The following is a 55,151-nucleotide window of genomic DNA, read 5'->3' on the forward strand; positions in this document are numbered from 1 at the left end:
CAAATTCAACGTGATCACCGGCGAGCAGGCGAAGGCGCCGCCGGGCCCGCCGACCTACACGCGGGTGTTCGCCGACGCGCTGATCGCCCAGGCCGAGCGGGACCCGGCGATCGTGGCGGTGACGGCGGCGATGCCGTCGGGGACCGGGCTCGACCGGTTCGCCAAGCGGTTCCCCAGCCGCTGCTTCGACGTCGGCATCGCCGAGCAGCACGCGGTGACCTTCGCGGCCGGGCTGGCGACCGAGGGGATCAAGCCGTTCTGCGCCATCTACAGCACGTTCCTGCAGCGCGCCTACGACCAGGTGGTGCACGACGTGGCGATCCAGTCGCTGCCGGTGCGCTTCGCCATCGACCGGGCCGGGCTGGTGGGGGCGGACGGGGCGACGCATGCCGGCAGCTTCGACCTGGCGTATCTGGGCTGCCTGCCGGGGATGGTGATCATGGCGCCGGCGGACGAGGCGGAGCTGGTGCACATGGTGGCGACGGCGGCGGCGATCGACGGCGGGCCGAGCGCGGTGCGCTATCCGCGCGGCGAGGGCACCGGGATCGCGTTGCCGGAGCGGGCCGAAATACTGCCGATCGGGCGCGGGCGGGTGCTGCGCGAGGGCGGGACGGTGGCGATCCTGTCGCTGGGCACGCGGCTGGCGGAGGCGATGCGCGCGGCTGACGAGCTGGCGGCGCGCGGCCTGCCGGCGACGGTGGCGGACGCGCGCTTCGCCAAGCCGCTGGACACGGCGCTGATCGAGCAGCTGGCGCGCCACCACGAGGTGCTGGTGACGATCGAGGAAGGCAGCGTCGGCGGCTTCGCGGCGGCGGTGATGCAGCATCTGGCCTGGAAGGGGCTGCTCGACGGCGGCCTGAAGATCCGCCCGATGGTGCTGCCCGACCGCTTCATCGACCATGACAGCCCGGCGAAGCAGATCGTCGAGGTCGGCCTCACCGCCAAGGACATCGTCGCCACCGTGACCGGCTGCCTGGGCGAGGCGCGCGCCAGACTGGTGCCCGTGCGATGAGGCGCCGCGGATTCCTGGCGCTGGCCTTGCTGGCGCCGGCAGCGGCGCGTGCCGAGCTGCCGCCGTCGGTGACGCCGGTCGCCGCCCTGAACGACGCGCTGCTGGCGATCATGCGCGCGGGGCGGGGCACCCCTTTCACGGCCCGCCTGCAGATGCTGCAGCCGGTGGTCGAACGGGTGTTCGACCTGCCGCAGATCCTGCAGAGCTCGGTCGGGCCGCGCTGGGCGTCGTTCCGGCCGCCGCAGCAGGAACAGCTGCTGGACGTGTTCACCCAGTTCACCGTGGCCAGCTGGGCGGCCAATTTCGACTCCTATGACGGCCAAACCTTCGAGATCCTGCCGGAGCTGCGCAGGGTCGGGTCCGACGAGGTGGTGCAGACCCGAATGGTTCCGCGCAGCGGCGACCCGGCCCGGCTGGACTATGTGATGCGTCAGAACGGCGACGCCTGGAAGGTCATCGACATCCTGCTGGACGGATCGATCAGTCGGGTGGCGGTGCAGCGCTCGGATTTCCGCTCGCTGCTCACTGGCGGCGACCCTACGTTGCTGATCGCGTCGTTGCGCGACAAGGTGGCCACCCTGGCCATCGGCGCGAAGTCGTAGCGCCCGCGGGCATGAGCCTGCTCGCCATCCCCGCGGCCCTGCTCGCCGGCGTCGGCGCCGGTCAGGCGGTGGCCGGCTGGCTGGCCGCGCGCCGGTTCCGGCGCACCCCCGACCTGCCGCCAGGCGAGCGTCCAGCGGTAACCGTGCTCAAGCCGCTGCACGGCGACGAGCCGATGCTGGAGCAGGCGTTGGCGAGCCTGTGCGCCCAGGACTACCCGGACTACCAGATCGTGTTCGGCGTGCAGAACCCGGCGGACTCCGCACTCGCGGTCGTCGAGCGTCTGCGCGCCCGATTCCCCGGCCGCGACATCGCCGTGGTGGTGGACCCCGCGGCGCATGGGTCCAACCACAAGGTGAGCAATCTCATCAACATGCTGCCGGCGGCGCGACACGACGTGCTGGTGATCGCCGACAGCGACGTGCATTGCGCGCCCGATTACCTGGAGCAGATCGTGCGCAGCCTCGCCGTTCCCGGCACGGGGCTGGTCACCACCCTGTATGCCGGGGTGGCCGCGACGCCGACGGTGGCCGGCGCGCTGGGCGCGAGCTGGATCAACCACAGCTTCCTGCCCGGAGCGCTGCTGGCGCGCCGGCTCGGTCGCCAGGACTGCCTGGGCGCCACCATGGCGCTGCGGCGCGAGGTGCTGGCGTCGGTCGGCGGGCTCGAAGCGCTCGCCGACTATCTGGCCGACGACCACATGCTGGGCCGCCTGGTGCAGCAGCAGGGCCTGGCGGTGCGCCTGGCCGCGACCGTGGTGTCCACCACCGTGCCGGAGGCGTCGCTGCGTGCGCTGTTCCGCCACGAATTGCGCTGGGCCCGCACCATCCTGGCCCTGGTGCCCGCCGAATTCACCTTGTCGGCGTTGCAGTATCCGCTGTTCTGGGCGGTTCTGGCCATGGCGCTCGCCGGCGGCGACGCCCTTGCGGTGGCGCTGTTCCTGGGTGTCTGGGCGGTCCGGGCGGCCACGGCGCGGGCCATCGACCGGACCTTGGGCCTCACGAAATCCGTGCTTGCAACAACCGCGCCGATCTGGCTTTTCCCGTTGCGCGACCTCATGTCGATCACCGTCATCCTGGTCAGCTACGGCAGCGACCGGGTTGAATGGCGCGGTCAAGTCATGCACACCGGTCGCGGCAGCGCCGAAGCCGGAGTCCCGACCCAAGCCAACCCCCATGGCCGAGCGCCGGCCACCTAAGGGATCAAAGCGATGATGAAGACCCTGTTCCTGCAGCCTCCTTCGTTCGACGGGTTCGACGGCGGCGCCGGCTCGCGCTACCAGGCCAAGCGGGAGATCAAGAGCTTCTGGTTCCCGACCTGGCTGGCCCAGCCCGCCGCCCTGGTGCCCGGCAGCAAGCTGATCGACGCGCCGCCGGCGCGCATCGGCATGGACACGGTGGTGCAGGAAGCCCGCCGTCACGAGCTGTGCGTGATCCATACCTCCACGCCGTCGTTCGCCTCCGACGTGCGGGTGGCGCAGGCGCTGAAGGACGCGAATCCCGGGCTGAAGATCGGCATGGTCGGCGCCAAGGTGGCGGTGCAGCCGCAGGAGAGCCTGCTGAAGGGCGCGCCGATCGATTTCGTGGCGCGCAACGAGTTCGACTTCACCATCAAGGAGATCGCCGAGGGCCGGGACTTCGCCGCCGTCGACGGCATCAGCTACCGCAACAGCGAGGGCGTCGTGGTCCACAACAAGGACCGCGCCATCCTCGAGGACATGGACCAGCTTCCCTTCGTCACCGAGGTCTACAAGCGCGACCTGCGGATCGAGGACTACTTCATCGGCTACCTCATGCACCCCTACGTCTCGCTGTACACGGGCCGGGGCTGCAAGAGCCGCTGCACCTTCTGCCTGTGGCCGCAGACCGTGGGCGGCCACAACTACCGCGTCCGCAGCCCCGGCCACGTGGCCGAGGAGATCCGGCTGGCGCGCCAGTATTTCCCGCAGGTGCGGGAAGTCTTCTTCGACGACGACACCTTCACCGACAACCTGCCGCGCGCCGAGGCGATCGCGAAGGAGCTCGGCAAGATGGGCGTCACCTGGTCGTGCAACGCCAAGGCCAACGTGCCCCGCGAGACGCTGAAGGTGCTGCGCGACAACGGCCTGCGCCTGCTGCTGGTGGGCTACGAAAGCGGCAACCAGCAGATCCTTCACAACATCAAGAAGGGCATGCGCATCGAGGTCGCCAAGAAGTTCACCAAGGACTGCCACGAGCTCGGCATCAAGATCCACGGCACCTTCATCCTGGGCCTGCCCGGCGAGACCAAGGAGACGATCGAGGAAACCATCCGGTTCGCGACCGAGATCAACCCGCATACGATGCAGGTGTCGCTCGCCGCACCCTATCCCGGCACCTTCCTGCACAAGCAGGCGGTCGAGAACGGGTGGCTGGACGCGGACAACGCCGAGCTGATCGACGATCACGGCATTCAGATCGCGCCGCTGCACTACCCGCATCTGTCGCACACCGAGATCTTCGATTCGGTGGAGACGTTCTACAAGCGCTTCTACTTCCGGGCGCCCAAGATCGCCGCCATCGTCGGCGAAATGGTCCGCAGCCCGCAGATGATGAAGCGCCGCCTGCGCGAAGGCGTGGAATTCTTCCAGTTCCTGCGCGAACGGCACCGCGACGCCGCCTGACCGGGACGCAAGGCCGGGGGGCTTCCGCCCCTTGGCGGGGGCTGCGATGAAGCGCGCCATCGTCTCGGCCGATGACTTCGGCCTGTCCGAGGCCGTCAACGAGGGCATCGAGCGGGCGTATCGCGACGGCATCCTGACCTCTGCCTCGCTGATGGTGGGCGCACCCGCGGCGACGGACGCGGTCCGGCGGGCGAAGCGCCTGCCGGGGCTGCGGGTCGGCCTGCACCTTGTGGTGATCGAGGGGCCGGCGATTCTGCCGCCGGCGGAGATTCCTGATCTGGTGGATGCGCGCGGCCAGTTTCCGTCCGACCAGCTGCGGCTGGGGGTTTCGTATTTCTTCCACCCGCGGGTGCGGCGGCAGTTGGCGGCGGAGATCCGGGCGCAGTTCGCGGCCTATGCGGCGACGGGGTTGGTGCTGGATCACGCGGATGCCCACAAGCACATGCATTTGCACCCCACGGTGGGCAGCCTGCTGGTCTCTATCGGCCGGGCGTTCGGGTTGCGCGCAATACGGGTGCCGGCGGAGCCGGTGGAGGTGATGGCGCGCTGCGGCGTTCCCGCGTCGGTCGGTGCGCGGGCCATGCGGACATGGAGCGGCCTGTTGCGCCGGCAGGCACGGCGGGCGGGGATGGCGGTGAACGACGCGGTGTTCGGCCTGGCCTGGACCGGGCACATGACCACGGATCGCCTGCTGCATCTGATCCCGCAGCTTCCCGATGGCGTCAGCGAGATCTATTTCCACCCCGCCGCCGGCCGCGATCCGGTGATCGATGCGCTGATGCCGGACTACGATCACGAAGGCGAGCTGGCGGCGCTGCTCAGCCCTGATGTGCGGGCGGCGTTGCAGCGGGAGGGCGTGGCATTGTGCTGCTATGAGGATCTGGCGTGACGGCGTTCGCGGAGCTCTGGGACTGGCGCCGGCAGGTGTCGGACCTGTATGGCGACATCCGCGCGGCCGCCGATCCCGCGGCGGCGTGGCGGCAGTGGCGCGATGTGCGCGACCGGCTGTTCGCGACGCACCCGCAGACGCCGCTCGACGCCAAGCGGCGGGCGGCGTTCGGGGGTCTGGCGTATTTTCCGTATGACCCGTCGTTGCGGTTCCTGGTGGGGATGGCGCCGATTGGCGATGCGGCGATCGAGGAATTTCCGGCGGGCGCGGACGGGACGGTTCGCATGCGCCCGTTCGCCCGCACCGACGGGCTGCTGGCGCCGCTGGGCCGCGAGCTGACGCTGTACTGGATCACCGGATATGGCGGCGGCGTCTTCCTGCCATTCGCCGACGCCACCAGTGGCCGCGAGACATTCGGCGCCGGCCGCTATCTTCTGGACACGATCAAGGGGGCTGATCTCGGAGCCGCTGCGGACGGACGGATCGTGCTGGACTTCAATTTCTCGTATTGCCCGTCCTGCGCCTATTCGCCGCGCTGGGTGTGCCCATTGGCACCACCCGCGAACCGGCTGCCGGCGCCGGTGCGCGCGGGCGAGCGAAACTAACGCGGCACGACCGTCTCGATCGTTACCCGCCCTGTCGGCGCGTTGCGCAGCACGTCGCGGGGGCCATCGCCGCGCAGCAGTCCGTTCGGGGCGGGCGGCCCGCGCAGGACGTCTTCCGGCGGACCGGCCGGGCCTGGACAGACCGTGCCGTATATCGGCTGCTCACCCAGGTTCAGCTTCGCGGCCCCGCGCGCGCCCGGCGGCAAGCCTGGTCGGCCGTCGATGCCCACCCAGACTTCCAGCGGAACCCCGGGCCCGACCGGGACAGAAGCGCAGTCGGCGGGTTGGGCCGCCGCGGGTGCGCAACACAGGACGCTCAGCAGCAGCAGATGTTTCACCGGCCCCAGTCTGCGGCGTCGATCTTAACTGCCCCCTAAACCGGACGTGACGGCGTCAACGTCCGGTGAAGACCGGGGGGCGCTTTTCCAGGAACGCCGTCACGGCCTCGCGGTGATCGGCCGTGGTGTGCGCCAGCGCCTGCAGCGCCGCCGACATTTCCAGCACTGCCGGCAGGCTCATGTCGCGCCCCTGCACCATCAGCCGCTTCGTCATGCGCACGGCCTGCGGCGGGTTGGCGGCGATACGGGCGGCCATGGCGCGGGCGGTAGGCAGCAATTCGGCGTCCGGCACCACCTTCGAGACGAGCCCGCAGGCCAGCGCCTCCTGCGCGTTCAGGGCGTCGCCGGTGAAGGCCATCTCGCAGGCTTTCGAGAAGCCGACCACGCGCGGCAACAGCCAGGCGCCGCCGTCGCCGGGGATGATGCCCACCTTCACGAAGCTCTCGGCAAATCGCGCGTTCTCGCCGGCGATGCGGATGTCGCACATGCAGGCCAGATCGCAGCCGGCACCGATCGCCGGGCCGTTGATGGCGGCGATGATGGGAACATCCAGCTTCTGGAACGCCAGCGGAATACGCTGGATGCCCTGGGTGTAATAGCGCGGCGTCAACGTCGGCTGGTTCGCCCGCGTATCCAGCGCCGCATGCATCTTCCTGAGGTCGCCGCCGGAGGAAAACGCACTGCCGGCGCCGGTGAGGATGGCGCAGCGCACATCGGAGTCGGCGCCCAGCCGCTCAAGGAACGCCACCAACCCATCGATCATCCCAGCCTCGGAAATCGGATTGCGCATCTCCGGGCGGTTGAGCGTGATCGTGACGATCGGGCCATCCTGCTCGTAGAGAATGGGGTCGGGCATTTGCGTTTCCTTATGATCCGAAAGGCTTAAACATAAGGCCAGGGGCTTTGCCCCTGGACCCCAGTCAAGTCCGTCGCGCGCCTTCGCGCGATGCGCAGAAGCCTTGACAATCCTTGACTTTCTTGGCTGCGTCAGCAGCCCTCGAATGATATCGGATCTCAATTGAAGGCTGCTGACGCAGCCAAGAAAGTAACGGTTTCCAAAGGCCCCTGGCCTTTGGCGGGTCCAGGGCAGAGCCCTGGCCTTCACCGTAACCCAAGCCCGCGCGCGATGATCCCACGCAGGATCTCCCGCGTGCCGCCGCGCAGCGAGAACGAGGGCGCGTGCAGGGTGGTGTAGTTCAGCACGGCCAAAAACCGTTCGATCTCGGGCGTCGGCGGGTCGGTTGCGATCAGGCTGCGGGCGATGTCGGGGATTTCCTGCTCCACCAGCGCGCCGAGATCCTTCACCAGGGCCGCTTGCAGCGCCGGGTTTTCACCGGCCTGCAGCATCCCGGCGACGGAACGCGACAGGCGGCGCAGCGTGACCAGATGCGCGCCCAGGCGACCAAGCGCGATCGCCGCGCGCTCGGACGGGGCGGGGCCCAGGGCGTGCACCAGCTCGACGAGCAGGGTGAACGATGACAGGAAGCGTTCCGGGCCGCTGCGCTCATAGGCCAGCTCGCCGGTGACCTGCTGCCAGCCCTGGCCGAGGGTGCCCAGCAAGGCGGACTCGGGCAGCAGCACGTCCTGGAAGATCACCTCGTTGAAATGGTGCTCGCCGGTGAGGGCGTGGATGGGGCGGATGGTGATGCCGGGGAGCGTGAGGTCCACCAGGAACTGGCTGGTGCCGCCCTGGCGGTCGTCCGGGCTGCCGCCGGTGCGGCAGAACAGGATCATGTAGTGCGATTCATGCGCCTGGCTGGTCCACAGCTTGGTGCCGTTCACCACGTAGCCGCCGTCGGCCGGCACCGCGCGGGTGCGCACGGAGGCGAGGTCGGAGCCGGAATCCGGCTCGCTCATGCCAATGCAGAAGAAGCACTCGCCGCGGGCGATGCGCGGCAGGAAGAACGCCTTCTGCGCCTCGGTGCCGTAGCGCAGGATGGACGGGCCGCTTTGCCGGTCGGCGATCCAGTGGCCGACGACGGGGGCGCCGGCGGCGAGCATTTCCTCCAGCACCACGTAGCGTTCCAGGGCGCTGCGGCCGTGGCCGCCGTATTCGCGCGGGAAGGTCATGCCGATCCAGCCACGCTGGCCCACCTTGCGGCTGAAGGCGGCGTCGAAGCCGGACCAGCTTTCGGCGCGCTTGATGGCCGGGCGGTCGGCCAGTTCGGCGGCCAGGAAAGCGCGAACTTCGGCGCGCAAGGTCTCGGCTTCGGGCACGGCCGGGGGCGGGGCGAAGGTGAATGAGAACATGGTCTCCCCGGTCAGATCGCGGTGATTTCGGCCCACAGGCGGTCGGCCCCGGCGGCGGCGAGATGTTGGCCGAGCAGCAGGCTCCACGCGGCCTCGCCGCCGTATTCGTCGCGCCAGGCCCACAGGCGCTTGGTGAGGAAATGCAGGCTGTGCTCGTAGGAGAAGCCGAGCGCGCCGTGCACCTGGTGGGCGATGCCGGCGCCGACGCCGGCGGCCTCCCCGGCGCGGGCCTTGGCCGCGGCGATGGCGGGAAGGCGAATGCCGTCGGCCACGGCTTCGGCGGCGATGTCGCCGGCGGCGATGGCGGCGGCGGTCTGGCTGGCAAGAATGGCCAGGTTGTGCTGCACCGCCTGGAAGCGGCCGATCGGGCGGCCGAACTGCACGCGGTCCTGGGCGTATTGCACCGTCATGGCGGTGATGCGCTCCAGTGCGCCGGCGATCATGAGGCAGCGCATGGCCGCACCCGCCGCCCACAACTGGACCGGACCGATGCCCGACGCGGCGACGGCCCCGGCCGGCAGGAGCGTGTCGATGCCGATGGCGTCGCGCGGTTCACGGGCGATGTTCTGCCCCGGCGCGGCCGTCCAGGCGCCGGACGGCAGCAGGGCGACGAAGGCTTGCCCGTCCACGTCCGCGAGCACGGCGAGGGATGCCGCGTCACGGCCCCACGCCACCGCGGGTGCGGCGCCGTGCAGATTCCAGCGATCGCCCTGGCGCCGCAGCGTCAGCGTGGGCGAAGCGGCAACCGAGAGAGGACCATCCGGCACCGCCAGCCCGGCGCCGGACAGCAGCCATCCCGCCAGCATGGTCTCCGCCAGCGGCAACGGCAGCGCGTGCCGGCCGGCGACGCGGAGCAGGCCCAGCGCCTCGATCACCGGCACGCCGAACCCGCCCGCGCCTTCCGGCACCAGGGCGCGGTGCAGCCCGGCCTGCGCCAGCGCGGCCCAGGCGGCGTGCGGGAATTCGCCGCGTTCGGCCGCCGCCAGGACCGGCGGAGAGACAGTGTCCCGGAACAGCCGTTCGGCCGTTTCCAGAAGCAGCGTGTCCGATGCATCGTTCACGGGGTCCGCTCCCTCTCGCCGACCAGGATGCCCGCGTGCCCTATGCCAGCCGCTCGGCGTCCCAGGGCAGGGCCCACAGTTCGGCGTTGCACAGCTTGTCGGCGAGCGTCGCCGCTATCGCATCGAACAGGCGGTTGCCTTTCTCGGGGCTTGCCGCCTCGGGGTTTCCGACCACGCCCGAGGACGACATGGCGCCGATGGTGCGCCAGCGATACACGCCGCCGCCGACGATGTCGGACACATCGGGCGTGCTGTTGGCCTTGGCCATGGCGATGCGGTCCGTCGCCACCAGCTCGGGCCGCACCGCCATCATCATCGCGGTCTCGGCCTCGCAGGCGTGGCCGATGCTGGCCTGGGTTTCCAGGATCGCGGCGATCGGCTCGGCGGCGGCATTCCAGTAGGTGAGCTGGACGATGGGCAGGCGCAGCTTCGGCGTCAGCTCGTCGGTGATGCAGCGCAGGCCGTTCTCGTTGCCGCCATGGGCATTCAGCAGCGCGATGCGGCGAAAGCCGTGGCGGGCGAGGGACTTGCAGATGCCCTCGATCACGGCGGAGAAGGTGGGCAGGTCGAGCGAGACGGTGCCGCCGAAGCTCATGTGATGCTCGGAAATGCCGGTCCACAGCATCGGCAGCACGACGACGGGTTCGCCTTTCGCGGCCATTGCGCGCGCGGTGCGCAGGGCCACCTGCTCGCCGAGCATGGAGTCGACTTCCACCGGCAGATGCGGCCCGTGCTGTTCCAGCGCGCCGACGGGAACGATGACGACGGCGTCGCTCTGCGCCAGCTCGCGCAACTGGTCGGCGCGCAGCTTGCGCCACTCGATTTCGGGGGCGGCGGATGGCGCCATGTCAGTCGTCCTTCTGTTCGCGCAGCACGCTGGCGTCCAGCGGCAGAATGCCGCCGAGCCACAACGCATGGATCAGGTGGTCGTCGCGTTCGCGCTTCGTGTTGGGGTGCACGAGGATGGTGAGGCCCATGCGGTTCAGCGACAGGAACGCAACGAGATCGGCGAACACCGCGTTCGGGAAGGCGACCTGGTACATCGCCTGCGGGTGCGGGCCGACCTTCCCCTCGTGCCAGCGGCCCAGCGTCACCGGGAAGCGGGCGCCGATCCAGTCGCGCAGCTGGGCGGCGCGATCGCGGGTCGCCGGGGTGTAGTAGACATGGGCATGCCAGCCATCGATGGTGGCGGGATCGGCCGGTGCGTCCATGGTCTGGTCTCCCCTTGTTTCGCCGGGCCGTCTGATTGGAGTGAGCCTAGCCTCGGTTCGCCAACCGGGTCCATGCCAGCAGCACGTCGCGCGCGCGATCGCCAACCCGTGCGCCCAGCGTGGCGGCGGCGGCGTTGATGGCGGAGACGATGCCGTCCACGCGCAGCGCCATCGCGGGGTCGCCGCCGACCAGCCCGCCATGCGATCCCCTGACCAGCACGGCCCCCCGGCTGCCTGCCGGCAGCCTGGTGACTGTGGGCGCCGCGATCGCCGGCACCTGCGTCATCGTGTTCCCCCCTGCATGGACGTCGTTTCGGATGCCGTGCTAGCAACCAGGCACCCGCCCGAACAGAGACCGAGCCACGATCCGATCGAGGAGACGTGCATGCCGGCTGACGACAGCACCCGCAACGTCGATGTCGCGGCCCTGCGCGAACAGTATCGCCTGATGTGGCACATCCGCGCGCTGGAACAGACGGCGCTGCGCGGGCTGGCCGACGAGCGCGTGCTGGGCGCCGTCCATCCCTCGATCGGGCAGGAGGCGGTGGCGGCGGGCGTGGTCGGCAATCTCCGGCGCCGGCGCCTACCACGCCTCCGACCTCGCGGAGACGAACTACACCGGCGTCGCCACGGCACCGGGCTGCCGCGGCATCCGGGTCGAGCGGCCGGATGCGCTCGCCGCGGCGCTGGCCACCGGCCTCGGCAGCGAGGGGCCGACCGTCATCGACCTGGTGGTGACGCGCGACTCCGCGAGGATGCTGCCGGCCGTGGACAACCGCGCCGTGCAGGTCAGGAAGGGCGATCGCGTCGCCTGAACGGGAAACGGAGGAACGGCCATGTCCGACCGCAGCCGGCAGCCTGTGATGAGACTCTCCGGTCGCGTCGCACTGGTATTCGGCGCGGGGTCATCCGGCCCCGGCTGGGGCAACGGCAAGGCGGCCGCTGTGCAGTATGGCCGCGAAGGCGCCCGCGTGGTGGCCGTGGATATCAACATGGCGGCGGCACAGGACACCGCCGCTATCATCGCGGGCGAAGACTGCCAGGCCGTGGCGCTCGCCTGCGACGTCACCAGGGCCGGCGACGTCGTCGCCGCCGTCGAGGAGACGGTCGCCCGCTTCGGCGCGATCGACATCCTGCACAACAATGTCGGCATCACCGACATGGGCGACCTGGAGGCGATCACCGAGGAACGCTGGCACCGCGTGATGGACGTGAACCTGACCGGCGTGTTCCTCACCTGCCGGCAGGTGGTGCCGGTGATGCAACGGCAGTGACGCGGCGCCATCGTCAACATCTCGTCCCTGGCCGGTGCCGTGATCAACCGCTACCCGTATTTTTCCTACTACGCCTCGAAGGCCGGGCTGAACCATTTCACCCGGGCGCTGGCGGTGCGCTATGCGAAAGACGGCATCCGCGCCAACGTGATCATGCCGGGCGTGATGGACACGCCGCTGATGCACGCCCAGCTCTCCGGCCAGTATCGATCGACGGAGGAGATGCTGCGCGCCCGCAACGCCATGAGCCCGATGGGCCGCATGGGCGATGCGTGGGACGTGGCGCGCGCGGCGGTGTTTCTCGCCTCCGACGATGCAGCGTATATCACCGGCGTGTGCCTGCCGGTGGACGGCGGCCTGAGCTGCCTGGCGGAGTGAAGGGGAAGAAGGCGAATGCAACTCGGCATGATCGGCCTGGGGCGGATGGGCGCCAACATCGTGCGCCGGCTGATGCGCGCGGGACATTCCTGCGTGGTCTACGATTCCGATCCGCACGCGGCGGAGGCGCTGGCATCCGAAGGCGCCGTGGTGGCCGGATCGCTCGCCGACCTGGTGCACAGGCTCGACCAGCGGCCGCGCGCCGTCTGGGTGATGCTGCCGGCCGGCAAGATCACCGAGCAGACGGTCGCCGCACTGGGCGAGCTGATGCAGCCGGACGACATCCTGATCGATGGCGGCAACACCTACTACAAGGACGATATCCGCCGCGCGCGCATGCTCGCGGCCAAGGGCATCCGCTACATGGATGTCGGCACCTCCGGCGGCGTCTGGGGGCTGGAGCGCGGCTATTGCCTGATGGTCGGCGGCGACACCGCGGCGTTCGAGTTCCTGGACCCGATCTTCGCCGCCCTGGCCCCCGGCGCCGGCAACATCCCCCGCACGCAAGACCGCGACGGCCGCGACCCGCGCGTGGAGCAGGGGTATCTCCACGCCGGGCCCTCGGGCGCGGGACACTTCGTGAAGATGATCCATAACGGCATCGAATACGGCATGATGCAGGCGATGGCCGAGGGCTTCGACATCCTGCGCAACCGCGCCTCCGAGACGCTGCCGGAAACCGAGCGCTTCGATCTCGATCTGGCCGACATCGCCGAGGTCTGGCGACGCGGCAGCGTCGTCACCTCCTGGCTGCTCGACCTTTCCGCCGAGGCACTGGCCCGCGACGAGAGGCTGCAAGCCTTCTCCGGGCATGTCGAGGATTCCGGCGAGGGCCGCTGGACCATCGAGGCCGCGATCGAGGAAGCCGTGCCCGCCGACGTGCTGGCCGCCGCGCTGTTCACACGCTTCCGCTCGCGCCAGCAGCACACCTTTGCCGAGAAGATGCTGTCGGCGATGCGCCTGGGGTTCGGCGGCCATGTTGAAAGACCGAAAAGATGACGGAACCCGCCAAGCGCGCCGCCGGCCGGGCCGCCGCAACCCTGGTGCAGGACGGCATGCTGGTCGGCCTGGGCAGCGGCAGCACGATGCGGCACGCCATCACGGCACTTGCGCATCGCGTCCACAGCGAGGGCCTGCGCATCGTCGGCATCCCCACTTCGACGGAAACCGAAGCACTGGCGCTCACCCACGGCATCACGGTGGCCGAGCCGGACGCTACCCCGGTCGACCTGGTCATGGACGGCGCCGACGAGATCGAGACCGGCACGCTGCGGCTAGTGAAAGGCTTCGGCGGCGCCTTGCTGCGCGAGAAGATCGTCGCCCAATCCGGCCGCCGTTTCGTCGTGGTCGCCGACGCGTCGAAGCTGGTGGCGCGCCTGGGCCAGCGCGGACGCCTGCCGGTTGAGGTCGACCGCTTCGGCCAGGCCGCCAGCGCGCGTCGCATCGCCGAGCTCGGCGGCGCGCCGGCCTTGCGCTGCGACGCCGACGGCACGCCGTTCGAGACCGATGGCGGGCATTTCATCCTGGATTGCATGGGCTTCGGCCTCATCCGCGACCCGTTCACGCTCGACCGCCAGCTGCGCGCCATCGCCGGCGTGATCGAGACCGGGCTGTTCCTGCTGCCGGTGGAGCAGGTGCTGATCGGCACCGATGACGGCACGGTGCGGGTCCTCGCCCGGTGACAGTGGTCGTGGTGATGGGCGTCGCGGGCGTCGGCAAGACCACCATCGGCGCGCTGCTCGCGGCCCGTCTGGGCTGGCGCTACCAGGAAGGCGACGCGCTGCACCCGCCCGCGAATGTCGCCAAAATGGCCGGCGGCACGCCGCTCACCGATGCCGACCGCTGGCCCTGGCTGCGCGCCATCGCGGCGGTGATCGACGGCTGGCGCGGCGCCGGCCTATCCGGAGTCGTCACGACCTCGGCCCTGAAGCGCGCCTATCGCGACATCATCATCGACGGCCGGGCCGATGTGCGCCTGGTGTATCTGCGCGGCGACAAGGCCCTGATCGCTAGCCGCTTGGCCGCCCGGCGCGACCACTTCATGCCGCCCGCGCTGCTGGACAGCCAGTTCGCGACGCTGGAGGAGCCGGGGGAGAGCGAACACCCGATCGTGATGGACGTGGCGGCGGCGCCGGAGGCAATCGTCGCCGAAGCGTTACGGCGGTTGGGGGCGTAGCGGACAGGAAGGCCAGGGGCTTTGCCCCTGGACCCCAGTCAAGGCAGAAGCCTTGACAATCCTTCACTATCTTGGCCGCGTCAGCGGCCTTCAATTGACAGCAGATATCATCTGAGGGCTGCTGACGCAGCCAAGAAGGTATCGGATTGCAAAGGCTTTGCCTTTGCTGGGGTCCAGGGGTGAAACCCCTGGCCTTCCTTCAAATCCTCCCCGGAAAATGACAAGCCACCATCTGCCCGCCAGCCATCGCCATCAGCGGCGGCTCCTCCGCGGCGCAGTGCGCCTCTGCAACGGGGCAGCGCGTGCGGAAACGGCAGCCGCTGGGTGGTGAGATCGCGCTGGGGGGCTCGCCTTTCATGGGCACCCGGCGGCGTGTGCGTTCCACGCGCGGGTCGGGCACCGGGGCGGCGGAGATCAGGGTGCGCGTATAGGGATGCAGCGGCCGGGCGAACAGGTCGGCGGCGCGGGCCACTTCCATGACCTTGCCGAGGTACAGCACGACGATGCGGTCGCAGATATGCCGCACCACCGCGAGGTCATGGGCGATGAACAGGTAGGTCAGGCCCAGGCGTTCCTGCAGATCGACCATCAGGTTGATGATCTGCGCCTGGATGTTGACGTCCAGCGCTGAGATCGGCTCGTCCGCCACCACGAAGTCCGGGCCGACGGCCAGCGCGCGGGCGATGGAGATGCGCTGGCGCTGGCCGCCGGAGAACTCGTGCGGAAAGCGTTCGGCGTTGCGCGCCGGCAGGCCGACAAGGTCGAGCAGCTCGCGCACGCGGGTTCGCGCGGCCGCGTCGCCGGCGACGATGCCGTGCAGCTTCAGCGGCCCGGCGAGGATTTCGCCTACGGACATGCGGGGATTGAGCGAGGCGTACGGGTCCTGGAAGATCATCTGCATGCGCCGGCGCAACGGGCGGATATCGGCCTGACTGGCATGCGTGATGTCGTGGCCGTCGAAGACGATGCGCCCGCCCGTGGGCTCGTAGAGGCGGGTCACCAGCCGGGCCAGCGTTGACTTGCCGCAGCCGGATTCGCCCACCAGCCCGACCGTTTCGCCGCGCATCACCTGCAGGCTGACGCCGTCCACCGCGCGCAGCAGGCGATGCGGCGCGAACAGTCCGTCGGACGGTAGCGCGAAGTGCTTCTGCACGTCCTCGACTTGCAGCAACGGCGCGGGGTGCGCAGTCGTGGCCGGCGCCGCCTGGGCCGAGACGCGCCCGGGCGGATGCAGCGGGCCGCCGTCCTGCGTGACCCAGCAGCGCGTGGCGCGGCCCGGGCCCACCGGCAGCAGCGCCGGATGCTCGGCGCATTTGCCGACCGCGAAAGGGCAGCGCGCGCGGAAGCGGCAGCCTTCGGGCCAGGCGCGCGGATCTGGCGGCTGGCCTTCGATGGTGACCAGCCGGCGATCCTCGGTTTCGGCATCGAGACGGGGGGCGGCGTGCAGCAGTGCCCAGGTGTAGGGGTGGCGCGGATCGGTCAGCAGGTCCTCGGGCGCGCCTTCCTCCACCACCTCGCCCGCATACATCACCAGCACGCGCGCGCAGACATTGGCGATCACGCCGAGATCGTGGCTGATCAGGATGACGGCGGTGCCGTAGTCGGCATTCAGCTCCCGCAGCAGGTCCAGGATCTGCGCCTGGATGGTGACGTCCAGCGCCGTGGTCGGCTCGTCAGCGATCAGCAGCGAGGGTTCGTTGGAGAAGCCCATCGCCAGCATCACGCGCTGGCGCATGCCGCCGGAGAACTGGTGCGGATAGGATTGCACCGCGCGCTCGGGCGCGGAGACGCCCATGCGCCGCAGCAGGTCGATCGCCCGGGTGCGCGCCGCCGCCACGGTGAAGCGGCCATGCGCGGTCATCGCTTCCACCAATTGCCGGGCGATGCGCAGGACCGGGTTCAGCGACGTCATGGGGTCCTGGAACACCATGGCGATCTCGCGCCCGCGCACGGCCCGGATGCCCTCCTCGTCGAGATGCGCGAGGTCGCGGCCACGGAACAGGATCGTGCCCTCGACGATGCGGGCCGGCTCGTCCAGCAGGCGCATGATGGATTTGGCGCAGACGCTCTTGCCGGAGCCGGATTCGCCGACGATGCCCAGCGTCTCGCCGCGATGCAGGTCGAAGCTGACGCCGTCGACGGCGCGGACGGGCCCGGCGTCGGTCAGGAACCAGGTGCGCAGGTCGCGGACCTGCAGCAATGGGGCGTCGGCCGGCGCGTCAACGGTTGCGGGCATGCGGGTCCAGCCAGTCGCGCAGGCCGTCGCCCACGAAGTTGAAGCCCATCACCACTGACAGGATGGCGATGCCTGGGAAGGTCGCGACCCACCATTGCTGCACGAGCTCGCGCCCTTCGGCCACCATTGCCCCCCATTCCGCCGTGGGCGGCACCACGCCCAGGCCCAGGAAGGACAGGCCGGCGAACACCAGGATGGCGTTTCCCAGGTCCAGCGTGACCAGCACGATCAGCGGCCCCACGGCGTTCGGCAGGATCTGGCGCAGCAGGATATGCGCGGGGCCGAAGCCGATGGTCTGCGCCGCCTCCACGTATTCCAGCGAGCGCTGGGTGATCACCAGGCTGCGGGCGAGGCGGGAGAATTTCGGCCACCACACCACCAGCATGGCGATCATGGTGTTGCCGGTGCCGATGCCCAAAGCGGCGGCGATCGCCATCGCCAGGATGATGGGCGGGAAGCAGAACACCAGGTCGGTCAGGCGCATCAGCGCTTCTTCCGCCCAGCCGCGCATATAGGCGGCGGCCCCACCCAGCAGCGTGCCGAACAGGCCGCCGATCAGTACCACGGTGAAGCCGACCAGCAGCGAGATGCGGGCGCCGTAGATGATGCGGGAGGCGACGTCGCGCCCCAGCGCATCGGTGCCGAGCCAGTGCACGGACGAAGGCGGCTTCAGCCGGCCGGCGACATCGACGAAGTTCGGGTCATAAGGCGCGGCCCAGGGCGCGAATATCGCCAGCAGCAGCCAGGCGACGATGATCGCCGCGCCCGCGGCCGCAAGCCCATAGCGCCGCAGCCAGCGCCGCGACGGCGAGGCGACGACGGGAACAACGATCCTTTGTGCGATCCCGCTCATTTCTTCACCACCCGCGGATCGAGCAATGCGTAGGACAGATCGACGAGGAAATTCACCAATACGAAGATCGCGGCGACGATGGCGGTGATCGCCATGATCGCGGGAAAATCGACCGACACCGCGCTCTGGAACGTGTAGCGGCCCAGGCCGGGCCAGGAGAAAACCGTCTCGGTCATCACCGCGCCGGCCAGCAGGTTGGCATAGGCGAGCCCGCCCAGCGTCACCACCGGCAGCATCGCGTTCGGCAGCGCGTGGCCCATCACCACGATGCGGGCACGCAACCCCTTGGCCTTCGCCACGCGCACATAGTCCTGCGACAGCGCCTCCAGCATCGCCGCGCGGGTGGTGCGGGTGATCAATCCCAGCGTGGCGCCGGCGAGCACGATGGAGGGCAGCACGAGATGGGCGAGCGCATCGTGGAACGTGTCCCAGTCGCCCTGCAGCGCGGTGTCGATCAGCAGCAGGCCGGTGATGCGCGCCGGCGGGAACGAGACGGGATCGAGCCGCCCCGGCCCCGGTGCGACGTCGAGCGCGCCGTAGAACACCGCCAGCATGACGAAGGCCAGCCAGAAGGTCGGCGCGGACACGCCCACCAGCGACAGTGCGCGCGCGACATGGTCGATCCAGCTGTCGCGTTTCACCGCCGCCATCACGCCCAGCGGCAGGCCGACCACCAGCGACAGGAGGAAGGCCACCGACGCCAGCTCGACCGTCGCCGGCGCGTAGTCGGCGATGTCCTCCAGCACCGGCCGGCGCGAGACGATGGAGACGCCGAAATCGCCATGCGCCAGCCCGCTCAGGAAGATCCAGTAGCGGTCCCACAACGGCAGGTCGAGCCCCCATTTGTGCCGGAACTCGGCGACCGTCGCGGGGTTGGAGGCCGCGAGGTCGCCGAGCTGCGTGAGCACGGGGTCGCCCGGCACCGTGTTGGAGATCAGGAAGATCACCAGCGTGGCGAGCACGACCATCACGGCCGCCATCGCCAGGCGCGAGGAGACGTAGCGGATCATGCGATCAGCCGCGGCTGCTCATGGCCTCACACGGGCTTGGCGCCGCTCAGCTCCGCCATCCAGCCGGCCGCGGTGAGCTGGACCCCGGTGATGGTCTTGCGCATCGCCACCTGGTAGATCGGCTGGATCAGCACGAAGTGGTTCGCCTGGTCCACCATCACCTCCTGGTACTTCCTGTACAGGGCGCCGGATTTCGTGATGTCGCGCTCCGCCGCGGCATCGGCCACCAGCTTGCGCACGTCGGGCGCCACGTCCCAGTGCACGCGCTTGGCCACGCGGTCGATGGTGGCCGAGGCCCAGAGCAGGTTCTCCGGCGCCGGCGGGTTCCAGAAGGTCAGCACGCCTTGCGCCTTGCCGCCCAGATACATGGTGCGCAGGTTCAACTGGTCCATCGGCGCCAGCTCGGCCTTGATGCCGACGCGCGCGAGGTCCGCCTGGATCTTCTGCGCCAGGTTCTGGTACTGCACGCCGGCGATGGCGGCGTTGCCGTAGGCGAGCTGGAAGCTGAACCCGTCGGGCAGGCCGGCATCGGCCAGCAGCTTCTTCGCCCGCGGCAGGTCCTCGCGGAAGCCGATCTCCTTGGTCAGCGCCTCGGTCGATCCGTTCACGCCCACCGGCAGGAAGCTGACGGGGCGCACCGCGTTGCCGCCGATCAGGTTCCTGATGATGCCGTCATAGTCGATGGCGTAGCCGATGGCCTGGCGCGCGGCCTTGTTCTGCAGGGCGGGGTTGGCCGGGCTGGCGGCCACGGCCATGTAGATGAAGTCGAGGCTGGTCGCGCCCTTCACCTCGATCGCCGGATCGTCCTTCAGCGTTGCGACCTGCTCGGGGATCAGGTTGAAGGCGACGTCGATGTCGCCGCGCTTCAGCGCCAGCAGCTGCGCCGCGCTTTCGCTCATGTGGCGGATCAGCACGCGCTCGAAGCCGGGCTTGCCGCGCCAGTAGTTCGGGTTCTGCACCATCTGGATCTGCTGGTTGCGCTGCCAGCCGGTCAGGCGATAGGCGCCGGTGCCCGCGGAATTGTCGTTCAGCCAGTTGGTGGCAGTGTCCTTCTCTTTCGCGTCGGGCGCGTCGGTGGCGCCGTGCTCCATCACCGCCGCCTTTTCCATCACCACGAATTCGGGTGCGGCGATGATGGTCAGGATCGGCTGGGTGGGGTCGCTCAGCACCATGTCCACGGTGTGGTCGTCCACGACCTTCACGCTTTCGACATGGGCGATGTATTGCTGCGGCTGGTCCTTGAGGTTCATCACCCGCTGCAACGAGAAGCGCACGTCCTCGGCCGTCATCGGCTTGCCGGAGACGAACTTCACGTCGTTGCGCAGCTTGAAGCGGATGGTCTTGCCGTCCGGCTGGTACGCCCACTCGGTCGCGAGCAAGGGCTTCACGTTGACGTAGTCGCCGGGGGTGAACGTCACCAGGCTGTCCCAGGCGGTGTGGGCCGGCAGCGGGTTGGAATATTGCGCGACGCGGGCGGGGTCGAGCGATGTGGCGTCGCTGATGTCGAGCCCGATGACCAAGGTGCCACGCCGCGCCGCGCTCTGGGCGCCGGCCGGCCGCGCGCCCGCCAGAACGGCGCCGAGAAGCCCTGCGCCGCCGGCAATGAATGGCCGCCGGCCCAGGCCGGTGCGGTTCTCGTCCGTCATGTGTCCCCCTGATCTTTTTATTATGGTAGCGCTAACTATTGCATGCAGACGGGCCAGAGGCCAGCCGGCCGTGCCAGCGTCCCGCTTTGACGGCGCCGTGGCAACTCCCGAAATGACTGTTGCTCGCGCAGTACCGGTCCTGCGCAAGCCTAGTGTCCTGAATCTGAAGTTCGCATCGGTGGCGAACTTCAGATTCAGGACACTAGCCCTTTGTTTTCAGTGGCCTGCTGGCCCCTGCGTCCGCCGCAAGATGCGGCGAACTTCGGGGGCAGGACACTAGGGGATAGCCGGGTTCAGGCGGCGCGGTTGCTGAGGATGCGCCAGGCCTTGCCGAAGGCCTCGGCCATGGTGTCGGCCGGCACGGCGCCGGAGAACAACACATGGCCGGACATGGTGAAGGTGGGCACGCCGTTCAGGCCCGCGCCACGGGCCATCTGGTCCTCGCCCAGCACCTCGCGCCTGCCCTCGTCGCCGGCCAGCATGGCGGTCACGGCATCGGGGTCCAGGCCGGCGCCGGCCGCGATCTCGACCAGGGCCGCGGGATCGCCGATGTCGCGGCCTTCGGTGAAATAGGCGCGGAACAGGGCTTCCACCACGGCGTTCTGCACGCCGTGCCGGTCGGCCAGCCAGATCACGCGATGCGCCGCCACCGTGTTCGGCGTGCGGCGCATCAGGTCGTGGCGGATCTCCAGCCCGACCTTGGCCGCCGCCTCCGCCACCTGGGCATCGAGCTGGCGCGAACGCTCCGCGCTGCCGAACTTGGCGCGGCGATACTCGCTGCGCTCCACGCCTTGCGCGGGCATGTCCGGGTTGAGCTGGAAGGGATGCCAGTGCACCTCGAAATCCAGGCCGTCCTTGGCGAGGATGGGCAAGGCGCGTTCCAACTGGCGCTTGCCGATATAGCACCATGGGCAGATCGCGTCGGAGATGATGTCCAGGCGCCCCTTCTGGGCGGTCGGCTGGGAGGTCTGAGGATCCATGCTGGCGTCCTTTCTGCCCGGTTGCCCGGCAGGTAGGGTCCGGGACGGCCCATTGCCAGGGGCGCGAAGCGCAACATCTACACCGACATCGTACCGAAAGGGAGCCCGGGCATGGACACGCCGACCTATCGCACCGCCTTGATCGTCGGCACCGGGCCGGGGCTCAGCGCCTCGCTGGCCCGCCTGTTCGCCCGCGAGGGCCTGGCCGTCGCGGTCGCGGCCCGCCGCACCGATAAGCTGGTGGCGCTGTGCACCGAAACCGGCGCCAGCGCCCATGCCTGCGACGCCGCCGACCCGGCTTCGGTCGCGAGCCTGTTCGCCGCGGTGGAAGCGCGGCACGGCGCGCCGGACGTGGTGGTCTACAACGCCAGCGCCCGGGTGCGTGGGGCGGTGGTGGATCTTGACCCGGCCGACGTGCAGCGGTCGCTCGCGATCAGCGCGTTCGGCGGCTTCCTGGTGGCGCAGCAGGCCGCCCGGCGCATGCTGCCGCAGGGGCGCGGCGCCATCCTGCTGACCGGCGCCACCGCCGGGGTGAAGGGCTTTGCGCTGTCGTCGGCCTTCGCCATGGGCAAGTTCGCCTTGCGCGGGCTGGCGCAGTCCATGGCGCGCGAGCTGTCGCCGCAAGGCATCCATGTCGCCCATTTCGTCATCGACGGCGGCATCCGCACCGAGGCACGAGCGGCGGCGGCGGACAAGCCCGACAGCCTGCTGGAGCCCGACGCCATCGCCCAGACCTATTGGCACGTGCTGCACCAGCACCGCAGCGCCTGGAGCTGGGAAGTGGAGCTGCGGCCCTGGGTGGAGAAGTTCTAGCCGTTCTTCACGATCAGCGCGTCCACCGCCAGGATTCGCGAGCCCGCACAGATCAGCGGGTTTACGTCGATCTCCGCCACGCTGGCGCGATGGTCGGCGACGAGTTCGCAGACGCGGCCGACGAGATCCGCCAGTCGGTCCAGGTCCACCGGCGCGCTGCCGCGAAAGCCGCGCAGGGCGGCCGCGCCCTTCAGCTTCTCCAGCAGCGCCAGCGCCTCGGCGTGGGTCAGCGGCGCCAGCCCGACGGCGGTGTCCTGCAGCAACTCCACGAGAACGCCGCCCAGGCCCACGACCACCAGCGGGCCGAACAACGGATCGACGCGGGCGCCGACCATCACCTCCACACCCTCGGGCACCATCGGCTGCACCAGCACGCCGTTGATCCGCGGCGGCGGGGACACGCGCGCGGCATTGGCCATGACGGCGTCATAGGCGGCGCGCACCGCGTCGGCGTTGCGCAGATTCAGCCGGATCACGCCCGCCTCGGTCTTGTGCGGCAGGTCCGGGCTCTCGACCTTCAGCACCGCCGGCAGCCCCAGTGCTTCGGCAGCGCTGGCGGCGTCGTCGGCGCTGTGCGCCAGGCGCTCCTGCACCACGGGAATGCCATAGAGTGCCAGCACCGCCTTCGCCTCCCGCTCGGTCAGCGCGCGGCCTTGCGCCTGCGCCAGCAGCGCCGCCGCCGGCGCGGCCGCAGCGGCGGGGGCGCGGCGCACCACCTCGCGCGGCGGTGCCGCCAGTCGTTCGCCGCGCCGGTGCCAGGCGGCGATGGCGGCGTAGGCGCGGTCCATGGAGCGGAACAGCACCACGTCCGGGCTCTGCTCGAACGCAGCCGACCCCGGGCCTTCCAGCCAGTCGGTGACCCAGACCACGATCACCGGCTTGCCGCTGCGCCGGGCGATGTCGGCATAGACCGGCAGCCGCGTGGCGGTCTGCGCGGTGGCATAGACCATGGGGATCACCAGCGCGCCGAAGGCGGGGTCGTCCATCAGGGCGTTGGCGCAGGCGGGAAGGCACTCGGGGTCGTTGAGCACCTGCGCCGTCAGGTCCACGGGATTGCGGGTCGAGCCGAATTCCGGAATCCGTGCCTCCAGCACCGCACGCGCGGCCGGTCCGGGCTGGGGCATCGGCACGCCGTGCGCCTCGGCCTTGTCGGCGGCCATGATGGCGGCGCCGCCGGAGGTTGCGAGCACCGCGACCCCCCGCGATGTCGGCGGCGGCGCCTTGGCCAGGAAGCAGGCCGCCTCCATCAGCGCCTCGACATTGTCCACCAGCACCACGCCGGCGCGCTCGAACGCGGCGCGATAGGCGGCTTGCGACCCCGCCAGCGAGCCGGTGTACGACATCGCCGCCTGCGCGCCGAATTCGCCCACCGCCAGCTTGCAGGCCACCACGGGCTTGCCGGCGGCCCAGGCGAGCCCAGCCGCCTCGATCAGCCGCATCGGCTCGGCCATGCCCTCGAACAACAAGGCGATGGCGCTGCAGGCCGGGTCGTCGGCCAGGTAGGCAACGAAGTCGGCCATGTCCACGTCGCAGGAATTGCCCGAGGTCAGCAGGTGGCTGACGGACACGCCACGGAACGCCGCCTGCTCGAAGCCGAAGCCCAGCGCGCCGGACTGGCTGACCACCCCGATCGCGCCGGGGCGCGGCGACGGAATGTCCGCCGGCGGCATGAAGGTGATGCGGGCGCGCAGGGCGTAGTTGTTCACGCCGATGCAGTTCGGGCCGATCAGCGGCATGCGCGCGCGTCGCGCCATGTCCGCGAGCCGTTCCTGCTGCTCGGCCCGGCCGGGCTTGCCGGTCTCGGCGTAGCCGGAGGCGAACACGATGACGCCGCCCACGCCGAGTGCGATGCACTCCTCCACCACCGGCTCCACCGCCTCGCGCGCCACCGCGATCATCACGCAATCCGGCACCTCGGGCAGCGCGGACAGGCTGGGATGGCAGCGCCGGTCGCCGACCTGCTCGTAGCGCGCGTTCACCAGGTGGATGCGCCCGCCATAGAAGGGGGCCAGGTTGGCCAGCACCCGCTCGCCGAATGCGCCCGGCCGTGGGGTGGCGCCGACGATGGCCACGCTTGCGGGATGCAGCAGCCGCGCCAGGTCGGCATGGCGGTACAGGCCACGATGCAGGCTCATGCGGTCGTCTCCTCCGGGGCGTTCGTTTTGTTCTGTTCACGGCGCATGGCGCCCGACGCTTGCCGCCTGTATCTTCGGCCGGAACCAGGATGCGCGAAAGGGGAACGGAATGGACGAGACCATCCTCGTGGACCGGCGGGCTGGATACCGCGTGGTCACGCTGAACCGGCCCGACAGGATGAACGCGCTCGACAAGCCGACCCTGCATGCGCTCCTCGCCACGCTCGCGGACGCCGAGGCCGACGAGGCCTGCCGCGCCCTGCTGCTGACCGGCACCGGCCGCGGCTTCTGCGCCGGCGCCGATCTCAGCACCGTCGGCAACAGCGACGGGATCGGCCGCGACGTCGGCGCCGCCATCGAGGAGACCTGGAACCCGCTCGCCCGCCGCCTGCACAATCTGCGCATGCCCACGGTGTGCGCCGTGAACGGTGTCGCCGCCGGCGCCGGCGCCAACATCGCGATGGGGTGCGACATCGTCCTGGCCGCGCGCTCGGCGCGCTTCGTGCAGGCGTTCTCGAAAATCGGCCTGATCCCGGATTGCGGCGGCACGTTCCACCTGCCGCGGCTGGTGGGCGAGGGCCGTGCCCGTGCCCTGGCCCTGCTGGCCGAGCCGGTGTCGGCCGAACGCGCCGAGGCCATCGGCATGATCTGGCGCGTCGTCGACGACGCGGCGCTGATGCAGGAGGCCGAGGCGGTGGCGGCGCAACTGGCCACGTTGCCCACGCAGGCGCTGGTGCTGACGCGCAAGGCGCTGCGGGCCTCGGCGCAGAACAGCTTCGACCAACAGCTCGACCTGGAGCGCGACACCCAGCGCGAGGCCGGCTACACGCCCGACTTCGCCGAGGGCGTGCGCGCCTTCATGGAAAAGCGGCCGCCGGTGTTCACGGGACGCAAGGCGTGAACCCAGCCGGCGATCCGCAGGCGCTGGCGCAGGCCTGCGCGGATGCGATGTGGGCGGACGATCACGCCAGCAAGGCGCTCGGCATGGCGATCGAGCACATCGCGCCCGGGCAGGCGCGCCTGGCCATGACGGTCACGGCCCAGATGGTGAATGGCCATGGGCTGTGCCATGGCGGCTATATCTTCACGCTCGCTGATTCCGCCTTCGCCTTTGCCTGCAACACCTACAACGAACGGGTGGTGGCGCAGCACTGCGCCATCTCCTATCTGCGTCCGGCGAAGCTGGGCATGCGCCTGGCGGCGACGGCACAGGAACGCAGCCGCGCTGGTCGTTCCGGCATCTACGACATCACCGTCACGGTGGAGAACGGCCCTGTCATTGCCGAGTTCCGCGGCAATTCCCGCAGCCTCGGCGCCAAATTCTTCGAGGAGTGACGCACATGGATGCCTTGCCCGACCTGTCACCGCGCCATGGGGATCTCGAGCCGATCGAGCTTGCCTCCCGTGACGAGATCGCGGCACTGCAGACGCAACGCCTCGCCTGGTCGCTGCGCCACGCCTACGACAACGTGCCGCATTACCGCCGCGCCTTCCAGGCGGCCGGCGCGCATCCGGACGATTTCCGCACGCTGGAGGATCTGGCGAAGTTCCCGTTCACCACCAAGCAGGATCTGCGCGAAAACTATCCGTTCGGCATGTTCGCGGTGCCCCGCGAACGGGTGGCGCGCATCCACGCTTCGTCGGGCACCACCGGCAAGCCGACGGTGGTGGGTTACACGCTGAAGGACATCGACACCTGGGCCACGGTGGTGGCGCGCTCCATCCGCGCGTCGGGCGGCCGGCCGGGCATGGCCGTGCATGTCGCCTATGGCTACGGCCTGTTCACCGGCGGCCTGGGTGCGCATTACGGCGCCGAAAAGCTGGGCTGCACCGTGATCCCGATGTCCGGCGGCCAGACCGAGCGGCAGGTGCAGCTGATCCAGGACTTCCGGCCCGACGTCATCATGGTCACGCCCAGCTACATGCTGGCGCTCCTCGACGGCTTCCGCGCCGCCGGCCTCGATCCGCGCGGCACCAGCCTGAAGGTGGGCATCTTCGGCGCCGAGCCCTGGACCAACGCGATGCGCCAGGAGATCGAGCGCGCGTTCAACATGCACGCCGTGGACATCTACGGCCTTTCCGAGGTCATGGGCCCCGGGGTTGCCAACGAGTGCGTGGAGACGAAGGACGGCCTGCATGTCTGGGAGGATCATTTCTACCCGGAGATCATCGACCCCGAGACCGGCCGCGTGCTGCCGGACGGCGAGGAGGGCGAGTTGGTGTTCACCTCGCTCACCAAGGAAGCGATGCCGGTGATCCGCTACCGCACGCGCGACCTGACGCGCCTGCTGCCGGGCACCGCGCGCAGCATGCGGCGGATGGCGAAGATCACCGGCCGCAACGACGACATGATGGTGGTGCGGGGCGTGAACGTGTTCCCGACCCAGGTCGAGGAACAGATCCTGCGCCTGGACATGCTCACCGGCCACTACCAGGTGATCCTGACGCGCGAAGGCCGCATGGACGACATGACCGTGCATGTCGAGGCGCGCCCCGAGGCCTGGGCCGCCGGGATCGAGGATCAGGGCCGTGAGCTCGCCCACCACATCAAGCAAATGATCGGCGTGACGGCGAAGGTGGTGGTGGTGGCGCCCGGCGAAATCGAGCGCTCCACCGGCAAGGCGAAGCGTGTCGTGGACAAGCGCCCGCGCGAGTGAGACGAAACGGCGCCGTCCCGCGCTGTCATACAAGGAAGCCGATCATGAAACTCGCAACCTACGAAGCCGCGGGCCACCGCTCGTTCGGCATCCTCACGCCGGGTGGCGTGATCGATCTTGCCAGGCGCCTCGGCGTCGCCGACATGGAAGCGATGCTGGCGCAGGGCCTGCTCGGGCACGCTGGGTCGTTCGCCAACGATGCCCCGGACCACACGCGCTTTCGCCTGCTGAAGCCGCTGCATCACCCCGGCAAGTGCTTCTGCGTCGGCGTCAACTACCCCGACCGCAATGCCGAGTACAAGGACGGCAGCACCCTGCCGAAATACGCGAGCCTGTTCCAGCGCGTGCCCGAAAGCTTCAGCGGCCCCGACGAGGCGATCCTGCGTCCGCCGGAATCAACGCAGTTCGACTACGAAGGCGAGATCGTGCTGGTCATCGGCACGCCCGGGCGGCGCATCCCGGCGGCCGACGCCATGCACCATGTCGCCGGCTACACGCTGGCCAACGAAGGCACGCTGCGCGACTGGATTCGCCACGGCAAGTTCAACGTCACCCAGGGCAAGAACTTCTATCGTTCCGGTGCGCTCGGCCCCTATATCACCACCCGCGACGAGGCCGGCGACGGGCCGTTCCACCTGACCACGCATGTCAACGGCGAGCTGCGGCAGGAGGACACGACCGACCGGATGATGTTCTCGATGGGCAAGATCATCGAGTACGTCTCCATCTTCACCCCGCTGGCCGCCGGCGACATCATCCTCACCGGCACGCCCACGGGCGCCGGCGCGCGCTTCGATCCGCCGAAATGGCTGGTGCCCGGCGACGAGGTGGTGGTGACCGCCACCGGGCTCGGCACGCTGCGCAACCGCGTCGCCGACGAGACGCCCTGACGCAGGCTCAGCGGGCGGCGAAGTGGCGCACCACATGCGCCACCGCTTCCTCGAACGACCCCAGCACGGCGTCCGCGCCTTTCACCATCATCAGGTTGTCGATCAACCCGAAGTCGCGGCACAGCATGCCCGCTTCGTCGCGCAGCCACGCGCCGTCTGGCACCAGCGTCGCCGCCGCCGCCACCTTCTCGCCGTAGCGGCGCCAATCGGTGGTCCAGCCGACCACCAGCTTGCCCAGCCCTTTCGCCAGGCCCATTTCGAAGATGGTGCCGGCATCCATCGACGGGCCGCGAAACGGCGTCATGTTCGCCACCACCGCGTCGCAGCTGCGCACCAGCGCCTCGTCGGCGCGGCTGATATTGGCGGCCATCACGTCCGGATCGGGGTCGGCCACGCCATCCTGGTTGTCGAGCGGGAACCAGCCGACCGCGCCCAGCCGCGCGCAGATCGCCTTCAGCTCCGTGGCCCTGGCCAGCGGGTCGGGCAGGAACACCTCGGGCCCGGCCAGGTAGATTTCCGGCTTGCCGTTCAGCATCGTGTTTCCCGTGCCAGGAACGCCGCCGCGGCCGCGGTCACGGCGCCACGATCGGCTGTGCTTCCAGCAGCGGTGCGCGCACGGCCTGTCCGGCGAACACGCTGCCTTCCTCGAACCAGGTTTTCGGTGCCGGCGCGCCCCACAGCGTCTGCCGGCGCGGGTCCTTGAGGTCCCAGCGGATCGGCTTGAAATCTGGGTCCACCGTCAGGTAGTCGCTGTTGAACAGCTCGATCCGATGCCCGTCGGGATCGCGCAGATACAGGAAGAACGCGTTGGAGATGCCGTGCCGGCCGGGCCCGCGCTCCAGGCTCGGCAGCCAGCCGGTGGTGCTCAGCACGTCGCAGACATGGATGATGTTGGTGATCGACGCCACCCAGATGCCGATATGGTGCAGCCGCGGCCCACGCCCGTTGGTGAAGGCGAGGTCGTGCGTGCTGCCCTTGCGGTGCATCCACACCGCCCAGAGCTGCTCCGTGCCTTCGGTCGCCGTGTATTCGGATGTGCGAAAGCCCAGCGACGCATAGAAATCGTGGCTCGCCTGCACGTCGGGGGTGAAGCAGTTGATGTGGTCGATGCGCTGCGGATGCGTGCCGCAATAGGCGCCGTAGTGCTGCAGCAGCCGCTCGGTCTGGTCCATGGCGTGGTAGAACTCCAGCGGCATGCCAAGCGGATCGGTCGCCTGCAGCGTGCGGCCCTGGTGCGGCACCTCTGCCCATGCGGCCGGAAGGCCCTGTTGCGCGAACCAGTGCGCGGCGCGGTCCAGGTCGTCCTCGTCGAACACCTTGAAGCCCAGCCGGTTCACCACCGGCACGTCGCCCTGGCGTAGCACCACGCTGTGGTGGTTGCACTCCTCCAGCCCGCGCAGGTACAGCGCATCTCCGGTCTGCTCGGTGGCGATGAAGCCCAGCGCATCCACCCAATAGGCGCGGCTGCGGGCGAGGTCGGTCACGGCGTATTCGACGTGGCTGGCACGCACCACGTTGAAGGGCGGGTATTTCACCACGGGCTGGATCGGCATGACGCTACACTCCCATGCGCGGGATCTTGTGGGTATCCAGCGCCACGCAGATGTTCTTCGTCTCCATGTAGAAGTCGAACGAATAGTCGCCGCCGTCGCGGCCGATGCCCGACGCCTTCATGCCGCCAAAGGGCGTGGGCAGATGGCGGACATTCTCGCTGTTCACCCAGATCATGCCGGCGTCCAGGCTTTGCGCGAAATGGTGCGCGCGGCCGACATTGCGCGTCCAGATATAGGCGGTGAGCCCGTAGTCCACGTCGTTGGCGAGCCGTAACGCATCCGCCTCGTCGTCGAACGGCAGCACCGTCAGCACCGGCCCGAAGATCTCCTCCCGGGCGATGCGCATCGTCTGGGCGGCGCCGGTGTACAGCGTGGGCTGCACGAAGTTCCCGCCCAGCCCCTCCGGCCGGCCGCCGCCGCAGGCGACCGTGGCGCCCTCGGCGCGGGCGGAATCGGGGAAGGACAGCACCTTGTCCACGTGGCGCGGATGGATCAGCGGGCCCACTTCCGTGCGCGGGTCCAGCGGATGCCCGACCACGATCTTTTGCACCCGCTCGGCGAGCCGTGCCGCGAATGCGTCGTGGATCGACCGCTGCACCAGGCAGCGCGACGAGCTCGTGCAGCGCTCGCCGTTCAGCGAGTAGATCATGAACACCGTGGCATCCAGCGCGCGATCCAGGTCGGCATCGTCGAACACCACCACGGGGTTCTTGCCGCCCAGCTCGAAATGCACGCGCTTCAGCGTCTCCGCACCCTGGCGCATGATGTGCCGCCCGGTGGCGCTGTCACCGACGAAGCCGATCGCCTTGATCAGCGGATGCTCGGTCAGCGCGCGCCCGGCGGTCTCGCCGATGCCGTGTACCAGGTTCACTACCCCCGGCGGCAGGCCGGCCTCGGTCAGCACCTCGTGCATGATCTCGGTCAGCAGCACCGCCGACAGCGGGCTCCATTCCGCGGGCTTGTGCACCACGGTGCAGCCGGCCGCCAGCGCCGGCGCGATCTTCCAGGTGGACAGCATGAACGGCGTGTTCCACGGCGTGATCACGCCCACAGGCCCGATCGGCTCGCGCGTGGTGTAGTTCATGTGCGCGTCGCTGGGCAGCGATAGCCCGTCGCGCGCCGACGGCGCACGGTCGCCGTAGAAGCGGAAATTCTCCGCCCCGCGGATGGCGGCCTTGGCCATGTAGCGGATGGGCTGGCCGGTATCCATGCTCTCGACCAGCGCGATCTCCTCGGCACGCGATTCGATGCGGTCGGCGATGGCGTGCAGGATGTCCTGCCTGATGTCGCCGGGCACGCGCCGCCACGCGGCGAACGCCGCCTGCGCCGCCCTGGCCGCGCGGTCGATGTCGTCGGCCGTGCCTGCCGCCACGCGGCACAGATGCGAATTGTCGACAGGCAGCAGGTTGTCGAACGTCTCGCCGCTGCCGGTCGTGTGCGCGCCGGCAATGACATGCGGCACCACGCTGCCGCGGAACCGCGCGAGATAGCGCTCGGCCTTCGCGAGATTCGTGGTCAGTCCGTCCGCCGGCTTGTCCATCACGCAGCCCCCGCGCGCTGCTTCAGCCGCGCATGCAGATTGTTCTGTTTCAGCGACCCCACGGGATCGATCTGCTGCACCTCCAGCGAGATCGCCAGCGGCGACGTGCGGTAGATCGGGTCCAGATAGGCGGCCACGTCCTTGAAGATCGCCTCGGCCATGCGCACCCGCGTCGCCTCGTCGCGGCCGGCGCCGATGCGCACATGCACGGCCACGAAGGCATTGGCGGGATCGCCGTCGGCGACCACGTACTGGTCCCGCCGTTCGGCGCGGACGCGGATGCCGCCGACCTCGAACACGCCGGTGCCGAGGGCCGAGGCGTGCACGGCCCGCAGCAGCCCCATCACGTCCAACCGCGGCTCCAGATTGGCGGAATACTCCACGGTCAGGTGGGGCATTGCGGTTTCCTCCCGATTGTTTCATCTAAAACTTTAGCCGGGCTACACTGGCTCGACAATCGTAACAGGGGATCGCCATGCCGGCACTGGGACGTGCGCTGATCGACGCCTTGAAGGCCCATGGCGCGCAGGAAATCTTCGGCATCCCCGGCGACTTCGTCCTGCCGTTCTTCAAGGTGATCGAGGAAAGCGGGGCGCTGCCCTTCTACACCCTCAGCCACGAGCCCGCCGTGGGGTTCGCCGCCGACGCGGCCGCCCGGTTCCGCGCCTCCATCTCGGTCGCTGTCGCCACCTGGGGCGCGGGCGCCTTCAACCTCGTGAACCCCGTGGCCGGCGCCTATGCCGAGCGCTCCCCGGTGGTGGTGATCTCCGGCGCGCCCGGCGTGCACGAGCGCGCCTCCGGCTGGCAGCTTCACCACATGGCCAAGGCGCTGGACACCCAGGTGAAGATCTTCCGCGAGATCACCTGCGACCAGGCGGTACTGGACGATCCCGGCCGCGCGCCCGCGGATATCGCCCGGGTGCTGCGCAGCGCGGTGGAATATTCCCTCCCGGTCTATATCGAGCTTCCGCGCGACCTTGTCGGCAGCGACGTGCCGGCGGTGGAGCGGCTCGACCGTCTGCCCGCCGATCCCGCGGCGCTGGCGGAATGCGCCGACGAGATCCTCGCGCACCTCAAGGCCGCGATCCGCCCGGTGCTGATGGTCGACGTTGAGATCCGCCGCTACGGCATCGAGGCCAAGGTCGCCCGGCTGGCCCGCGCCCTCGGCATCCCGGCCGTCACCACCTTCATGGGGCGCGGCCTGCTGAGCGACGCCCCCGACGTCACCCACGGCACCTACATGGGCGCCGCCGGCGACCACGACATCACCCGCATGGTCGAGACGTCCGACGGCCTGCTGCTGATCGGCGTGATCCTGTCGGACACGAACTTCGCCGTGTCCGAGCGCAAGATCGACATGCGCCGCGCCATGCTCGCGTCCGGGCGGCAGGTGCGGATCGGCCACCATGTCTATCCCGACATCCCGCTCGACGCCCTGATCGACGCCCTGCTGGCGCGGCTGGCAGGCCACACGCGCCAGCCCGGCAACGCGGCGGAGGCGCACCCGCCCAGCACGCTCACTTTGGATGACGCGCCCATCCAGCCCTCCGACATCGCCGCCGCCATCAACGACCTGTTCGCCCGCCATGGGCCGATGCCGATGGCCGCCGACATGGGCGACTGCCTGTTCACGGCCATGGAGATCGAAGGCGCGCCCCTGGTCGCCCCCGGCTACTACGCCGGCATGGGCTTCGGCGTGCCCGCCGGCCTCGGCGCCTGCGTGGCCGCCGGCGGCCGCCCGATGATCCTGGTGGGCGACGGCGCCTTCCAGATGACCGGATTCGAGCTGGGCAACTGCCGCCGCTATGGTTGGGACCCGATCTGTGTCGTGTTCAACAATTCCAGTTGGGAAATGCTGCGCGTGTTCCAGCCCGAAAGCGGCTTCAACGACCTCGACGACTGGCGGTTTGCCGAGCTCGCCGGGCCGCTGGGCGGCGACGGCGTGCGCGTCACCACCCGCCGCCAGCTTGCCGACGCGCTTGAGCGCGCGCACGCCACGCGCGGCCGGTTCCAGCTGATCGAGGTGATGCTGCCGCGCGGCGAGACCTCCGAGACGCTCGCCCGATTCGTTGCCGGCTACAAGGCCGCCCGCGAGCGCAAGGCCTGATGCTGCCGGCCATCCTCGCCCGCCTGCGGGAGCAGCCATCCCGCACCGGCTCGCTGATCATCACCCTGTATGGCGACGCCATCGCCCCGCGCGGCGGCTCGCTGTGGCTGGGCACGCTGCTGGAGATCTTCCGCGCCATCGGCGTCGGCGGCGGGGTGGTCCGCACCGCCGTCTCCCGCCTCGCCGCCGATGGCTGGCTGGCGCGCAACCGGGTGGGCCGCAACAGCTTCTACCATCTGGCGGAGCGCGGCCGCGACGCCACCGAGGCCGCCACCCCGCGCATCTACGGCAGACTGTCGCCGGGCTGGGGCGGCCGGTTCCGGCTCGCTCTGGTCGATCCCGGCCCGGCCCGGCAGGCGCTGGCCGAATCCGGTTACGGCACCGTCCTTCCCGGGCTGCTGGTGGCGCCCGACACCGCTCCCGCCCCGCAAAACGGTTTGGTGCTGTCCGCCGATGCCGAGCCCGAGGCCGCCCGGGCGCTGGCCGCGCGTGCCTGGCCGCTGGACGATGTGGCCGGGCGCTATCGGCAGTTCATCGCCGCCTTTCCCGACGCGCCCGGCCCGATGACAGACCGCGATGCGTTGCTGGCGCGCATGCTGCTGATCCATGAATACCGCCGCGTCGTGCTGCGCGACCCGCATCTGCCCGCCGTCATCCTGCCGCCGGATTGGCCGGGCCATGCCGCCCGCGCCCTGTGCGCCCGGCTCTACGCCGCGCTGCTGCCCGGCAGCGAACGCTGGCTCGACGCCAACGCGGTGGCCGAGGACGGCAAGCTGCCGCCGCCCGACCCTGCCTTGCTGCGCCGTTTCGCCTGACGTGTTACAGAGTTTTCTTGCTTTACGACAATTCTGTGACATATACTCGTGCAACTGGGTCGAACAGCAAGGCATCGCGTATGTACACGCAAGGCCTCAACAGCATCGACAAGATCGCGGCGCCGGACGGCGAACAGGCCGAGCGCTTCCAGGCGCGCATCGACGCCGATGACCGCATCGAGCCCAACGACTGGATGCCCGAGCAGTATCGCCGCACCCTGGTCCGCCAGATCAGCCAGCACGCCCATTCCGAGATCGTCGGCATGCTGCCCGAAGGCAACTGGATCACCCGCGCGCCCAGCCTGCGCCGCAAGGCCGCGCTGCTGGCCAAGGTGCAGGACGAAGGCGGCCATGGCCTCTATCTCTATGCCGCCGCCGAGACGCTGGGCGTCTCGCGCGAGGAGCTGATCGATCAGCTGTTGTCCGGCCGCGCTAAATACTCCTCGATCTTCAACTATCCCACGCTCACCTGGGCGGATATCGGCGCCATCGGCTGGCTGGTGGACGGGGCCGCGATCATGAACCAGATCCCGCTCTGCCGCTGCTCCTACGGCCCCTATGCGCGCGCCATGATCCGCGTCTGCAAGGAGGAGAGCTTCCACCAGCGCCAGGGCTACGAGATCATGCTCACCCTTTCGCGCGGCACGCCCGAGCAGAAGGAGATGGCGCAGGACGCGCTGAACCGCTGGTGGTGGCCCTGCCTGATGATGTTCGGCCCGCCGGACGGCGAATCGCAGCACTCCGACACCTCCATGCGCTGGAAGATCAAGCGCTTTTCCAATGACGGCCTGCGCCAGAAATTCGTCGACGCCACCGTGCCCCAGGCGCATTTCCTGGGCCTGACCATCCCCGACCCGACGTTGCATTTCGACGAGGCCGGCGGCCACTGGGTCTACGGCGAGATCGACTGGGACGAGTTCAGGCGCGTGCTCGCCGGCGACGGCCCGTGCAACCGCGAACGCCTCGCCGTCCGCCGCAAGGCGCACGAGGACGGCGCCTGGGTGCGTGAGGCGGCCCTGGCCTATGCCGCCAAGCGCAGCGCCGCCACCCGGCAGAAGGCCGCCTGACCATGACCGAGAAAGCCATCCCGCTCTGGGAAGTGTTCATCCGCAGCCGCAACGGCCTGGCGCACCGCCATGTCGGCTCGGTGCATGCCGCGGACGCCACCATGGCGCTGCAGGCCGCGCGCGACGTCTACACCCGCCGCGGCGAGGGCCTGTCGGTGTGGGTGGTGCCCTCCAGCGCCATCACCGCTTCCGACCCGGCGGAGAAGGGCATGATGTTCGAGCCGACGGGCACCAAGATCTACCGCCACCCGACCTTTTACGACGTGCCCGAGGAAGTAGGGCACATGTAATGGCCACCACCTCCATCCAGGTGGCGGAAACCCCGCTGGTGCGTCTTGCGCTGCAACGCGCCGACGACGCGCTGGTGCTGGGCCACCGCCTGTCCGAGTGGTGTGGCCACGCCCCGGTGCTGGAGGAGGACATCGCGCTCGCGAACCTCGCACTCGACCTGATCGGGCAGGCGCGGGAACTCTACGCCCTCGCCGGTGAGGCCGAGGGCGCCGGCCATGACGAGGACCAACTCGCCTATCTGCGCAACGAGCGCGCCTATCGCAACCTGCTGTTGCTGGAACAGCCGAACGGCGACTTCGCGCTCACCATCGCCCGCCAGTTCCTCTACGCCGCCTTCATCGACCCCTGGTGGCGCGCCACCCTGCACGCGACCCATCCCGGCCTCGCCGCCATCGCGGCCAAGGCGGAGAAAGAGACGGCCTACCATCTGCGCCACTCGGCGGAATGGCTGATCCGCCTGGGCGACGGCACCCCCGAAAGCCATCGCCGCGCCCAGGAGGCGCTGGACCGGCTGTGGCCCTACACCGGCGAGATGTTCGAGCCCGCGGAGGCGACCCTGGTTGCCGACGGGGTCTGCGCCGATCCCCCTGGCCTGCGCGAGACCTGGAACGCGACCGTCGATGCGGTCCTGGCCCAGGCGACGTTGCAGCGGCCGAAGGACGGCTGGATGCAGACCGGCGGCCGCGCCGGGCGCCATACCGAACATCTCGGCCCGCTGCTGGCGGAGCTGCAATACATGCAGCGGGTCCTTCCCGGTGCAGTATGGTGATGACGAATAACAATCTGCGGCAGCGCGCCTGGGATGCGGCGGCCGCGGTCGTCGATCCCGAGATCCCGGTGCTGACCATCGCCGACCTGGGCGTGCTGCGCGACGTGGCGGTGACGCCGGACGGCGTGGAGGTGGCGATCACGCCCACCTACACCGGCTGCCCGGCCATGAACATGATCACGCTGGAGATCGAGCTGGCGCTGGACCGCGCCGGCATCCGGCCCGCCCGGGTGAAGACCATCCTGTCGCCGGCCTGGACCACCGACTGGATGACCGAGGACGGGCGCCGCAAGCTGCGCGAATACGGCATCGCCCCGCCGCCCGCCGCCGCTTCCCGCCGGGCGCTGTTCGGCGCCGACAGCGCCGCCTGCCCGCATTGCGGCTCGGCGGATACCGAGAAGCTGTCGGAGTTCGGCTCCACCGCCTGCAAGGCGCTGTGGCGCTGCCGTGCCTGTCGCGAGCCCTTCGATCAGTTCAAGTGCCATTGACCATGCCCGAAACCGTCGCCGCCACGCATTTCCACCCGCTGCGCGTCGCCGACGTGCGCCGCGAGACGCCGGACACGGTGTCGATCGCCTTCGACGTGCCCTCGGCGCTGCGCGACGCGTTCAGCTACGCCCCCGGCCAGTACCTGACCCTGCGCACGCGGCTCGGCGGCGAGGAGGTGCGGCGGTCCTATTCCATCTGCGCCGGGCTCGACGACAACGAATTGCGTGTGGCCATCAAGCGCGTGCCGCAGGGCGCGTTCTCGCAGCACGCCAACACCGCGCTGCGGGCCGGCGACACCATCGACGTGATGCCGCCCGCCGGCCGGTTCGGAACGGCGATCGCGCCGGGCCTGGCGCGGGTGCATGTCGCCGTCGCCGCCGGGTCCGGCATCACGCCGATCCTGTCCATCATGAAGACGGTGCTGACCCGCGAGCCCGCCAGCCGCTTCATCCTGTTCTATGGCAGCCGCTCCACCGCGCAGATCATCTTCCGTGAGGCGCTGGAGGACCTGAAGGACCGCTTCCTCGACCGGCTCTCGGTGTTCCATGTGCTATCGCGCGAGGAGCAGGACATCGCCGTGCTCAGCGGCCGGCTGGATGGCGAGAAGCTGCGCGCCCTGCTGCCCACGGTTGTGGCGCCGCCCGCCATCGATCACGCTTTCGTCTGCGGCCCCGCCGGCATGATCGACGACGTGTCGGCCACGCTGCAGGCGCTCGGCGTGCAGCCGGCGCGCATCCATGTCGAGCGTTTCACCCCGGCGGGCGGCGCCATCCCCGCGCCCCGCCCGGTGCCGGTCGCCGCCGACGCCCCGGCCTTCGCCACCGCCACCGTCATCCATGACGGCAAGGCCACCGACATTCCGCTGGCCGAGGGCGAGGCGATCCTGGATGCGGCCATGCGCGCCGGCCTCGACCTTCCCTGGTCCTGCCGCGGCGGCATGTGCAGCACCTGCCGCGCCAAGCTGCAGGAAGGCGAAGTGGCCATGGACCAGAACTTCGCCCTGGAGCCGTGGGAAACCGATGCCGGCTACATCCTGACCTGCCAGTCGCACCCCACCACGAAGCACGTCACCGTCGACTACGACCACGTGTGACACACGGCTTTCGGCGCCGCTGACATTTTCGTTTTCGGCTGCCCGCGTCGCGCCGCGCCCGCTACAATCGGGTCCGTCACGATCCGGGGGCTGTCATGTCGCGCGCAGCGAGGCTTCACTACACGGTCATCGCGCTGGGCCTGCTGGCGGCTCCGGCCGCGCGGGCCGAGGTCACCGCCGACCAGGCCCAATCCCTGGAGCAACAGATCCGGGTCTGGTTCGCCGGCCTCGCCGGCCCCGCGATCGACGCGAATGCGCTGCCGCTGCGCCTGACCCCGGACGGCGACAGCTTCCGGGTTGAATTCGGGCCGCTTCCTATCCCCGGCGTCGCCATCACCGGCGGCCCGGTGACGGCCTCTGCCAAGCCATTGGATGGGGGGCGCTGGTCGATCTACGACATGCGCCTTCCCTCGCCGATGAAGACGACCATGAGCGGCATCAAGCTGGACTCCGTCGCCGCGATCCCCACCGCTTTCACCATGACGATCGCCGAGCAGGAGATGCACGCGATTCTTGACCCGGGGCTGGCGACGACCTCCAGCTACGACGGCAAGCTGAGCGGGTTCTCGCAGGTCGTCGAAGGCCCGCTGGGAACCCAGACGACGAAGATCGATCGCGTCACGTTCCACAACACTTGGCACCCCACGGACGGCGCGCGCCAGACCGTGCTGAGCGAAACGACGCTCGAGGGCTATTCGAGCGTGCAGCCGATGAAGGAGGTCGGGACCCTCACCATCACCGCCGACCGCATCCGCTCCAGCGCCGGGATCGAACAGGCGGATTTCGGCCAGCTCGGCCGGTTGATCCGCACCGCCGCCTCGTTGGCCGCCGACGTGCAGGCGGGCGCCAACCCATCGGGCAAGCAGCCGGATGCCGCCAACCCGACCCCGGCCCAGCGCGAAGCGATGCGCGCGATGGTGGTGGCGATGGCCAGCCTGGCCGCGAGCATGGACGGCGAGCAGGTCCTGGAGGGCCTGCGCGTGCAGGCAGGCGACCACGGTGGGCGCATCGCCGAACTGGTCATCGGCGGCGGCTTCGCGGCGCCGGACGGCAAGGCGGACCTGCACATGAAGATCGCGATGACCGGCCTTGAGTCGCCCGACATCCCGCCCGGCGCCTTCCGCGCGTTCCTGCCCCGCCATATCGCCCTCGCGCCGCGGGTCTCCGGCATCTCAAAGGAAGACCTCGTGCGCTTCCTGCTGAAGGCCATCGACGACGCCGGCCAGGGCACCATGGATGCCGAGGCCGAGGCGCTGGCGCTGCTGGCCGACGGCCCGCTGACGCTCGGGCTCGACGGCCTCGCCATCGATCTCGGCACCACGAAGGTGACCGGAGCGGGCGAGCTGGAAGTGACCTCGCCCGCCGAGATCACCGGCGCCGCGGAATTGCGCGCCAGCGGGCTGGACACGCTGATCGAGCGCGCGAGCAAGATGCAGGAGACGAAGACGGCGGTGCCCGTCCTGCTGCTCCTGAAAGGGATCGGCCGCCAGGACGGCAAGGAAGTGGTCTGGAAGATCGCCTACGAGGACAACAAGGTGACGGTGAACGGCACCGACATGTCCGCCCTGGTGCCTGGCCGGTAGCGCCCGGGCGCGCTTATCCGACCAGACGCCGGATCTCTGCCAGGGAGGCCTCGCTGGCCCAGTCCACGGCGCCCTCCAGCCGGCCGCGTTCGCGCCCCTGGCGGTCGATGATCAGCGTGGTCGGCAGGCCGCGGGCGTTCCAGGCGCGGCCCGCTTCGCCCTTCGGGTCCAGCCAGACCGGCAGCGCGTCGATGCCGTGCGCGGCGTAGAATTTGCGCACCACCGGCGCGCCGCCGCGATCGGAGGACAGCGGCAGCACCACGATGTTCTCGCCGGCCAGCTTGCGCGCCATGTCCTGCAAGGCGGGCATCTCGGCCACGCACGGCACGCACCAGGTGGCCCAGAGGTTGATCACCAGGCCCTTGCCCGCGAAGTCGGCAATGCCGTGCGGGTTGCCGTCGGCGTCCAGGAAGGCGGCCTCGGCCGGCGGGCGCGGCGGGTCGGTCGGGATCAGGGCCGACATGGCCTGCAGGCGCACGAGCGGCTCGCCGGCGGCGGGCACGATCGGGGTCGCGATGGGCGGTGCCGCCGGTTTGCGCCAGAGCGTGACCGCGGCTACGGTCCCGGCCGCCAGCGTCCCGGCTGCCGCCAGGACGGCGCGGCGTGTGATGATCTTCATGATGGAACGCCTCTCGTGAGCGAAACCCCGAAGCTGCGCAATACCGATGCCAACATGCAGTGGGGCGGCCGCTTCGCCGCCGGCCCCTCGGTGGTGATGCAGGAGATAAATGCCTCGATCGGGTTCGACCGCAAGATGTGGCGCCAGGACATCCGCGGTTCGCTCGCGCATGCCGCCATGCTCGCGAAGCTGGGCATCATCACGGCCCAGGACGAAACCGGCATCCGCAGCGGGCTGGAGGCGATCGCCGCCGAGATCGATGCCGGGCGCTTCCCGTTCGAGGAGACGCTCGAAGACATCCACATGAACATCGAGGCGCGGCTGACCGAGCGCATCGGCGAGGCCGGCAAGCGCCTGCACACGGGGCGCTCGCGCAACGACCAGGTGGCGACCGATTTCCGGCTGTGGGTGCGCGACGCGATCGACGGGCTCGATGCCCAAATCGCCGACGTGATGCGCGCCCTGGCGGACCGTGCCGCCGACCATGCCGCCGACCCGATGCCAGGCTTCACCCATTTGCAGACGGCCCAGCCCGTGACCTTCGGCCACCATCTGCTGGCCTATGTGGAAATGCTGGCGCGCGATCGCGGCCGGCTGGCCGATTGCCGGCGGCGGCTGAACGAATCCCCGCTCGGTTCGGCGGCGCTGGCCGGGACTTCGTTCCCGCTCGACCGCGACATGACCGCCCGGCTGATGGGCTTCGACCGGCCCACCGCCAATTCGCTGGATGCCGTGTCGGATCGCGACTTCGCGCTGGAATTCCTCGCCGCCGCCGCGATCTCGGCCATGCACCTGTCGCGCTTCGCCGAGGAGATCGTGATCTGGTGCAGCGCGCCGTTCCGCTTCATTCGGCTCAGCGACGCCTTCACCACCGGCAGCTCGATCATGCCGCAGAAGCGCAACCCCGACGCCGCCGAGCTGGTGCGCGCCAAGACCGGCCGCGTCAACGGCGCGCTGGTCGCCCTGCTGACGGTGATGAAGGGCCTGCCGCTGGCCTATGCGAAGGACATGCAGGAAGACAAGGAGCCGGTGTTCGACGCCGCCGACGCCTGGGCACTGTCCCTGGCCGCCATCGCCGGGATGGTGCGCGACATGACGCCGGACACCGCGCGCATGCGCGAATTCGCCGGCTCCGGCTTCGCCACCGCCACCGATCTCGCGGACTGGCTGGTGCGGGTGCTGCGGCTGCCGTTCCGCACCGCGCATCACGTCACCGGCCGGCTGGTGGCCAAGGCCGAGGCGCGCGGCGTCGATCTCGCCGGGCTGACGCTGGCGGAGATGCAGGCCGAGGAGCCGGGGATCACCGCAGACATCTTCGGGGTGCTGACGGTGGAGGCCTCGGTGGCCTCGCGCACCAGCTATGGCGGCACCGCGCCCGCCAACGTGGCGCAGCAGGCCGCGCGCTGGCAGGCGGCCCTGGGATGAGGGCACTGCTGCTCGCGTTCATGCTCGCCACGCTGGCGCTGTCCGCCTGCGGCAAGCGGGGGCCGCCGTCGCCGCCGGGGCCGCCGGACCAGGTGATCTATCCGAAAACATATCCGCAGCGCTGAAATACTGGCGAAGGGGGCGGGCCGGCCCTACTTTACGCCAATGTCCGTCACCGCCCTCGCACCAAGCGACGCCGAACCCGATGTCGCCGAGCTGATCGCAGCCCGGCCGCATCTGTCCATGAACGCCCTGGATGGGTTGACCCTCGAAGGCGTTCCGCTCAACCGCATCGCCGACGTGCTGGGCACGCCGGCCTGGGTGTATTCGGCCGGCACCATGCGGGCGCGGCTGGCGGAGTTCACCGCCGCGCTGGCGGGGCTCGACGCCCAGGTCCATTACGCCGTGAAAGCGAACGACCATCTCGCGGTGCTGCGCATCTTCGCTGGCGCCGGCGCCGGGGCCGACGTGGTCAGCGAGGGCGAGCTGCGCCGCGCCCGTGTGGCCGGCATCGCCCCCGCGCACATCGTGTTCTCCGGCGTGGGCAAGACCGAGCGCGAGATCCGCCTCGCGCTGGCCGAGGGCATCGCCCAGCTCAACGTCGAGAGCCCGGCGGAGCTGGAGATGATCTCCGCCATCGCCTCCGGCATGGACCGCGTTGCCCGCGTGGCCCTGCGCATCAACCCCGATGTCGATGCCGGCACGCACGCCAAGATCACCACCGGCAAGGCCGAGAACAAGTTCGGCATCCCCTATGCCGATGCCGCGGCGCTGTACGCGCATGCCGCCGGCCTGCCGGGGGTCGAGCCGGTGGGGCTCGCGCTGCATATCGGCAGCCAGATCCTCTCGATCGCCCCCTACCGCGCCGCCTATGGCCGCGCCGCCGAGCTGGTGCGGGCGCTGCGGGCCCAGGGCAACACGGTCACGCATATGGATTGCGGCGGCGGCCTTGGCATCGGCTATCGCGACGACCCCGGCGCGTCGCCCGCCGCTTTCGCCGGCGCCTTGCGCGCGGCCTTCGGCGGCATGGACCTGAAGCTGATGACCGAGCCGGGGCGCTGGCTGGTGGGGCCGGCCGGCGTGCTGCTTGCCTCCGTCATCCTGGTCAAGGGCAGCGAGCGGTTCGTGGTGCTGGATGCGGCGATGAACGACCTGGTGCGGCCGGCGATGTACGACGCCTGGCACGGCATCGTGCCGCTGGCGGCCGGCAACGCCGTCGGCCCCGCCGGGCCGGTCGACATCGTCGGCCCGGTCTGCGAGACCGGCGACACCTTCGCCCGCAACCGCATGCTGCCGGCCTTGTCCGCCGGCGCCCGCGTCGCCATTCTCGATGCCGGCGCCTATGGGGCGGTGATGAGCTCCACCTACAACGCCCGGCCGCAGGCGCCGATCGCGCTGATCGACGGCGACCGCTGGGCGGTGATCCGTGACCGGCAGTTGCAGACCGAATTGTGGGCCGGAGAACGGATTCCCGAATTCCTGGAATGAGCGGGGTGCGATGAGCGACGAGCCGCAGACACCGGACCGGACCGACGTCCTGTTCTACGTGCTGCGGCGGCGGCGCGCGCAAGCCCGCCTCGTGCTGCTGTTCGAACGTTTGTGGCCGGCGCTGTGGCCGCCGATCGGCCTTGCCGGCGCGTTCCTGTGCGCGGCGCTGCTCGATCTTCCGGCGTTGCTGCCGCCCGGGCTGCACGCTGCCCTGCTGGTGGTGACCGTGGCCGCCATGCTCGCGCTGCTGGCACGCGGGCTGTACCGGATCGCCATGCCCGATGCCGGCGAGGCGGACCGGCGGCTGGAACGCGCCTCGGGGCTGCGGCACCGGCCGCTGGCCGTGCTGGCCGACCACCCGGCGGCACGGGGCGCGGAGGCGCTGTGGAAGGCCCATGTGGCGCGGGCGCAGGCGCAGATCGGGCGCCTGCGTGTCGGCATTCCGCGGCCGGGGCTGGCGGCGCGGGACCGGCGGGCGTTGCGTGGCGGCCTGATCGTCGCCCTGGTGGCCTGCCTCGTCATCGCCGGCGAACAGACCCCGGCGCGGCTCGCGCGCGCCGTCAACCCAGTGTTCGCGCCCCCGGCCACGCCGTCCACCACCCAGTTGCAGGCCTGGATCACGCCGCCCGCCTTCACCGGCCTGGCGCCGCTGTTCCTCAACGCCGAGGGCGGGGCCGTCTCGGTGCCGTCCGGCTCGCACCTGACCATCAGCCTGACCGGCGGCAGCGGCGTGCCCAGCCTGACGCTGGATGGCCGGACCGCGCCGTTCCAGACGCTGGACAACGCCAGCTTCCAGGCCGACCAGGACCTGACCAGCGGCGGCCGGCTGCGCGTGGTGCGGCATGGCCGCCAGCTCGGCGCCTGGGACCTGACCGTGGTGGCCGACCGCGCGCCCGAGGTGAGCTTCCCCGAGCCGCCCGGCGCCACCCGCAGCACGCGCCAGCCGCAGACCCGGCTGCCGTGGCAGGTTTCGCACGAATACGGCGTGGTCTCGCTGCAGGCCGAGCTGAAGCTGCGCGACCGGCCCGACGCGCCGCCGCTGGTGGTGGTGATCCCGCTGCCCGGCGGCTCGCCCAAATCCGCCAAGGGCGTGCGCCTGCAGGACCTGACGGCGCATCCGTGGGCCGGCCTGCCGGTGATCGCCCGGCTGGTGGCCCGCGACGCCCCTGGCCTGACCGGGACCAGCGCCGAGGCCGGCTTCAACCTGCCGGAGCGCCGGTTCCAGCATCCGGTGGCGCGCGCGCTGATGGCGGTGCGCAAGGGCCTGACGCTGAAGCCCGATGACCGCGTGCCGGCAATCGACCAGCTGGACCGGCTGGCCGGGCTCGACGAGGTCTGGAAGGACGATCTCGGCGCCTTCCTGAACCTGCGCGCCATCGCCGGGCTGCTGTATCGCGACCGCTCGCAGTCCGCCGTCGATGAGGCCCAGTCCCGCATGTGGCAACTGGCCCTGCATCTTGAGGAAGGCGCCCCGGAGCGCACCGCCCGCGCCCTGGAGCAGGCGCGTCAGGCGCTGCGCGAGGCGCTGGATGCGGACAAGCGCGGCGAGAAGGTCGATCCCGCGGAGATCGACCGCCGCATGAAGGACGTGCAGGAGGCGCTGCAGCGGCACCTGGACGCCTTGGCCGAGCAGGCGCGGCGCGACCCCGGCAGCCAGCAATTCGACCCGGACAGCCAGCGCCTGGATGCGCGCGACCTGCAGCGCCTGGCCGAGGAGGCCCGCGAAGCCGCCCGCGAAGGGCGCATGGACGACGCACGGCAGAAGCTGGCCGAACTCGACCAGATGCTGCAGGACCTGCAGAACGCCCGGCCGGAGCACGGCCAGATGACCGAGCGCCAGCGCCAGCGCGCCGAGAAGCGCCAGCGCGGCCAGCAGCAGATGTCGGCGCTGCAGGACATGGTGCGCCGCCAGGGCGGGCTGCTGGACCACGCGCAGCAGCGCGCCGACGCCGACCGCGGCGGCGCGGCGGACCCGCGCCGGCCCTTCCCGTTCCCGCGGCAGCCCTGGGACCCGCAACAGGGCGCCGGCCAGGAACGGCCGCAGACGAACGAGCGCCCAACGAACGAGCGCCAGACCGCCGAACGCCAGGGCGAGCAGCGCGTCCAGCAGGCGCTGCGGCGCGCGCTGGGTGAGCTGATGCAGCAATACGGCGACCTGACCGGCCAGATCCCGCCCAATCTGGGCGAGGCCGACACCGCCATGCGCGAGGCCATGCAGGCGCTGGGCCAGGGCCAGGACCCCGCCGCTGCCGGCGCCCAGCAGCGCGCCATCGAGGCGCTGCAGAAAGGCGGCCGCGGCATGAGCCAGCAGATGGCCCGCCAGTTCGGCCGCCCCGGCGACAACCAGGGCGACGATGAGGGTGACGACGGGGACCAGGACGGCCAGATGGCCGGGAACGGACAAGATGGCAACCAGCCCGGCGGCCAGTTCGGCAACCAGTACGGCGGCGACCGCTACGGCGCCGGCCGCGCCGACCGCCCCTGGGGCCGCGGCCGCTCGATGGACCGCCGCGCCGACGACCGCCGCGACCCGCTGGGCCGCAACCTCAAGGAAGGCACGTCGGGCCTCGACGAAAGCGGCGACGTGCAGGTGCCCGACCAGATGGAGGAAGCCCGCACCCGCGCCATCCAGGAGGAACTCCGCCGCCGCGGCGCCGAACGCACCCGGCCGCAGCCGGAGCTGGACTATATCGACCGGTTGTTGCGGCAGTTCTGAGGTTCAGCCCCGCAACGCCAGCCGGATGGCGTAAGCCACCGCCGCGGTGGCCAGGAGGCCGGCGGCGTACAGGGCGGCGAACCACAGCAGGCGGCGGATCATCAGTGGTAGTGCATGCCGGGGCGCACCTTGCCGCGGAACACCCAGTAGGCATAGCCGGTATAGGCCAGGATCATCGGCACCAGCACGATGGCGCCGACCAGCAGGAAGCCCTGGCTCTCCGGTGGTGCGGCAGCGTCCCGGATGGTGATGGAAGGCGGCACGATGGCGGGGTACAGGCTGATGCCGAGGCCGGCGTAGCACAGGACGAACCAGCCGAGCGCGCACAGGAACGGGGTCACGTCGTGCTTCAGCGACAGGCCGCGCCAGAACTGCCAGGCCAGCAATGCCACCAGGATCGGCACCGGGCTGGTCAGCACGATGCCCGGCCAGCCGAACCAGCGCTGGCTGAAGGCGGGGTTCAGCATCGGCGTCCACAGGCTGACGACCACGATCAGCGCCAGGGTTCCCACCCCGAGCGAGCGGGCGTGGCGGCGGCAGCGGCTTTGCAGCTCGCCTTCGGTGCGCCAGATCAGCCAGCAGGCGCCCAGCAGCGCGTAGCCGATGACCACGGCCAGCCCGCACAGGATGGTGAAGCCGGTCAGCCAGTCCCACCATCCCCCGGCATAGGCGCGGTTCTCGACCTTGATTCCTTGCAGCAGGCCGCCGAGGGCGAGGCCCTGGCAGAAGCCGGCGAGCGTGGACCCGCCGAAAAAGGCGATGTCCCACCCCAGTCGCCCGGCGCGGCTGGCGGCGCGGAAGCGGAACTCGAAGGCAACGCCGCGGAAGATCAACGCCAGCAGCATGGCGATGATGGCCGGGTACAGCGCCGGCAAGATGACCGCATAGGCCAGCGGGAACACCGCCATCAGCCCGCCGCCGCCCAGGATCAGCCAGGTCTCGTTGCCGTCCCACACCGGGGCCACGGAGTTCACCATCACGTCGCGGTCGGTCGCGTCGTGTTCCACCGCGAACAGGATGCCGACGCCGAGGTCGAACCCGTCCAGCACGACATAGGCCAGCACCGCGAAGGCGATCAGCGCGGCCCAGATCAGCGGCAGATCGAGCGATGCCAGCATGGCGCCTACTCCCCGGCCAGCGGTTGCACCACAGCCCCCGGGGCGATGCCAGCGGTGCGGGTCAGCAGATCGGGCGGTGGGCCGGGTTCGCCGGCGGCCGGCGGCCGCGCCATCTGACGCAGCAGGAAGACGAAGCCGGCGCCGAACACGATCAGGTAGACCACCACGAAGGCGGCGAGCGACGTGGCCACGCCCACGGCGGCGATGGGCGAGGCGCTGTGCTCGGTGCGCAGCAGGCCATAGACGGTGTAGGGCTGGCGCCCGACCTCGGTCACCATCCATCCGGCCAGCAGGGCGACGAAGCCGGCCGGCGCCATCGCCACCATCGTGCGCAGCAGCCAGGGGGTGGTGAACAGCCTGGCGCGCCGGCGCAGCACGAAGCCGGACACGCCCAGGGCCGCCATCAGGAAGCCGAGGCCCACCATGATCCGGAAGGCCCAGAACACCACGGGGGAATAGGCCCGGTCCTCGGGCTTCCAGTCCTTCAGGCCCTTGACCTCGCCGTTCAGCTCATGGGTCAGGACCAGGCTGCCGAGATAAGGGATTTCGAGCGCGTAGTCGGTGGTTTCCGTCGCCATGTTCGGCATGCCGACCAGGATCAGCGGCACCCCGCGCCCAGTCTCCCAATGGCCTTCAAGGGCGGCGATCTTGGCGGGCTGGTGGTGCAGGGTGTTCAGCCCGTGCAGGTCGCCCACGACGATCTGCACCGGGGCGGCCAGCAGCGCCATCCACATCGCCATCGAGAACATGGTGCGCGACGCGGCGTTGGCGGGGTCGCGCAGCAGGTGCCACGCGCCCACCGCGCCGACGAAGAAGGCGACGCAGAGATAGCTCGCCAGCACCATATGCGGCAGGCGGTAGAAGAAGCTGGGGTTGAAGATGGCCGCGGCCCAATCTGCCGGCAGGAAGTGGCCATCGGGCGTGAGCGTGTAGCCGGCGGGCGTCTGCATCCAGGAATTCGCCGACAGGATCCAGAACGCGCTGATCAGCGTGCCCAGGGCGACGATGCAGGTCGCCATGAAGTGCAGGACCGGGCCCACCTTCTGCATGCCGAACAGCATGATGCCGAGGAAGCCGGCCTCCAGGAAGAAGGCGGTCAGCACCTCGTAGCCCATCATCGGGCCGACGATCGGGCCGGTGCGGTCCGAGAAGGCGCTCCAGTTCGTTCCGAACTGGTAGGACATCACCAGGCCGGAGACGACGCCCATGGCGAAACTCAGGCTGAACGCCTTGACCCAGTAGCGGAACAGATCGAGGTAGACCTGGTTGCGCGTGCGCAGCCACAGCCCCTCCAGCACCATCAGGTAACTGGCGAGCCCGATGGTGAAGGCCGGCAGGACGATGTGGAAGCCAAGGGTGAAGGCGAACTGCACGCGCGCGAGGAAGACCGCCTGGAGGTCCGGCATGGTCGCTTCGCGGCCCGGGCGGCCCCGGGGCGCCCCTTCTCGTCGCGGACGGGATTGCCCGCCGACCGGCTATGCCACGCATTATAAGGGGGTACGGGCGCGGGGCGTGGCCGAACTTGGCGTGATCGCGGTCAACCCGGCACGGGCTGGGCCTGGAACATGGTGGCGACCACGTCCACCAGGCCGTTGATCATGATCTGGGTGCCGATGCACAGCAGCAGGAAGGCGGTGAGCCGGGCGATGGTGCGGCGGGCGGAGGCGCCGATGAGGGCGGCAACGCGGTCCGCCGAGCGATAGGCGACCCAGATGCACAGCGCGATCGCCAGCGCGGCTCCGGTCATGCCGATGAAGAACGCCAGCAGCCGGTCGCCGCTGGTCGGGCGGTTGGCGCCCAGCGCCACTGCCACCGAGATGGTGCCGGGACCGGTGGTGAACGGCAGCGTCAGCGGGAAGAAGGCGATGTCCTCGATGGCGCGGCCGCTGGAGCCGGCCTGCTCCTGCTTGCGGGCCTCCTGGCGCTCGGGGGCGGAGAGCAGGTCCCAGGCGCGCAAGGCCACCACGGCGCCGCCGGCGATGCGCAGCGCGCCGAGCGAGATGCCGAAGAAGTTCATGATGTAGGCGCCGCCCCACAGCGACGCCAGCATCACCAGCAGCGAAAAGAACGCGACCTTGCCGGCGAGCCGGATGCGCTCGGCCCGGGTCAGGTCGGACGTCACCTCGTTGAAGATGAAGGCGCCGCCCGCGGGGTTCACGATGGAGAACAGCGCCGGGAAGGCCAGCAGGAAGGCCGCGACGGCGCTGCTCATCCGGGCGCGGTCAGAGCAATATCGGCACAGATGGAATCGCCCGGCGATTCCATGCCGATGAAATTGATCGCGAAATATGAGCTAGAGCATGCTCGTCCAAAACGAACATGCTCTAGCCGCGCGCGAGTTCCTGCTCGACCAGCATCGCCCAATAGGACGCGCCGATCGGCAGGATGTCGTCGTTGAAGTCGTATTTCGGGTTGTGCACGGGCACGCTGCCATGGGCGCCGTTGGCCTGGCCGATGCGCACGAAGCAGCCGGGCACCGCCAGGGCCATATAGCTGAAATCCTCGCCGCCCATGCTCGGCGGGCGCTTGCGGATCACGCCTTCCGACCCCAGCAGCTTCTCGGCCGCGCGCGCGGCCCGCGCGGTGGGCTCGGGCGCGTTCACCACCGGGGGATAGCCGCGCATGTACTCCACGGTCGCGCTGGCGCCGTGGGCGGCGGCGGTGGCCTCGACGATCTGCGGCATCAGCTTCTCGACCTCGTCCTGCACATGCGGCAGCAAGGTGCGGACGGTGCCGTTCAGCACCGCCTCCTCGGGGATCACGTTGCCGGCGCTGCCGGCGTGGAACTGGGTGATCGACAGCACCGCGCTGTCCAGCGGGTCGGTGCGGCGCGCCACGATGGATTGCAGCGCCAGCACGATATGGCTGCCCACCACCACCGGGTCGATGCTGCGATGCGGCCGGGCGGCGTGGCCGCCGCGGCCGGTAATGCGAATCCAGAAACGGTCCGACGCGGCCGAAACCGAGCCTTCCACCGCCGTCATCACGCCGACCGGCAGCGAGGTGTCGTTATGGGCGCCGAACACCATGTCGCAGGGGAAGCGCTCGAACAGGCCTTCCTCGACCATCACCCGGCCGCCACCGCCGCCCTCTTCGGCGGGCTGGAAGATGAAATGCACGGTGCCGTCGAAATTGCCCGATTCCGCCAGGTATTTCGCGGCCCCCAGCAGCATGGTGGTGTGCCCGTCATGGCCGCAGGCATGCATCATGCCGGGATTGCGGCTGCGATGAGCGAAATCGTTGGCCTCGTCCATGGCCAGCGCATCCATGTCCGCGCGGATGCCGATGGCGCGGTCCGAGCTGCCGCGGCGCAGGGTTCCGACCACGCCCGTGGTGGCGATCCCGCGCGCGACCTCGATGCCCCAGGCGGTGAGCTTCTGCGCCACCAGCTCGCTGGTGCGCTGCTCCTGGAAGCCGATTTCGGGGTTGGCGTGGATGTCGCGGCGCCACTCGGTCAGCTCGTCGGCATTGGCGGCGATGCGGTTGATCACGGGCATGTGGCGGAATTCCTGCAAGAGGCGGCCCGGCGGACGGCAGCTTGCCATCCGCCGGGGCGTTCGGGGTCAGTAAGCGCCGAGGAAGTCGCGCTTGCCGACGTCCACGCCGTTGTGGCGCAGGATGTCGTAGGCGGTGGCGCAGTGGAAGATCACGTTCGGGATCACGAACCCGATCAGGTAGCGCTGGCCGGTGAAGGTGGTGTCGCCGGCCCGCATCTTCAGCACGATCTCCTTGCCCTCGGTCCCGTCGATCTGGCCGGCGGACAGGGTGTCGAGGAAGGCGACGGTCTTGGCGATGCGCGCCTTGAGCTCGTCGATCGTGGCCTCGTCGTCGGCGTAGACGGGGATCTCCACGCCGGCCAGGCGGGCGGCGCCGCCCTTGACCATGTCGGTGGCGATCTGCACCTGCTTGCTCAGCGGGAACATGTCCGGCGCCAGGCGGGCGTTGACCAGCACCGACGAGTCGAACTTCTTCGCCTCGGCGAAGGCCGCACCCTTGTCCAGCACGGCGGACAGGGCGCCCAGCAGCGTCTTGAACATCGGCACCGAGGCCGAATACATCGAAATAGCCATCGTCAGAGACTTCCCCCTTTGCGGCCCGCCATCGCCCCAAGGCGCAGGCGCAGCGCGTTCAGCTTGATGAACCCCTGCGCGTCGAACTGGTCGTACGCGCCCTGGTCCTCCTCGAACGTCACCACCTTCATGGAATAAAGGCTGTTCGGGCTCTCGCGCCCGATCACGGAGACGTTGCCCTTGTACAGCTTCAGCCGTACGCGGCCGGTGACCGATTTCTGGCTCTCGTCGATCAGCGCCTGCAGCATCCGCCGCTCCGGGCTGAACCAGAAACCGTTGTAGATGAGCTCGGCATAGCGCGGCATCAGGCTGTCCTTCAGATGCGCCGCCTCGCGATCCAGCGTGATGCTCTCGATGCCGCGATGCGCCGCGATCAGGATGGTGCCGCCGGGGGTTTCGTAGACGCCGCGCGACTTCATGCCGATGAAGCGGTTCTCCACCAGGTCCAGGCGGCCGATGCCGTTGGCCTTGCCCAGCTCGTTCAGCCGGGTCAGCAGCGCCGCCGGCGACAGCCGCACGCCGTCGATCGCCACCGCGTCGCCATGCTCGAAATCGACGGAGATGACGGTGGCCTTGTCCGGCGCGTCCTCGGGGCGGATGGTGCGCTGGTAGACGATCTCGTCGGCCTCGATGGCGGGATCTTCGAGGATCTTCCCCTCCGACGACGAGTGCAGCAGGTTCGCGTCCACGCTGAACGGGGCTTCGCCGCGCTTGTCCTTGGCGATGGGGATCTGGTTCTCCTCGGCGAACTGCAGCAGCCGGGTGCGGCTGGTCAGGTCCCATTCGCGCCAGGGAGCGATCACCTTCACGTCCGGCTTCAGCGCGTAATAGGACAGCTCGAAGCGCACCTGGTCGTTGCCCTTGCCGGTGGCGCCATGGGCCACCGCGTCGGCGCCGACCATCTCCGCGATCTCGATCTGGCGCTGGGCGATCAGCGGGCGGGCGATGGAGGTGCCCAGCAGATACTGGCCTTCGTACAGCGCGTTGGCGCGGAACATCGGGAAGACGAAGTCCTTCACGAAGGTCTCGCGCAGGTCGTCGACGAAGATCTCCTTCACCCCGAACATCTCGGCCTTCTTGCGGGCCGGCTCCAGCTCCTCGCCCTGGCCGAGATCGGCGGTGAAGGTCACCACCTCGCATTTGTAGGTGCTCTGCAGCCACTTCAGGATCACGCTGGTATCCAGCCCGCCCGAATAGGCAAGCACGACCTTCTTCACATCCTTCACGCGCATGGGCAGCCTGTTCCTTCAGCGGTCGTGGTCAAGGGGGCGAGGTAACGCTGCTATGGCCCGTTGCGCAAGGTGGGGCGGTCATTCGCTCCTGCGCCGCATCAGGCCGCGCAGCAGGAATCCGAGGGCCAGGATGCACGCGGCATCGATGAAGAAGGCGCCGCGATAGCCGAACCGGGCGATCAGCGCCCCCATCGCCAGCGCCCCGGCGCTCTGGCCCATGAACAGCATGAAGGCGAAGCTGGACACCGCGGTGGCCCGGGCGTTCGGCAGCATCTCGGTGGCGCGGGCCTGCATCACCCCGTGCAGCAGGAAGAAGCCCAGGCCCATCAGCATCTGCACGGGAATGAACACCTGCCACCACGGGCTGAGCATGCCGGCGACAATGGCCCCGGACGTCACCACGCCCCCGGCCACCACCAGCCCGGGCTCGCCCAGCAGCGGCACCAAGCGCTTGACCAGGCGGGTATAGGCCAGCGCCCCGATCCCGAAGCAGGACAGCACCAGGCCGACCACCGCATAGGGCAGGTCGAACGCCTCGTGCATGTATGGCGCCAAGAACGGGAAGCAGCCGACCAGCACCATTCCGTCCAACAGGGCGCACAGCAGCAGCCGGCGGGCGAAGCGGTGCCGGGTCAGCGCCAGGTAGTTGCCGAGGTGGAACCCGGCGGCGCCGCTGCGCCGGTCCGGCAGCCTGCCGATACGCAGCGCCAGCGCCGCGGCCACCAGCAACGCGCCTGCCGCCAGCAGCACGAACACGCCGCGCCAGCCCAGATACTGGCCGAACACCCCGCCCAGCGGCCCGGCCATCACCTGTGCCAGCACCACCCCGTTGAGGAATCGGCCCAGCATCACCTGCCGGTCCCGATACGGCACGGCATCGCCGATATAGGCCATGCCGACCGGAATGAGCCCGGCACTGGCCGCCCCGGCCGCCACCCGCAATGCCGTCAGCGCCGGCAGGCTGCCTGCCAGCGCACACGCGCCGGTGGCCAGCGCATAGGCCAGCAGGGCCGCCAGGATCACCCGCAACTTGCCGGCCCGGTCGCCCAGGGGGCCGAGGAAGATCTGGCACAGCCCGTACGGCAGCGTATAGGCGGCCACGACGATCGACACCGCCGGCACCGTGGTGGCGAAATCGGTGGCGATCACATGCAGCAACGGATCGATCACCCGCGCCCCGGCCGACGACAGGAAGGCCGCCGCCGCCAGAAGGCCCAACGGCAACGCCACGCGCGAGAGGGTGTCGGTCATTGCGGGCATTGCACGACAGGGGGCTGCAGGAAGCAAGGGCAGGGGTGCTACCCTAAAACCCCCTAAGCCCCTTGCGTGACGACGCCCGCGCCCTGTCCCTGCCGTTCCCGCCGGCTTTCCGTGCGCAACTGTCCGCAGGCGGCCAGGATGTCGCGGCCACGGGGGGTGCGCACGGGCGAGGAGAAGCCGGCGTCCATCACGATGTTGGCGAAACGGTCGATCGCCTTGCCGGTGCTGGTCTCGTAGGGGCTGCCGGGCCAGGGGTTGAACGGGATCAGGTTCACCTTGGCGGGAATGCCGGCGATCAGGCGCACCAGCTCGCGGGCGTCGGCCTCGGTGTCGTTGATGCCTTTCAGCATGACGTATTCGAAGGTGATGCGGCGCGCGTTGCTGGCCGCGGGGTAGCGGCGGCAGGCGGCGATCAGCTCCGCGATCGGGTATTTGCGGTTCAGCGGCACGATCTCGTCGCGCAATTCGTCACGCACGGCGTGCAGCGACACCGCCAGGTTCACGCCCAGCTCGGCGCCGGCGCGGTCCATCATCGGCACCACGCCGGAGGTCGACAGGGTGATGCGCCGGCGTGACAGCGCGATGCCTTCGTTGTCCATGACGATGGTCATCGCCTTGGCGACGTTCTCGTAGTTGTACAGCGGCTCGCCCATGCCCATGAGCACGATGGTGGACAGCAGCCGCGGGGTCTCGCCCTTGGGGCTGGGCCATTCGCCGTAGCTGTCGCGCGCGGCCATGAACTGGCCGACGATCTCGGCGGCGCCGAGGTTGCGCACCAGCGCCTGGGTGCCGGTGTGGCAGAACCGGCAGGACAGGGTGCAGCCGACCTGGGAGGAGATGCAGACGGCGCCGCGATCCTCCTGGCGGTCGGGGATGTAGACGGTCTCCGCCTCCTGCCCGTCGCGGAAGCGGAACAGGAATTTCCGGGTCTCGTCGCTGCTGGTCTGCACCGTGGCGGCCTCGGGGCGGCCGACGATGAAGCGCTCGGCCAGCTTCTGCTGGGTCGGCTTGGCGATCGAGGACATGCGCGCGAAGTCGGTGGCGCCCTGGTGATAGATCCAGTGCCAGAGCTGCTTGGCGCGGAACGGCGCCTCGCCGATCGCGGCCAGCTCGGCCGCAAGCTCCGCGCGCGACAGGCCGACCAAGTCGCGCCGCCCGTCGGCGAGCTGCGCCGGCGGCGGGGCGAAGCGCGCGGTCTTGGCCAGGATACGGGCGCGCTCGGTCTCGGTGAGGTCCAGGATGGCGTTCATTTTGGCGGGCACGCCTTGTTGATGGCGCTGTAGGCGGCGGTGAAGCCACGCAGGCTGAAGGTGTCGGCGACCTGGGCGTTGCGCGGGCCGGGCGAGCGGGCCACCACCTTGGCGGCCTTCTGCATGCCGACCACCACGCTGCGCCCGTCGCGGGCGAAGGCCGAGCGCTGGGCGGTGTAGAATTCCAGGTTGGTCTGGTCGATCTGCACATCCACGGCCGCGTTCGCGGCGTAGGTGAAGCCGGCGCTGATCGCCACCGCGTCGCGCAGGGTCGGGCGCTGGGTCACCGTCAGCACCACGTCGCCGCGGCCGGACAGGTCGGGCGCGGAACTCTGCGCCCGGGTGAAGGCGTAGCAGACGGTCTGCCCGCCCTCGACATGGGTGGCGGCCTGCCAGTCGTCGTATTTGCCGATGGCCTTCGGCGGGCTGGCCTGGGTGTGGGCCGGATGCGCCGCGGGTTTCGCCGGCTTCTGGGCCAGGGCCGGCGGGCCGGCGAGGGCCAGGGCGCCAAGGACGGGGACGGCCAACCAGGCGACGGGGATTGCGCGCATGGCGCCACACATACGGATGCCGATAGCCGGTAACAAGCGCGTGCTGCTCATGTCTCTTTGTCTTTCAGGGGGCGGTCGGATACCGGCCGGTCGGGTAGTGGCACGTCATGGCCCAACCAGTCGGGAATGGTGCGGCGGAACACCGGGGCGCCGTGTCCGGCCGGATCGGGCAGGGGGTCGGCGCCGCCGCTCATGACCGGACGCTCGGCGAAGCGGCCGTGCTGCAGCAGCCGGTCGTACAGCACCAGGGCGCCGGCCACGGCCAGGTTCAGCGCGAAGCGGGTGGGGATGCGCACCACGTGGCGGCAGCGCGCCAGCACCGCGGGCGACAGGCCGGAACGCTCCGGGCCGAGGATATAGGCCGCGTTCAGCGGGTGGCGGAAGCTCGGCAGGTCGGCCGCGTCCTCCAGCAGCTCGATGCCCACCAGCACGCAGCCCTGCGGCAGGGCGATGGCCTCGG

Annotated in this window: 56 protein-coding genes and 1 pseudogene (1 of these 57 running past the window's edge); 28 read left to right on the forward strand and 29 right to left on the reverse strand. The window is 70.0% G+C overall.

The genetic code is table 11. The features are described from left to right. From OL599_RS20425 to OL599_RS20450, 6 genes are all read left to right on the forward strand, one after another. A partial coding sequence (locus OL599_RS20425) for a transketolase C-terminal domain-containing protein (RefSeq protein ID WP_283949854.1) occupies positions 1–1,012 on the forward strand: 1,012 nt, incomplete at its 5' end. Continuing rightward, entirely contained in the window at positions 1,009–1,614 is a 606-nt protein-coding gene (locus tag OL599_RS20430; RefSeq protein ID WP_264715789.1) for an ABC transporter substrate-binding protein, read from the forward strand. The genes OL599_RS20425 and OL599_RS20430, both read left to right, overlap by 4 nt. Before the next feature lie 11 nt (positions 1,615–1,625). Continuing rightward, positions 1,626–2,810: a bacteriohopanetetrol glucosamine biosynthesis glycosyltransferase HpnI gene (hpnI, locus tag OL599_RS20435; protein WP_264715790.1), complete on the forward strand. Its 1,185-nt coding sequence runs from the start codon at positions 1,626–1,628 to the stop codon at positions 2,808–2,810. A gap of 12 nt (positions 2,811–2,822) precedes the next feature. Continuing rightward, a complete protein-coding gene (gene hpnJ / locus OL599_RS20440; protein WP_264715791.1) occupies positions 2,823–4,253 on the forward strand; it encodes a hopanoid biosynthesis associated radical SAM protein HpnJ in 1,431 nt (476 codons plus the stop codon). Positions 4,254–4,299: 46 nt separating this feature from the next. After that, positions 4,300–5,142 (forward strand): hopanoid biosynthesis-associated protein HpnK, encoded by an 843-nt coding sequence (gene hpnK / locus OL599_RS20445; RefSeq protein ID WP_264715792.1) that lies wholly within the window; start codon positions 4,300–4,302, stop codon positions 5,140–5,142. Continuing rightward, on the forward strand, positions 5,139–5,747 hold the full coding sequence (locus tag OL599_RS20450; protein ID WP_264715793.1) for a DUF1684 domain-containing protein: 609 nt from the start codon (positions 5,139–5,141) through the stop codon (positions 5,745–5,747). Before hpnK ends, OL599_RS20450 begins: the two co-directional genes overlap by 4 nt. Here the strand turns inward: OL599_RS20450 and OL599_RS20455 are convergent. From OL599_RS20455 to OL599_RS20490, 8 genes are all read right to left on the reverse strand, one after another. Continuing rightward, positions 5,744–6,085 carry a hypothetical protein gene (locus OL599_RS20455; RefSeq protein WP_264715794.1) on the reverse strand — a complete coding sequence of 114 codons (342 nt, stop codon included), beginning with the start codon at positions 6,083–6,085 and terminating at the stop codon, positions 5,744–5,746. The two genes, OL599_RS20450 and OL599_RS20455, sit on opposite strands and share 4 nt — an antisense overlap. 55 nt (positions 6,086–6,140) lie before the next feature. Beyond that, complete coding sequence (locus tag OL599_RS20460) at positions 6,141–6,941, reverse strand: crotonase/enoyl-CoA hydratase family protein (protein WP_264715795.1); 801 nt, start codon at positions 6,939–6,941, stop codon at positions 6,141–6,143. A 245-nt stretch (positions 6,942–7,186) separates the two neighbouring features. Then, positions 7,187–8,335, reverse strand: coding sequence for an acyl-CoA dehydrogenase family protein (locus tag OL599_RS20465; RefSeq protein WP_264715796.1), 1,149 nt, complete (start codon positions 8,333–8,335; stop codon positions 7,187–7,189). Between the two features lie 11 nt (positions 8,336–8,346). After that, positions 8,347–9,396: an acyl-CoA dehydrogenase family protein gene (locus tag OL599_RS20470; RefSeq protein ID WP_264715797.1), complete on the reverse strand. Its 1,050-nt coding sequence runs from the start codon at positions 9,394–9,396 to the stop codon at positions 8,347–8,349. Between the two features lie 40 nt (positions 9,397–9,436). Next, positions 9,437–10,243 (reverse strand): creatininase family protein, encoded by an 807-nt coding sequence (locus OL599_RS20475; protein ID WP_264715798.1) that lies wholly within the window; start codon positions 10,241–10,243, stop codon positions 9,437–9,439. Position 10,244: 1 nt separating this feature from the next. Continuing rightward, positions 10,245–10,607, reverse strand: coding sequence for a DOPA 4,5-dioxygenase family protein (locus OL599_RS20480; protein WP_264715799.1), 363 nt, complete (start codon positions 10,605–10,607; stop codon positions 10,245–10,247). 46 nt (positions 10,608–10,653) lie between these two features. Next, on the reverse strand, positions 10,654–10,893 hold the full coding sequence (locus tag OL599_RS20485; protein WP_264715800.1) for a hypothetical protein: 240 nt from the start codon (positions 10,891–10,893) through the stop codon (positions 10,654–10,656). A 39-nt stretch (positions 10,894–10,932) separates the two neighbouring features. Next, complete coding sequence (locus tag OL599_RS20490) at positions 10,933–11,130, reverse strand: hypothetical protein (RefSeq protein ID WP_264715801.1); 198 nt, start codon at positions 11,128–11,130, stop codon at positions 10,933–10,935. A 43-nt stretch (positions 11,131–11,173) separates the two neighbouring features. Between OL599_RS20490 and OL599_RS20495 the strand changes: the two genes are divergently transcribed. The 5 genes and pseudogenes from OL599_RS20495 to OL599_RS20515 all read left to right on the forward strand — a co-directional run bounded on the left by OL599_RS20495 (position 11,174) and on the right by OL599_RS20515 (position 14,435). Then, a complete protein-coding gene (locus tag OL599_RS20495; protein ID WP_264715857.1) occupies positions 11,174–11,422 on the forward strand; it encodes a thiamine pyrophosphate-dependent enzyme in 249 nt (82 codons plus the stop codon). Between the two features lie 48 nt (positions 11,423–11,470). Next, a pseudogene (locus OL599_RS20500) lies at positions 11,471–12,259 on the forward strand (SDR family NAD(P)-dependent oxidoreductase). A 15-nt stretch (positions 12,260–12,274) separates the two neighbouring features. Continuing rightward, positions 12,275–13,258, forward strand: coding sequence for a phosphogluconate dehydrogenase (NAD(+)-dependent, decarboxylating) (gene gnd / locus OL599_RS20505; protein WP_264715802.1), 984 nt, complete (start codon positions 12,275–12,277; stop codon positions 13,256–13,258). Then, complete coding sequence (gene rpiA, locus OL599_RS20510; protein ID WP_264715803.1) at positions 13,255–13,941, forward strand: ribose 5-phosphate isomerase A; 687 nt, start codon at positions 13,255–13,257, stop codon at positions 13,939–13,941. Before gnd ends, rpiA begins: the two co-directional genes overlap by 4 nt. Further along, positions 13,938–14,435 (forward strand): gluconokinase, encoded by a 498-nt coding sequence (locus OL599_RS20515; RefSeq protein ID WP_264715804.1) that lies wholly within the window; start codon positions 13,938–13,940, stop codon positions 14,433–14,435. Before rpiA ends, OL599_RS20515 begins: the two co-directional genes overlap by 4 nt. A 199-nt stretch (positions 14,436–14,634) precedes the next feature. Here OL599_RS20515 and OL599_RS20520 read toward each other — a convergent pair whose 3' ends face one another. From OL599_RS20520 to OL599_RS20540, 5 genes are all read right to left on the reverse strand, one after another. Beyond that, positions 14,635–16,671, reverse strand: coding sequence for an ABC transporter ATP-binding protein (locus OL599_RS20520; protein ID WP_264715805.1), 2,037 nt, complete (start codon positions 16,669–16,671; stop codon positions 14,635–14,637). After that, complete coding sequence (locus OL599_RS20525) at positions 16,655–17,524, reverse strand: ABC transporter permease (RefSeq protein WP_264715806.1); 870 nt, start codon at positions 17,522–17,524, stop codon at positions 16,655–16,657. Before OL599_RS20525 ends, OL599_RS20520 begins: the two co-directional genes overlap by 17 nt. After that, positions 17,521–18,534: an ABC transporter permease gene (locus OL599_RS20530; RefSeq protein WP_264715807.1), complete on the reverse strand. Its 1,014-nt coding sequence runs from the start codon at positions 18,532–18,534 to the stop codon at positions 17,521–17,523. The genes OL599_RS20525 and OL599_RS20530 overlap by 4 nt, the downstream gene beginning before the upstream one ends. Before the next feature lie 26 nt (positions 18,535–18,560). After that, positions 18,561–20,180 carry an ABC transporter substrate-binding protein gene (locus OL599_RS20535; RefSeq protein ID WP_264715809.1) on the reverse strand — a complete coding sequence of 540 codons (1,620 nt, stop codon included), beginning with the start codon at positions 20,178–20,180 and terminating at the stop codon, positions 18,561–18,563. A gap of 293 nt (positions 20,181–20,473) precedes the next feature. Further along, positions 20,474–21,160, reverse strand: coding sequence for a DsbA family oxidoreductase (locus tag OL599_RS20540; RefSeq protein WP_264715810.1), 687 nt, complete (start codon positions 21,158–21,160; stop codon positions 20,474–20,476). A gap of 111 nt (positions 21,161–21,271) precedes the next feature. Here OL599_RS20540 and OL599_RS20545 point away from each other — a divergent pair, with 111 nt between their 5' ends. Beyond that, the gene (locus OL599_RS20545) at positions 21,272–21,973 is read left to right on the forward strand and encodes an SDR family NAD(P)-dependent oxidoreductase (RefSeq protein ID WP_264715811.1); all 702 of its coding nucleotides are present in this window, start codon (positions 21,272–21,274) and stop codon (positions 21,971–21,973) included. Here OL599_RS20545 and OL599_RS20550 read toward each other — a convergent pair. Continuing rightward, positions 21,970–24,108 carry an acetate--CoA ligase family protein gene (locus OL599_RS20550; RefSeq protein WP_264715812.1) on the reverse strand — a complete coding sequence of 713 codons (2,139 nt, stop codon included), beginning with the start codon at positions 24,106–24,108 and terminating at the stop codon, positions 21,970–21,972. The two genes, OL599_RS20545 and OL599_RS20550, sit on opposite strands and share 4 nt — an antisense overlap. Before the next feature lie 109 nt (positions 24,109–24,217). Between OL599_RS20550 and OL599_RS20555 the strand changes: the two genes are divergently transcribed. From OL599_RS20555 to OL599_RS20570, 4 genes are read left to right on the forward strand one after another with little or no spacing between them, the layout of a single operon-like run. Then, positions 24,218–25,009, forward strand: a complete 792-nt coding sequence (locus tag OL599_RS20555; RefSeq protein WP_264715813.1) for an enoyl-CoA hydratase — start codon at positions 24,218–24,220, stop codon at positions 25,007–25,009. After that, on the forward strand, positions 25,006–25,443 hold the full coding sequence (gene paaI, locus OL599_RS20560; RefSeq protein WP_264715814.1) for a hydroxyphenylacetyl-CoA thioesterase PaaI: 438 nt from the start codon (positions 25,006–25,008) through the stop codon (positions 25,441–25,443). The genes OL599_RS20555 and paaI overlap by 4 nt, the downstream gene beginning before the upstream one ends. 5 nt (positions 25,444–25,448) lie before the next feature. Further along, the gene (gene paaK, locus OL599_RS20565; RefSeq protein WP_264715815.1) at positions 25,449–26,765 is read left to right on the forward strand and encodes a phenylacetate--CoA ligase PaaK; all 1,317 of its coding nucleotides are present in this window, start codon (positions 25,449–25,451) and stop codon (positions 26,763–26,765) included. Positions 26,766–26,809: 44 nt separating this feature from the next. Beyond that, entirely contained in the window at positions 26,810–27,655 is an 846-nt protein-coding gene (locus tag OL599_RS20570) for a fumarylacetoacetate hydrolase family protein (protein WP_264715816.1), read from the forward strand. A 7-nt stretch (positions 27,656–27,662) separates the two neighbouring features. Here the strand turns inward: OL599_RS20570 and OL599_RS20575 are convergent, their stop codons facing one another. The 4 genes from OL599_RS20575 to OL599_RS20590 are packed head-to-tail and all read right to left on the reverse strand — an operon-like array spanning position 27,663 to position 31,146. Further along, positions 27,663–28,190 (reverse strand): nucleoside 2-deoxyribosyltransferase, encoded by a 528-nt coding sequence (locus tag OL599_RS20575; RefSeq protein ID WP_264715817.1) that lies wholly within the window; start codon positions 28,188–28,190, stop codon positions 27,663–27,665. 37 nt (positions 28,191–28,227) lie between these two features. Continuing rightward, positions 28,228–29,208: a 3,4-dihydroxyphenylacetate 2,3-dioxygenase gene (gene hpaD, locus OL599_RS20580; protein ID WP_264715818.1), complete on the reverse strand. Its 981-nt coding sequence runs from the start codon at positions 29,206–29,208 to the stop codon at positions 28,228–28,230. Positions 29,209–29,212: 4 nt separating this feature from the next. Further along, positions 29,213–30,748: a 5-carboxymethyl-2-hydroxymuconate semialdehyde dehydrogenase gene (gene hpaE, locus OL599_RS20585; RefSeq protein WP_264715819.1), complete on the reverse strand. Its 1,536-nt coding sequence runs from the start codon at positions 30,746–30,748 to the stop codon at positions 29,213–29,215. Continuing rightward, positions 30,748–31,146 (reverse strand): 5-carboxymethyl-2-hydroxymuconate Delta-isomerase, encoded by a 399-nt coding sequence (locus OL599_RS20590; RefSeq protein WP_264715820.1) that lies wholly within the window; start codon positions 31,144–31,146, stop codon positions 30,748–30,750. The genes hpaE and OL599_RS20590 overlap by 1 nt, the downstream gene beginning before the upstream one ends. 77 nt (positions 31,147–31,223) lie before the next feature. Here OL599_RS20590 and ipdC point away from each other — a divergent pair, with 77 nt between their 5' ends. The 8 genes from ipdC (at position 31,224) to OL599_RS20630 (ending at position 38,962) form a co-directional block, all read left to right on the forward strand. Beyond that, positions 31,224–32,855, forward strand: a complete 1,632-nt coding sequence (gene ipdC / locus OL599_RS20595) for an indolepyruvate/phenylpyruvate decarboxylase (RefSeq protein WP_264715821.1) — start codon at positions 31,224–31,226, stop codon at positions 32,853–32,855. Next, on the forward strand, positions 32,855–33,670 hold the full coding sequence (locus tag OL599_RS20600) for a PaaX family transcriptional regulator C-terminal domain-containing protein (RefSeq protein ID WP_264715822.1): 816 nt from the start codon (positions 32,855–32,857) through the stop codon (positions 33,668–33,670). Before ipdC ends, OL599_RS20600 begins: the two co-directional genes overlap by 1 nt. A gap of 80 nt (positions 33,671–33,750) precedes the next feature. After that, on the forward strand, positions 33,751–34,737 hold the full coding sequence (gene paaA / locus OL599_RS20605; protein WP_264715823.1) for a 1,2-phenylacetyl-CoA epoxidase subunit PaaA: 987 nt from the start codon (positions 33,751–33,753) through the stop codon (positions 34,735–34,737). Positions 34,738–34,739: 2 nt separating this feature from the next. Next, positions 34,740–35,027, forward strand: coding sequence for a 1,2-phenylacetyl-CoA epoxidase subunit PaaB (gene paaB / locus OL599_RS20610; RefSeq protein ID WP_264715824.1), 288 nt, complete (start codon positions 34,740–34,742; stop codon positions 35,025–35,027). Beyond that, on the forward strand, positions 35,027–35,797 hold the full coding sequence (paaC, locus tag OL599_RS20615) for a 1,2-phenylacetyl-CoA epoxidase subunit PaaC (protein WP_264715825.1): 771 nt from the start codon (positions 35,027–35,029) through the stop codon (positions 35,795–35,797). Before paaB ends, paaC begins: the two co-directional genes overlap by 1 nt. Next, positions 35,797–36,285 carry a 1,2-phenylacetyl-CoA epoxidase subunit PaaD gene (gene paaD / locus OL599_RS20620; RefSeq protein ID WP_264715827.1) on the forward strand — a complete coding sequence of 163 codons (489 nt, stop codon included), beginning with the start codon at positions 35,797–35,799 and terminating at the stop codon, positions 36,283–36,285. Before paaC ends, paaD begins: the two co-directional genes overlap by 1 nt. A gap of 2 nt (positions 36,286–36,287) precedes the next feature. After that, positions 36,288–37,379, forward strand: a complete 1,092-nt coding sequence (gene paaE / locus OL599_RS20625; protein WP_264715828.1) for a 1,2-phenylacetyl-CoA epoxidase subunit PaaE — start codon at positions 36,288–36,290, stop codon at positions 37,377–37,379. A 95-nt stretch (positions 37,380–37,474) separates the two neighbouring features. Next, positions 37,475–38,962 (forward strand): DUF2125 domain-containing protein, encoded by a 1,488-nt coding sequence (locus tag OL599_RS20630; RefSeq protein WP_264715829.1) that lies wholly within the window; start codon positions 37,475–37,477, stop codon positions 38,960–38,962. Between the two features lie 13 nt (positions 38,963–38,975). Here OL599_RS20630 and OL599_RS20635 read toward each other — a convergent pair whose 3' ends face one another. After that, entirely contained in the window at positions 38,976–39,581 is a 606-nt protein-coding gene (locus tag OL599_RS20635) for a TlpA disulfide reductase family protein (protein ID WP_264715830.1), read from the reverse strand. A 54-nt stretch (positions 39,582–39,635) separates the two neighbouring features. Here OL599_RS20635 and argH point away from each other — a divergent pair, with 54 nt between their 5' ends. Genes argH through OL599_RS20655 form a run of 4 tightly spaced genes read left to right on the forward strand, consistent with a single transcriptional unit; the run spans position 39,636 to position 45,210 of the window. Then, positions 39,636–41,006, forward strand: coding sequence for an argininosuccinate lyase (gene argH, locus OL599_RS20640; RefSeq protein WP_264715858.1), 1,371 nt, complete (start codon positions 39,636–39,638; stop codon positions 41,004–41,006). Further along, on the forward strand, positions 41,003–41,131 hold the full coding sequence (locus tag OL599_RS20645) for a hypothetical protein (protein WP_264715831.1): 129 nt from the start codon (positions 41,003–41,005) through the stop codon (positions 41,129–41,131). Before argH ends, OL599_RS20645 begins: the two co-directional genes overlap by 4 nt. Positions 41,132–41,171: 40 nt before the next feature. Next, a complete protein-coding gene (lysA, locus tag OL599_RS20650; protein WP_264715832.1) occupies positions 41,172–42,494 on the forward strand; it encodes a diaminopimelate decarboxylase in 1,323 nt (440 codons plus the stop codon). 10 nt (positions 42,495–42,504) lie between these two features. Beyond that, entirely contained in the window at positions 42,505–45,210 is a 2,706-nt protein-coding gene (locus OL599_RS20655; protein ID WP_264715833.1) for a DUF4175 domain-containing protein, read from the forward strand. Between the two features lie 101 nt (positions 45,211–45,311). On the opposite strand, the gene cydB is transcribed toward OL599_RS20655, so the two are convergent. The 10 genes from cydB to OL599_RS20705 form a co-directional block, all read right to left on the reverse strand. After that, positions 45,312–46,328 (reverse strand): cytochrome d ubiquinol oxidase subunit II, encoded by a 1,017-nt coding sequence (cydB, locus tag OL599_RS20660; protein ID WP_264715835.1) that lies wholly within the window; start codon positions 46,326–46,328, stop codon positions 45,312–45,314. 5 nt (positions 46,329–46,333) lie between these two features. Then, a complete protein-coding gene (locus tag OL599_RS20665) occupies positions 46,334–47,734 on the reverse strand; it encodes a cytochrome ubiquinol oxidase subunit I (RefSeq protein WP_264715836.1) in 1,401 nt (466 codons plus the stop codon). 131 nt (positions 47,735–47,865) lie between these two features. Further along, the gene (locus tag OL599_RS20670) at positions 47,866–48,540 is read right to left on the reverse strand and encodes a MarC family protein (RefSeq protein WP_264715837.1); all 675 of its coding nucleotides are present in this window, start codon (positions 48,538–48,540) and stop codon (positions 47,866–47,868) included. Positions 48,541–48,652: 112 nt separating this feature from the next. Further along, positions 48,653–49,825: a M20 aminoacylase family protein gene (locus tag OL599_RS20675; protein ID WP_264715838.1), complete on the reverse strand. Its 1,173-nt coding sequence runs from the start codon at positions 49,823–49,825 to the stop codon at positions 48,653–48,655. Positions 49,826–49,891: 66 nt separating this feature from the next. Next, positions 49,892–50,398, reverse strand: a complete 507-nt coding sequence (locus tag OL599_RS20680; RefSeq protein WP_264715839.1) for a DUF1993 domain-containing protein — start codon at positions 50,396–50,398, stop codon at positions 49,892–49,894. A gap of 2 nt (positions 50,399–50,400) precedes the next feature. Next, positions 50,401–51,630, reverse strand: coding sequence for an argininosuccinate synthase (locus tag OL599_RS20685; protein ID WP_264715840.1), 1,230 nt, complete (start codon positions 51,628–51,630; stop codon positions 50,401–50,403). Positions 51,631–51,708: 78 nt separating this feature from the next. After that, complete coding sequence (locus tag OL599_RS20690) at positions 51,709–52,881, reverse strand: MFS transporter (protein ID WP_264715841.1); 1,173 nt, start codon at positions 52,879–52,881, stop codon at positions 51,709–51,711. Between the two features lie 62 nt (positions 52,882–52,943). After that, positions 52,944–54,140 carry a 23S rRNA (adenine(2503)-C(2))-methyltransferase RlmN gene (gene rlmN / locus OL599_RS20695; protein WP_264715842.1) on the reverse strand — a complete coding sequence of 399 codons (1,197 nt, stop codon included), beginning with the start codon at positions 54,138–54,140 and terminating at the stop codon, positions 52,944–52,946. Next, the gene (locus OL599_RS20700) at positions 54,137–54,691 is read right to left on the reverse strand and encodes an invasion associated locus B family protein (RefSeq protein ID WP_264715843.1); all 555 of its coding nucleotides are present in this window, start codon (positions 54,689–54,691) and stop codon (positions 54,137–54,139) included. Before OL599_RS20700 ends, rlmN begins: the two co-directional genes overlap by 4 nt. Positions 54,692–54,738: 47 nt before the next feature. After that, a protein-coding gene (locus tag OL599_RS20705) for an RNA methyltransferase (protein ID WP_264715844.1) crosses the window boundary here: on the reverse strand, positions 54,739–55,151 show its 3' portion. The gene runs 208 nt beyond the window's last position; the window shows 413 of its 621 coding nt (coding positions 209–621); its start codon lies off the right edge, out of view — the gene reads right to left on this strand; its stop codon occupies positions 54,739–54,741.

It is taken from the genome of Limobrevibacterium gyesilva (assembly GCF_025989185.1).
Taxonomy (GTDB): Bacteria; Pseudomonadota; Alphaproteobacteria; order Acetobacterales; family Acetobacteraceae; genus Limobrevibacterium; species Limobrevibacterium gyesilva.

Coding starts and splice junctions, on each gene's coding strand:
- OL599_RS20430 (WP_264715789.1), top strand. CDS start 1,009: ATGAGGCGCCGCGGATTCCTGGCGCTGGCCTTGCTGGCGCCGGCAGCG.
- hpnI (WP_264715790.1), top strand. CDS start 1,626: ATGAGCCTGCTCGCCATCCCCGCGGCCCTGCTCGCCGGCGTCGGCGCC.
- hpnJ (WP_264715791.1), top strand. CDS start 2,823: ATGATGAAGACCCTGTTCCTGCAGCCTCCTTCGTTCGACGGGTTCGAC.
- hpnK (WP_264715792.1), top strand. CDS start 4,300: ATGAAGCGCGCCATCGTCTCGGCCGATGACTTCGGCCTGTCCGAGGCC.
- OL599_RS20460 (WP_264715795.1), bottom strand. CDS start 6,941: ATGCCCGACCCCATTCTCTACGAGCAGGATGGCCCGATCGTCACGATC.
- OL599_RS20465 (WP_264715796.1), bottom strand. CDS start 8,335: ATGTTCTCATTCACCTTCGCCCCGCCCCCGGCCGTGCCCGAAGCCGAG.
- OL599_RS20475 (WP_264715798.1), bottom strand. CDS start 10,243: ATGGCGCCATCCGCCGCCCCCGAAATCGAGTGGCGCAAGCTGCGCGCC.
- OL599_RS20480 (WP_264715799.1), bottom strand. CDS start 10,607: ATGGACGCACCGGCCGATCCCGCCACCATCGATGGCTGGCATGCCCAT.
- OL599_RS20485 (WP_264715800.1), bottom strand. CDS start 10,893: ATGACGCAGGTGCCGGCGATCGCGGCGCCCACAGTCACCAGGCTGCCG.
- OL599_RS20490 (WP_264715801.1), bottom strand. CDS start 11,130: ATGGACGGCGCCCAGCACGCGCTCGTCGGCCAGCCCGCGCAGCGCCGT.
- gnd (WP_264715802.1), top strand. CDS start 12,275: ATGCAACTCGGCATGATCGGCCTGGGGCGGATGGGCGCCAACATCGTG.
- rpiA (WP_264715803.1), top strand. CDS start 13,255: ATGACGGAACCCGCCAAGCGCGCCGCCGGCCGGGCCGCCGCAACCCTG.
- OL599_RS20520 (WP_264715805.1), bottom strand. CDS start 16,671: ATGCCCGCAACCGTTGACGCGCCGGCCGACGCCCCATTGCTGCAGGTC.
- OL599_RS20525 (WP_264715806.1), bottom strand. CDS start 17,524: ATGAGCGGGATCGCACAAAGGATCGTTGTTCCCGTCGTCGCCTCGCCG.
- OL599_RS20530 (WP_264715807.1), bottom strand. CDS start 18,534: ATGATCCGCTACGTCTCCTCGCGCCTGGCGATGGCGGCCGTGATGGTC.
- OL599_RS20535 (WP_264715809.1), bottom strand. CDS start 20,180: ATGACGGACGAGAACCGCACCGGCCTGGGCCGGCGGCCATTCATTGCC.
- OL599_RS20540 (WP_264715810.1), bottom strand. CDS start 21,160: ATGGATCCTCAGACCTCCCAGCCGACCGCCCAGAAGGGGCGCCTGGAC.
- OL599_RS20545 (WP_264715811.1), top strand. CDS start 21,272: ATGGACACGCCGACCTATCGCACCGCCTTGATCGTCGGCACCGGGCCG.
- OL599_RS20550 (WP_264715812.1), bottom strand. CDS start 24,108: ATGAGCCTGCATCGTGGCCTGTACCGCCATGCCGACCTGGCGCGGCTG.
- OL599_RS20555 (WP_264715813.1), top strand. CDS start 24,218: ATGGACGAGACCATCCTCGTGGACCGGCGGGCTGGATACCGCGTGGTC.
- paaK (WP_264715815.1), top strand. CDS start 25,449: ATGGATGCCTTGCCCGACCTGTCACCGCGCCATGGGGATCTCGAGCCG.
- OL599_RS20570 (WP_264715816.1), top strand. CDS start 26,810: ATGAAACTCGCAACCTACGAAGCCGCGGGCCACCGCTCGTTCGGCATC.
- OL599_RS20575 (WP_264715817.1), bottom strand. CDS start 28,190: ATGCTGAACGGCAAGCCGGAAATCTACCTGGCCGGGCCCGAGGTGTTC.
- hpaD (WP_264715818.1), bottom strand. CDS start 29,208: ATGCCGATCCAGCCCGTGGTGAAATACCCGCCCTTCAACGTGGTGCGT.
- hpaE (WP_264715819.1), bottom strand. CDS start 30,748: ATGGACAAGCCGGCGGACGGACTGACCACGAATCTCGCGAAGGCCGAG.
- OL599_RS20590 (WP_264715820.1), bottom strand. CDS start 31,146: ATGCCCCACCTGACCGTGGAGTATTCCGCCAATCTGGAGCCGCGGTTG.
- ipdC (WP_264715821.1), top strand. CDS start 31,224: ATGCCGGCACTGGGACGTGCGCTGATCGACGCCTTGAAGGCCCATGGC.
- OL599_RS20600 (WP_264715822.1), top strand. CDS start 32,855: ATGCTGCCGGCCATCCTCGCCCGCCTGCGGGAGCAGCCATCCCGCACC.
- paaA (WP_264715823.1), top strand. CDS start 33,751: ATGTACACGCAAGGCCTCAACAGCATCGACAAGATCGCGGCGCCGGAC.
- paaB (WP_264715824.1), top strand. CDS start 34,740: ATGACCGAGAAAGCCATCCCGCTCTGGGAAGTGTTCATCCGCAGCCGC.
- paaC (WP_264715825.1), top strand. CDS start 35,027: ATGGCCACCACCTCCATCCAGGTGGCGGAAACCCCGCTGGTGCGTCTT.
- paaD (WP_264715827.1), top strand. CDS start 35,797: ATGACGAATAACAATCTGCGGCAGCGCGCCTGGGATGCGGCGGCCGCG.
- paaE (WP_264715828.1), top strand. CDS start 36,288: ATGCCCGAAACCGTCGCCGCCACGCATTTCCACCCGCTGCGCGTCGCC.
- OL599_RS20630 (WP_264715829.1), top strand. CDS start 37,475: ATGTCGCGCGCAGCGAGGCTTCACTACACGGTCATCGCGCTGGGCCTG.
- OL599_RS20635 (WP_264715830.1), bottom strand. CDS start 39,581: ATGAAGATCATCACACGCCGCGCCGTCCTGGCGGCAGCCGGGACGCTG.
- argH (WP_264715858.1), top strand. CDS start 39,636: ATGCAGTGGGGCGGCCGCTTCGCCGCCGGCCCCTCGGTGGTGATGCAG.
- OL599_RS20645 (WP_264715831.1), top strand. CDS start 41,003: ATGAGGGCACTGCTGCTCGCGTTCATGCTCGCCACGCTGGCGCTGTCC.
- lysA (WP_264715832.1), top strand. CDS start 41,172: ATGTCCGTCACCGCCCTCGCACCAAGCGACGCCGAACCCGATGTCGCC.
- OL599_RS20655 (WP_264715833.1), top strand. CDS start 42,505: ATGAGCGACGAGCCGCAGACACCGGACCGGACCGACGTCCTGTTCTAC.
- cydB (WP_264715835.1), bottom strand. CDS start 46,328: ATGCTGGCATCGCTCGATCTGCCGCTGATCTGGGCCGCGCTGATCGCC.
- OL599_RS20665 (WP_264715836.1), bottom strand. CDS start 47,734: ATGCCGGACCTCCAGGCGGTCTTCCTCGCGCGCGTGCAGTTCGCCTTC.
- OL599_RS20670 (WP_264715837.1), bottom strand. CDS start 48,540: ATGAGCAGCGCCGTCGCGGCCTTCCTGCTGGCCTTCCCGGCGCTGTTC.
- OL599_RS20675 (WP_264715838.1), bottom strand. CDS start 49,825: ATGCCCGTGATCAACCGCATCGCCGCCAATGCCGACGAGCTGACCGAG.
- OL599_RS20680 (WP_264715839.1), bottom strand. CDS start 50,398: ATGGCTATTTCGATGTATTCGGCCTCGGTGCCGATGTTCAAGACGCTG.
- OL599_RS20685 (WP_264715840.1), bottom strand. CDS start 51,630: ATGCGCGTGAAGGATGTGAAGAAGGTCGTGCTTGCCTATTCGGGCGGG.
- OL599_RS20690 (WP_264715841.1), bottom strand. CDS start 52,881: ATGACCGACACCCTCTCGCGCGTGGCGTTGCCGTTGGGCCTTCTGGCG.
- rlmN (WP_264715842.1), bottom strand. CDS start 54,140: ATGAACGCCATCCTGGACCTCACCGAGACCGAGCGCGCCCGTATCCTG.
- OL599_RS20700 (WP_264715843.1), bottom strand. CDS start 54,691: ATGCGCGCAATCCCCGTCGCCTGGTTGGCCGTCCCCGTCCTTGGCGCC.